This is a genomic window from Microcoleus sp. CAWBG58 (assembly GCF_020883045.1).
Classification (GTDB): Bacteria; Cyanobacteriota; Cyanobacteriia; order Cyanobacteriales; family Microcoleaceae; genus Microcoleus.
In genome coordinates this window covers 12,589-66,570 of record NZ_JAHRFA010000023.1, presented here as the reverse complement: position 1 = coordinate 66,570, position 53,982 = coordinate 12,589, and the positions used below count along the sequence as shown (strand labels likewise).

The following is a 53,982-nucleotide window of genomic DNA, read 5'->3' as shown; positions in this document are numbered from 1 at the left end:
AATCCGGGGATCTGATAGCAGCGGTCATAGAGTTCACCAAATTTACGTATAGAGGGCAGCTTCAGCTTGAGTAAGGTTAGGAGTTTTTGCGGTTGCCGATCGCCAATTTCTGGAAATCTCGGTTATCCTTACCAAAGATACCTCACAAACCACCCAACCCATCCTACCACTGGTCTCTTTGACTTCTAGATTTGCCAAAAAAATGAATTTTTTGCCGGTTCGCCAGAATCAATGTGAAATTTATTAATAAATGCAGTATTGTAATCAACGAGCGAATCGTCGATCTATTCGTGCCAGCATTGTTTCTCAAGTACACTATTCCCTTCCTTGCGATGGGTTTTGAATGTTAAGGAGTGTTTATGAACAAGGGATTAATTCGTTTGACTTTGGTAATTGGCATTGCAGCAGCCCTGGGTGCTTGCGGCGGTGAGGGTGGCAGTGGCGGTGGCGCTAGCCCCACTCCTGGTGGCGGTACAACTCCTCCTCCTCCTGTTTCTTCTCCAGCAACACCAAAGGAATCTCCAAAGGCTTCTCCTGGGGCTGAGAAGTCTCCTGGCGCTGAAAAGTCTCCAGCAGCCACTACTTCTCCCTCTCCTAAAAAGCCCTAACTAGGCGATCGCGGAGTACAACCCCAACGGGCCTAGCCTCCGAGTGAAAAATGGTTCGCTCTTCGCATTTTTCAATCTCATCAGTCTAGGCCTCAAGTTGGGTGTTATTTTTTGTCAGATGCTTTTACTACAGTTCAGTACCTCCCCTTACTGCCGCAAAGTCCGCTTAGCCCTTGGTTACAAGGGAATCCCCTTTCAAGTAGAAAATTTGACTCCGGGCCTGCACGTTTTGAAACTCAAGCCTCTCACGGGGGGTTTGAGGACAGTCCCGGTACTGCTGCCTCAAATTGAAGGTCAACCAGGGGCGATCGCCGACTCGACGCAAATTTTGCACTGGATAGAGTCTAGTTTTCCTTCAAAGTCCCTGTTACCCGCAGGCGAAAGTTTGCAAGCAGAGGCTTGGATGCTGGAAGACTGGCTCGATGAAAGCATCGGCATTGCCACTCGATTTGTTTACTACGAGTTTCGCGCTGGTGCGGGCAAGGAAATCGACCCGTCTGTTTTGAGCCAGTTAGTAATTCAGTTAGCGCGCCGCCAGTTCGGCATTAACCACGCTTCGGCAAAACTCGCCGAGTTGCGCCTGAGCGCTGCTTTAGACCTGTTACAGCGTCGCTGGCAAGATGGTTCCTATTTGGTAGGCGACTCCTTGAGCGTGGCAGATATTACTGCTGCCGCGCTGCTGAGTCCTTTAGCTTTGATTCCTCAATACCGGATTGAGCATCCTTGGCTGTTGGAGCGCATTGCCAACATTCACCAAGTTTGCGGCGAAACCCTGCCTCCGGGATTTTAAAAGATACCTGTCGGGCGATCGCCCCAGCCTGAAAATTCCACTAATTAATCATCATTGAGTTCTCGGCCAAACTCACCCTCCTTGGCCCACCTGAGTTTGGCACATTGACCATAATTTGAAAAAAACTTATATCACACAGGTTAAAAAAAGTCAAGAATATTATCTAAAAAATATAAATTTTTCAATTTGTTTTAATATTTCTATACTTAGATGTTAGCCCTTAGCAGTAAAAGCACAGCTTGGTCGCCAGCAAGGCAAGAGCGCGCGCAAGGATTGCAGTAAGCGTGGTAGCATTAGCGATCAAAAATGTATCCAAATGTAAAGTGCAGCTCCGCTCTAGGTTTTGAAAGCCGCCATTTAGTCAAAAGATTGAGGTAAGTAGTTTTATGCCCGCGACCGTCCCCTTTGAACAGATTGACCGGATTGTTTGGAATCAGCACCACGATCCATTTGAAGTGCTAGGCCCCCACGCTACGCAAGAAAATGGCAAAAAAGTCTGGGTCGTCCGAGCTTATCTGCCGAATGCCGAAGCAGTATCGGTAGTTTTGCCTGAAGCGAGGGCCGAATACCCGATGAAATCAGAACATCACCCTCACTTTTTTGAATGTACGATCGACACCCCAGAACTAGCAAACTATCAACTGCGAGTCAAAGAAGGGGAACACGAACGCTTTATCTACGATCCCTACGCCTTTCGATCGCCCAAACTCACAGAATTTGACCTTCACCTATTCTCAGAAGGCAACCACCACCGGATTTACGAAAAACTAGGAGCCCACTTCACCGAAGTAGACGGCATTACAGGAGTATATTTTGCAGTTTGGGCTCCGAATGCCCGCAACGTATCAGTATTAGGCGATTTCAACCTGTGGGACGGCCGCAAACATCAAATGCGGAAATCCCAAAACGGCATCTGGGAATTATTCATTCCGGGACTATCCTACGGAACTCACTACAAATACGAAGTGAAAAACCAAGACGGACATCCCTACGAAAAGTCCGACCCCTACGGTTTCCAGCAAGAGGTACGGCCCAAAACAGCCTCAATAGTCACCGACTTAGATACCTACACTTGGCACGATAGCGCTTGGATCGAACAGCGGCGGCACACAGACCAACTGACGCAGCCGGTTTCGGTTTACGAATGCCACATCGGTTCTTGGCTGCACGCGGGTACAGCCGAACCTGCCGTACTGCCAAACGGCGAAATAGAACCAGCAGTGTCGGTTTCGGAACTGAATCCGGGCGCGCGCTTTTTGACTTACCGCGAATTGGCCGATCGGCTAATTCCCTACGTCAAAGACTTAGGATTCACCCACATCGAAATGTTGCCCATTGCCGAACATCCCTTCGACGGTTCCTGGGGCTATCAAGTAACAGGCTATTTCGCCCCAACATCCCGCTACGGCACACCAGAAGATTTCATGTATTTTGTTGACCAGTGCCACGCCGCAGGGATAGGCGTACTGGTAGATTGGGTGCCGGGACATTTCCCCAAAGACGGTCACGGTTTAGCCTTCTTTGACGGAACTCACTTGTACGAACACGCCGATCCCCGCAAGGGCGAGCACAAAGAGTGGGGAACCCTAGTATTTAACTACGGCCGCAACGAAGTGCGGAATTTCCTAGTATCAAATGCTCTGTTCTGGTTTGACAAGTATCACATCGACGGCATTCGCGTAGACGCAGTAGCCTCGATGTTGTACTTAGATTACTGCCGCGAACCCGGAGAATGGCTGACCAACCAGTACGGTGGACGCGAAAATATCGAGGCGGCAGATTTTCTGCGCCAGACAAATCACGTCATTTTTAGCTATTTCCCAGGCGCATTGTCGATCGCCGAAGAATCTACCTCTTGGCCGATGGTATCTTGGCCAACCTATGTAGGCGGTTTGGGCTTCAACCTCAAGTGGAACATGGGTTGGATGCACGATATGCTCGACTACTACCACATGGATCCGTGGTTCCGGCAGTTCCACCAAAACAACATAACTTTCAGTATGTGGTACAACCACAGCGAGAATTTCATGCTGGCCTTGTCCCACGATGAAGTCGTCCACGGCAAGGCCCACATCATCGGGAAAATGCCAGGGGACGAATGGCAAAAGTTTGCAAACGTGCGGTGTTTGTTTACCTTTATGTTTGCCCATCCCGGAAAGAAAACCATGTTTATGGGGATGGAGTTCGGCCAGTGGCAAGAGTGGAACGTTTGGGGCGATTTGGAGTGGCAGTTGCTGCAATTTGAGCCACACCAAAAGTTGAAGCTATTTTTCAAGGATTTGAACAATTTGTACCGCAGCGAAACGGCACTTTACAGTCAAGATTTTGCTGAGGATGGGTTTGAGTGGATTGATTGCAGCGACAACAGACACAGCGTGGTAGCCTTTGTGCGCCGCGAGAAGGATGGCGATCAGTTTGTGATTACTGTGTGCAATTTTACGCCGCAGCCCCACTCTCACTATCGCGTCGGAGTGCCGGAACCGGGTTTCTATACGGAGTTGTTTAACAGCGACGCGCGGGAGTACGGCGGCAGCAATATGGGGAATTTGGGAGGTAAGTGGACTGATGAGTGGTGGTTCCACAACAGCGCTTATTCGATCGACTTGTGTCTGCCGCCTTTGGGTGTGTTGATCTTAAAGATCGATCGCGAAAAAACAGCAGCAAAATCTCAAGAGTTTTAAGTTAACAATCAAAACTTGATTAAACCTCAAACTTTGAGGTTATTCAGAAACCCGGCTTCTCCAAGAAACCGGTTTTTTTTTCTCACTATTAGATTAGGTACGTTGTTGCGCTTAAGCGCTCTTTCTTATATCTATCAAAGAGCGCTTAAGCGCAACAACATACCAAGGCTTAATTTTTAACTACGAGTATCGGAAGCACCAAGATTATAAGAAACTTTAGATGGCTCAACTTTCACTACCTCGGAAATAGACTGTTCTTCCCCTGCTTTCAAATTCGGCAGTGGCATATGCTTCATTTCCCAAACTTTGAGCAAAATTAGATATTCATAAAAAGCTTGTAGCGTGCACCAAGCCAATCCAGCTTGACCGTCAAGAAATCCGCCGAGTAAAATATACATATAGAAAAAGCGCACCACAGGCCGCAAAGGCAAACGCAAAGAAAAATCTTTCAAAGCGCGGCGCCTTTCCACCTCCGACGCGCCAAACAATAAATCCCACCAATTTACTTGACCGGCTGCTAATTGGCGGAGAGTTTCCGCCGCCTCGTCAGTCGAGTAGCGGTTGTGCTTTTCAATCCAGCGAGAAAGACCTTTGCTGCAAGTATAGTGAGGGTAGGTTTCCTTCAAAAAGTGAGTGGGCCCGTTGCAGACTTCCCGTTCAGTGTGACCGTAGTCAGTAAACCATACTTGGTCTTTGCGAAACAGGCGCATTTGATAGCGCGGATATTGAGTGCTGCGACGAATCCAGCGCTCCATAAATATTACTTTTTCAGCTACGTAATAACCGATATATTCTTGACTTTCGATCGCCTTTAAGCATTCAGCAAACAGTGCAGGCGTCATCCGCTCGTCAGCTTCCAGGATGTAAACCCATTCGTACTTGCATTCTACTTCTTGAAGCATCCAAGTCCGCTGGCGTCCGTGAGTTTCAAAGCGGTGCTGCACTGTTTGCACGGGATAGTTTTGAACAATCTCAAGGGTGCGATCGCTGCTGAAAGAATCAACTACAATGATATCGTCACAAAGCAGTGCCGATTCAATGCAAGCGGCGATATCAATCTCTTCGTTGTAAGTCAGAATATAAATTGAGAACATTCCCAGCTTTCAGTAAGGGCAAACTATAGCAGAAGGAAGAAGGAAGAAGGAAGAAGTAAGAAGGAAGAAGTAAGAAGTAAGAAGTAAGAAGGAAGAAGGAAGAAGTAAGAAGTAAGAAGGAAGAAGGAAGAAGTAAGAAGTAAGAAGTAAGAAGTAAGAAGGTTTCAGCAATTAACAGCGTCCTAACTACTAGGTGCAGTTGCTATATTCAGCAGATCAAGTATTTCTTAGGGATATCTCGACTTGCGCGTTCCGAGCAGTCGGGTCGATCAATTTTTGCGGTGGCCGAACCGCAGAATTCCCATACTTCTGAGTCCACTCCAACCAACAGTAATGTAGCCGATCGCCAACAGCAAACTGTTGATTCCAGTCTGCAAACTCGAATTTCTCGATCGAGTTCTCAACTCTTTCTCTTTTTGTTGCTTCTGGGTACCAATCTCTTTGCGAGCTTGATTTGGCAGTTCTTGGGCTTGCTGTTCCAAGAACTTATCGAGGGCTTTCGGGTCATTTTTCGACTCCTGAAGCACGGCTTTCAATTCCTTGGGAAGATTTGGATTCTTGAGTTCTTGTTGCAGCTTCCCGTCGTCTTGCAGTAGCGCGCCTATCTGGTTCCGGAGAAGGCTTTTACGCTGTTCTAACTCAGATTTATACTGCTCGCTTTTAATTTGGGCATCTAGTTTAGCTTCTGCTTGTCCGGCTTCCTTATCGAGTAGAACCAGAGCATCCTTGAGTTCCAGGCGAGTATTGTTGAGATGAACGGGAACCAGCAATAGGTAAATTAGCCCTAACAAGCTGGAAATCAATAGTGCCCAAAATCGCAAATCAACCCAAACATTGCGCCGGTCAATAGAGACTCCACTGCTGCTGTCCACCCAAAAGCCCGTCATCAGCAGGGCGATCCCCATCAAAGGAATAATGCCCCGGTCAACTATCTGAGTTGCTGCGGCCAACTGCCAGCCTCGATTGCTCATGTCCGAGATTTCTCCCGGCAGCGATAGAACAATGCTGTTAAGCAAGGCAGAGAGAATCAAGATAATCCCGACTACTTTGAGAGTGCGAGCAGCTACTGAAGAAAATTGACGGCTGTTAGTTGCTTTCATAATTGCTGTTAGATAATTCTACACTGTTAGATTAAACGAAATTTTGTTTAATGAGTTGACTGATGAGAGGGTTCAATTGCTCTTCCTCACTGATTGCTTCGTTTGGGGAGATCGCGCGGCCGGTGCCACACCATCGCAGAGGTTAAGTCCCGAATCTGTGCAAACAGGAGTCCTGAATCTGAAAAGGGCTGCTGAGACGGGAAACTCCGCACGCGAAAGACGAATCAAACCGTCCCCCATTTGATGATTTGGGAAGTCCCAACAAGATGCTTGCACAGGTTGGTACTTCAGGTTATTTTCCACCAAAATAGCTCGATCGGGTAATCGCCTCAAATTTCCTCCCACCAGTTGCTAAGCTGTCAGTCATTTAAATTTATTGCCTCAACCCCTTACAGTATGGGGTCTGGCACACAAATAGTGCAGTTTGAATGTCGAACAGCTTACCCCAAACACTTTGCCAAAATATTCAATCCAATTTCTAAAAGTTGTCCAAGCCGCATCAGATATCGACTTGGATAGCTTTTTGTTTTTGACCATGTTCTTCACCTGCAAGTCTTCATAGGCTACCAAGTCGTTAGACTGGACTACGCACCTTGCCAATTTCACAGCAAAGTCTTTACGTCGCCTACTTACCTTAAGGTGTTTTTTGTTCAAGCGATTTCTCGCCTTATCTCTGTTTTTGGAACCCTTTTTGGTTCTGGAGAGTCTCCGATTAAGTCGTTTTAGCGACTTCTCTGATTTTCTTAGATGACGCGGGTTCTCGACGGTATTACCGTCAGAGTCCGTGTAGAAATGAGTTAGCCCTACATCCAAACCGATAGTTTTCCTGGTCGGTTCACGCTTTTCGTTGCGTTCAGCGTCAATACAAAATTGCACATAGTAGCCGTCTGCCCGACGAACTACGCGCACCCGTTTAATTTGATTTAGCTGATATTCGTGCAACTCGCGACTTCCCCATAACTTGAAAGAACCTGCTTTGAAGCCATCACTGAAGTTGATGCTTCTTCTGTCTTCATAAAGTTTCCACCCACAAGTCTTGTATTCTACAGAACCGTGCGACGAGTGCTTTTTGAAGCGCGGAAAACCTTTCTTTCCTGGTTTTGCCTTTTTGCAGTTGTCGAAGAACCGCGCAATTGATGACCAAGCTCTTTCTGCGGAAGCCTGCCTAGCCATTGAATTAAGCTTGGTGGCCCAAGGAAATTCCTTGGCAAGAACTACGCAATAAGCGCTTAAGTCGTAGCGACCCACCCCTTTCGTATCCATCCAGTATCTGATGCAGCTATTACGAATGAAGCGAGCAGTACGAATGGCTTCGTCTAGCCGTTCGTACTGCTCGCTTTTTCCTTCTAGCTTGGCTTCAAATACTAACATTTACGTTACCGAACCGGATATAAAAACTCTAACACAGTTCTGGTAGAATTAAAGCTGTCCTAAAAGGACGGGGCTTTAGACCCAAATTTTTGGTAAGATTTAGGTGTGTTTCACCGCTATATTTCTCGCTTGCCAGATGGCGTGGCACTTTCATCCCCTGTCTTATAGTAATTGATCTCACAGAGATCTGAAAGAAATAATTGTTTCCCAATCTTTTGAACCTCCAATTACCAACTGCACAACACGGCAGTCACTTGCTCGATTTGAGATTTTCTGTTTTCGATTGTAGGATTTGTACCTATTGACAAAAACAATGCAACTTTCGGCTGGTTCTCGAACCCATACAGAATAAGTCATTCCTCATCGCCTACCGCGCTCTTGAAAATCGAAATTTTTATTACTCGATAGATGAATCTGGGAGTTTGAACTCTTAGTCTCAAATTTGGGGCTGCTGGCGGCTGTGGGAAAGCAAGTATCGATTTTTTTGGTGGGAGGAGAGATACAGGAGTAGCTATTTTCCGCTTTTTCCTTCTGTTTGCCGGAAAGCGCAGCCGAAGGGCATTCTTGTTTGTTGCTTCCTCCCTAAGAGCGATCAATTACTAATTACCAATTACTAATTACCAATTACTAATTATTGGCAGCTCGATCGCTGGCTCGTTCAATGGCAAACGCGCTCTTATCTCACATTTTTTGCTATGATGATTCATCGCCGTGCATTTTTTTAGTTATGACTGTAATGATTTCGGGTGTTTACACGTTGGGAGAACTTGAAAGATCGATCGCCTCCGATCCTCAAAAGTGGCGTCCGATGGTGTTTACTAACGGCTGCTTCGATATCCTGCACGCGGGGCACGTCCGCTATTTGCAGGCGGCAAAAGCTTTGGGGCGATCGCTCGTGGTGGGCTTGAATAGCGATGTTAGCGTGCAAGCTATCAAACCGCAGCAGCCAGGATTGCCACCCCGCCCGATCGTACCGGAAATTCAGCGAGCCGAAGTGCTGGCTGCTCTCAAACCAGTGGACGGCGTAGTAATTTTTTCCGAAATTACAGCTACTAAACTGATAACTATCCTGAAGCCTGATATATACGTTAAAGGAGGTGACTATCAACTCGAAACTCTGCCGGAAGCACCGGCAGTTATTGCCGGAGGTGGCAAGATTTCCTTGATCGAAATAGAAGTTCCGAGTTCTACCAGTGCGATCGTCAAACGCATTTTGCAGTTAGGCCTTTAACCCCCGATCGCAAATAGCAAATAGTGAGCTAAACTCAGAAGTTACCCCATCCAAAATACCAAGAGTGCGATCGCTCGTACAATTTTATAAGAAATACCCTGAAAACCCTGCGATTTTAGTCAAGGGATGAAAGGGGATTTGAGGATTTATCCTGCCAGTTAAATATTGACCAATTCTAGTAAAATCAATCAAGGAGGGTAAAAAAAAGATGTACGCAGTACAAAGAGACCTGTGGCATTTAACAGGACTCGACAAAACCATTGTCGAGCAACTGTTGAGGTGGTCAAACAATCTGTTTAATGTAGGGACTTACGAAAGTCGGCAACGGTACTTTAAGGACAAAGGTGCAATTAAATACCCAGATTTGTACAAAATTGCCAAAGGCAACGAGAATTACGGCTTACTCTACTCGCAAGTCGCGCAACAATCTTTAAAATCGGTCGCTGAATCCTTTAGCTCTTTCCGAACCCTACAAAAGTTAGCCAAGAAAGGAGAGCTTAATCAAAAACCGAGGCTACCCAAGTACAGGACTAAAGGGGCGATGTACCAAGTTTCCTATCCTGGTCAAGCTTTAAAAATAGTGGGTAATCGGGTACGATTGCCTTTAGGAACCAAAGGCAAAGAACACTTTGGGACAGATGCGCTCTGGGTGACTTTACCAGAAAGACTGAAAGATTGCCAGATTAAAGAACTCAGGCTAATCCCTAGAAATGGCGAAGTCTGGCTTGAGTATGTTTATGAAAGTCTAACTGAACAAGCCGCTAGTTGTAGTCTGGAAGTAACAGGGGTTTTGGGAATCGACCACGGCATCAATAACTGGTTGACTTGTGTTTCTAGTAATAGTAAGCCTTTCATCATTGATGGTCGAAAGCTGAAGTCTTGGAACCAGTGGTTTAATAAGGAAAAAGCGCGAGTGCAATCGGCGCACACTCAATACAAGTTACCCAAAGGTTTCTCGTCAAAAAGACTGCAACAGTTGTCAGAAACCCGCGGCAGAAGGATGAGAGATGCAGTAAATAAAGCAGTTAGAAGCATAATAGGGTATTGCGAAAATCACCAAATCAATGTCGTAGTTTTTGGCTGGAATAAAGGACAGAAGCAAGAAGTCAATATGGGAAAAAATACTAATCAAAACTTTGTCCAAATACCCACAGCTAAAGTCAAAGATAGACTACAACAAGAGTGCGCTCTCAGGGGATGGAGATTTGTAGAGCAAGACGAATCCTACACCTCAAAAGCTAGCTTCTTGGATCGAGACGTACTGCCAGTGAAAGTTGGTGAAAAACCCGACAATTGGCAACCGTCTGGTAAAAGAATTAAACGAGGTTTGTACCGTTCTGCTCAGAAATTAATTCTGAATGCAGATGTTAACGGTGCGGCAAACATCATTAGGAAATCAATCATTTGCCATAGACTCAATAATTGAGCGAGTGGGTAGCGGGTTACTGACTAACCCTTTAAGAATTAAACTTTGGGCGGATTCATCCCCCCAAAGTTTGTCCTTAAGAATCCCCGCGTCTTCAGACCAGGGAGTGTCAACCAAATTGCTAAGCAGGAGATAATTTTAATGGAACTTACAAGCAATCACACGATCGCGGAAATCCTCGAAAAAAACAAAGCTGAGTTACTAGCAGACTGGCTCAAAGAACTGCAAAACACCGGGCTGCGGCGGGACGACTTGATGAGAGCGAAGGAATTGCGATCGGAGTGTCAAGAGTTCCTGCAATTGCTCCAAATAGCTGTGGGACACGGTAACTTGAGCGACATCCAGACACCAGAGTGGGAAAATATGCGGCTGCTGCTGGCCGAAGTTTCGCGATCGCGCGTTCAGAGGGGCTTTACCCCATCGGAGATAGCCAGTTTTATCTTATGCTTCAAAAAGCCATTGTTCGATCGGCTTTGTCGCGAATTGACACAAAACCGCGACGCACTTGTCGAACAACTTTGGCTTTCCACCAGCTTATTAGACCAGCTCGGTCTTTGGGTGACAGAAATCTTTCTTAAAGCCCGCGAAGAAGTCATCGAACGCCAGCAGCAAGAAATGCTCGAATTGTCAACACCTGTAGTCAAACTTTGGCAAGGTATTCTCGCTTTACCCATGATTGGAACTCTTGACAGCGCCCGCACTCAAATAGTGATGGAAACTCTGTTGCAGGAAATCATGGAAACAGGCTCAGAATTTGCAATTTTAGATATTACAGGGGTGCCGACTGTTGATACTTTAGTCGCTCAACATTTATTGAAAACTGTAGCCGCCGCCCGTTTGATGGGTACTGAGTGCATCATCAGCGGCATTCGCCCGCAAATCGCTCAAACCATCGTTCATTTGGGAGTTGATTTGCAGGATATTCTGACTAAAGCGACTTTGGCAGATGCTTTTAAAGTAGCTTTGCAACGCCAAGGTTTAACTATTAAAAATATTAAAGAGGAAAGATAAAAAAAATGGGAATTGGGCAAACAGGGCATTGGGCAAACAGGTCATTGGGAATTGGGCAAACAGGGCATTGGCCAAACAGGGCATTGGTAATTGGTAATTGGTAATTGGTAAGTAGATGAGTATAAAAATACATCAATATGTCCGAAGAGAGCGAAACGAAGTGAAGCGAAGCATAAGCCCTTCGGGCAGGCTTCGCCAACGCAGGGATTACTGGGGTTTTACATTCTGTTACATGAGGTGGTTTATTTGCGCCTACCTACCTACCTACCTACCTACTTAATTGGTAATTTGGAATTGGTAATTTGGAATTGCTCTGTCTATTACATTGACAACCGCTATATTGTGTTTGTGCCTAAAAACTTATTTAATTCAAAACTCAAATAGAGGTGAATTTATGGAACGGATCCCTATTCTGCAAATGGGAGAATTTCTGTTAGTGACCATCCAAGTAGATATGCACGATCGCTTGGCAATGACGTTGCAAGACGACTTGACAAACCGCATAGTAAAAACAGGAGTCAAAGGAGTTTTAATCGAAATTTCTTCCCTGGAAATCGTAGATTCTTTTATCGGTCGCATTCTCAACAATATCGCTACCATGTCCCGATTTTTAGATGCAGAAACAGTTGTGGTGGGGATGCAGCCGGCGGTGGCGATTACGCTGGTTGAATTGGGGCTTTCTTTGACAGGAGTTAGGACAGCTTTAAGCGTTGAGAAGGGGATGAATTTATTGCGGAAATCCTTGGGTTTGTCTGATTCAGAGGTGTAAAAAGTCAATGATTTGTCCGGTGATTTAGAGACAGATAATTTAAAAACAGGTTGTTTTTTCAGTTGACAGTTGACAGTTGACAGTTGACAATTGACAACGACCTCTACCCAGAAGGAAGACTATTGGAGTAATGAATCATCTGATATTATGTCTGCTCGATTGACCAATAAGTAAGGTTTGTAGTGCGGACTTCAGTCCGGAGAATCAAGCGGACTGAAGTCCGCACTACAAACAGTTTTTGTGATAGCAATCAACCGGACATGATATGATTTTAATTTCTCCTTTTAAGGAGAGGCTTTCAACCAATTCTTTCTGGTAAATACGTTTTTGATACTGTGAAGATTTATTACAAGGAACTCGCGTGAGGAGTGTCACTTCATATGTTTTGTGGAGAAGTTCTATTTTAACTAGAGTAGCCGCCATGTCAAAACGTGAGACACTAGAAATTCGATCGTCCTCCGATATAGTCCACGTCCGGCAGCAAGTGCGAACCTGGGCTGTAGCAATGGGATTCGGCTTGGTAGACCAAACGAAAATTGTTACCGCAGCCAGCGAACTCGCCCGCAATACTGTAGACTACGGCAAGGGGGGAACTGTAACTCTAGAAATGCTTCAATTAGGTACTCGCAAAGGGCTGCGGCTGATATTTGAAGACAAGGGCCCGGGAATTCCAGACATTGAATTGGCGATGACTGATGGTTATACTTCCGATCGTGGTTTGGGTTTGGGGCTCAGCGGTTCTAAGCGGTTGATGCACGAGTTTGAGATTGTTTCTAAGGTGGGTAAGGGAACTAAAATTGCGATCGTCCGTTGGAGATGAGAGGGGTTCAACAGTTGACAGTTGATAGTTGACAGTTGACAGTTGACAGTTGACAGTTGTCGGTTTTTAAAACGATTGATGATGGGCAAGAAACTGGGTTTCTCCGAGTTTTAGGTTGGGTAACTAGAAATATTCTCAGAAATTAGTTTTCTGAAGTCAGTAACAACTAACAAATAACAACTAACAAATAACAATTAACAACTAATTACTTTTGAAATGTGCACTAGCTTGAGATTAGAACTAGACAAATAATGATAAATGTCCTAGCCTTACCCGTAACAGAAGAAAGTCAAGTCGGAGAAGCGCGACGAATTGCAGTCGCCCTGGCGGCCGAAGTTGGATTTAATGAGACCGATCGCGGTAAAGTTGCAATTGCGATCGCCGAAGCAGCAAAAAACGTTGTCAAACACGCCCGCGAAGGAGAAATTTTGCTGCAAACCGTACAAACAGCGGCAGGATATAGCATTCAAATAGTAGCGCTAGACCGGGGGCCGGGTATGGCAAATGTCGGTCAGTGTTTGCGGGATGGTTTTTCGACTGCGGGAACTCTGGGAACCGGACTCGGCGCGATTCAACGCCTTTCTAGTTTTTTTGATATTCATTCTGTACCGAAACTGGGGACTGCTTTGTTAATGCGACTCTCCCCTACCCAGAATCGGGCGGAAGCTTCGGAAAACAGCAATTATTTGGAATTTGGGGTTGTTCGCTTGCCGAAAGTAGGAGAGCAAATTTGTGGCGATTCCTGGGCGACGCAAAATCATCTGAACAAAAATCTGATTTTAGTTGCTGATGGGCTTGGCTACGGGGTTTTGGCTGAGGAAGCTTCGCAGGAAGCTGTGCGAGTTTTTGGGGAAAACGCTAAACTCGGGCCGAAAGCTATTTTAGAGAAGGCTCACGCTGCTTTAAAAAATACCAGAGGAGCGGCTGCTGCGATCGCCCAGATCGATCGTACTCAAAAAACAATCTGTTTTGCCGGAGTTGGCAACATTACTGCTGTAGTGTTCACAGATAACCAAACTCGCAGCATGGTTTCCTACAACGGCACTGTGGGACACATGATGCGTAAAGTAGCAGAATTTGTCTATCCTTGGTCGTCCCATTCCTTGTTAATTATGCACTCCGATGGTTTGGCGGCACAGTGGGATTTAAACCGCTACCCGGGTTTGGCTGCGAGACATCCGGCTTTAATTGCAGCCGTACTCTACCGAGACTTTAAACGCACTCGCGATGACATGACAGTTGTAGTAGCCAAGTTCAACAGTTGACAGTTGTAGGGGCAGTGCCCCCGTGCCTGCCCTCTTAGTTGACAGTTTAAGAGCGAACTCTACCATTAAGTCCAAGAATTGAAGTAATGAATAGTCTGATTTTAATTTCTCCCTCAAAGCCAGAGGCTTTCAACCAATTCTTTCTGGTAAGACAAACAGCTTGAGAATATTTGCTAACAAGCGTGAAACTGTAGGCTAACTATAAATCACGATCGTCATGAGTGATTTCCCGATCGACAATCCCCAATGCTTCAATGCGAAAAAGGCATGATTTACCCAATTCTGACAACGGAAGTCCGCTTTGAACAAGACATCGTACAAGTACGCCAAAGAGCTCGCCAAATAGGCGCATTGTTGGGATTCGATTCCCAAACACAAACGCGCATCGCGACGGCAGTTTCCGAAATTGCCCGCAATGCTTTTAAATATGCAGGTGGCGGTAAAGTAGAATTTTTTGTGGAAGGGGAATCGCCACAGGTTTTTCGGACTCGGATTTCTGATAGCGGGCCGGGAATTGCTGATTTAGCGCAGGTTTTGAGTCCCAATTTTCGATCGCAAACTGGTGCGGGCCTCGGTTTAGCAGCAGCCAAACGGTTGATGGATGAGGTGCAAATCGATGCGGCGCGCGATCGCGGGACGGCTGTACAATTAATCAAGCAGTTTTCTAAGCAGATGCCTGCGCTGAGTGCGATCGATCTAAACAAATTACTTGATAAACTAGCCCGCCAAATTCCTGAAGATCCCTATGCGGAAATTCAGCAGCAAAATCAAGAATTGCTGCGAACTTTAGACGAACTCCGCCAGCGCCAAGAAGAACTCGTACAATTAAATCAAGAATTAGAAGATACGAATCGCGGAGTCGTCGCACTTTATGCCGAATTGAACGACAAAGCCGAATCTCTCCAGCGAGAGGGCGAACTCAAAACCAGCTTTCTCTCCAACATGAGTCACGAGTTTCGCACTCCGCTAACGACAATTCTCAGTATTTCCGAAATCTTGTTAAATCGCATCGACGGAGAACTTTCGCCGGAACAAGATAAGCAATTAAATTTTATTCGCAAATCTGCCGAATCTCTCGCAGAACTTGTTGATGATTCGTTAGATTTAGCTAAGGTGGAAGCCGGAAAAGTAACGGTTCGCGTGGCTGATTTTGAAGTCGAAGATTTGTTCAGCGCGCTGCGCGGAATGATGCGCCCCCTGCTACCGCAAAACTCGCCCGTCAGTCTAATTTTTGAAGTGCCTTTGGAAGTGCCAACTCTTACTACGGATGAGGGAAAAGTTTCTCAGATTTTGCGGAATCTGATTTCTAATGCGCTGAAATTTACCGAAGCGGGAGAAGTCAGAGTTGCCGCCGAAATGGGAAAGGGGGGAATGGTTACTTTTTCAGTGGCTGATACGGGTATAGGAATTCCAACCGCCGACCAAACGCGGATTTTTGAAGAATTTGTCCAAGTCGAAAATCACTTGCAGAAGGGAGTGAAAGGCACAGGATTGGGATTGTCTCTGTGTAGAAAAATGGCTGAATTTCTGGGGGGGAGTATTGAAATAGAAAGTTCGCCCGGGGTGGGTTCGACTTTTTTGGTGAATTTGCCGATCGCCTATGCTGGAGATTCAACTGGAGATTCAGAAGTATCTGCCCAAATCTCGGCATCTCAACCAGAGGAAACAGGGCGGGCGATCGAGAATTTGCGATCGGCTGCGCGCGATCGGGTACCAAAAGTTGCGATCGTGAAGGAGCAAAAGAGTTTTTCGCTATTTGGTGAAAGACTTGCGGGCAGAAATCCATTGTACTGTGACGTGCACCGCCAACGATGGTAAAGTTTCGAGGTGTGGATATCGCGATCGATCGATTAGGATAACAAACATGGTTTGTAGTGCGCTCTCCCATTCCGCAGCAGCAGAGCGGACTGAAGTCCGTACTACGAACCCTTATGCTGTAAAATGTATGCGTTCTCAGTAGTAACCGTAGGGTGTGCCGCCATTCACAATCTCTCAAAAAACGATTTTTCCAGTAGCGGCGCACCGCTGGCATCGATCGCCTAGTGCAAACAAATTTTAATAGTTAGTATTAGCTTCAGTGTCGATTTAAAAAACAATGAAACAGTAGCCTCGCGCTCCCAACCCACATACAGAATCAGCCCTTCCCACTTCTGCAATCTAAAATCCCAAATCCAAAATCTAAAATCGCATGACTTTCATTTCCCTTCAATATGCCCTGTTTTTATTAGTTTTGTTCGCGGCTTACTGGTTGGTTCCCCTGCGGTGGTGGCGGCTGTTTGTCATGCTGGCGGGAAGTCTGATTTTTTACGCTTCCCTGCAAATTTGGTACATTCCTCTGCTGTTAGTCGGTGTTGTGTTTAATTACTGCTTGGCGATGGCGATTGGGGAACCTTTGGATTGGCGGATTGCTAATGAATCTTGGAATCGCCGGCGCTTGTTGGTACTGTGGCTGGGAATAGGGCTGAATGTTTTGCTGCTGCTGGGTTTTAAGTATGTACCTTTTTTCTTGAATTCGATCGGCACTTTGTTAAATTGGCCTGTTGCTCTCGACGGTGCTAACTGGGTAAAAACTCACGTCATCGCACCCCTGGGATTGAGTTTCTTTTGCTTTGAATGCATTGCTTATTTGATTGACGTGTACCGAGGCGCGCCGGCTGCTACTTCGCTGCTGCACTTTGCTGCTTACAAGTTGTTTTTTGCGAAACTGATTTCCGGGCCCATTACTCGCTATCATAATTTGATATATCAACTCAAATCCCAGAAATTTCCGACGCCCGATCGCATTTCTGAGGCCCTTTGGACGATCGCCTTTGGTGCAGTCAAAAAAGGTCTTTTCGCCGACAACTTGGGAATTTATGTCGATTTAAGTTTTACCAACTTGCAGCGCGCTGGTAGCGAGGATTTGTGGCTGGCGATTTTTGCTTACGGGCTGCAACTTTATCTCGATTTTAGCGGCTACGTTGACATGGCGCGCGGTACTGCTTTGCTGCTGGGTTGGTACTTGCCACCAAATTTTGATTTTCCTTATTTTAGTACGAGCATCGCTGATTTTTGGCGGCGCTGGCACATGACTTTGGGGGATTGGCTGCGGAATTATTTGTATTTTCCCTTGGGAGGTTCGCGCGTTGGTTTGTGGCGCACTTGTTTCAATTTGTCTCTCGTCATGTTAATTGCGGGAATTTGGCACGGTGCAGCTTGGGGATTCATAGTGTGGGGGGGTTTGCACGGTTTGGCTTTGGCGGTGCACCGGGTGACGGATGTGACTTTTAAGAAGTTGCGGATCGACTTTTTGTGGGAAAATCCGATCGGAATGGCGATCGGTTGGCTGTTAACTCAGGCGATGGTTTTTGGTAGTTGGATATTTTTCCGGCTTCCCGATTTAAAGAATTCGGGATGGGCTATTTCGCATTTGTGGGGGCATCCTGCTGATGTGCAGTTTTCGCATAAAGTTTATGTGGAAGCTTTGGGCTTGGAAAGAATACATTTAACTTGGATGTTGGCTGCTGTGGCTGCTGCAATGCTGGGGAATTATATTTTGAGTCGCGGTTTGAAGTTGGAGTTAAATTGGCCAGTGAAATTGGTGTTAGTGCCGCTTTGTTTGTATGCGGTTTGGGTGTTGGCGCCGGAAGGCGGTTTACCTTATATTTATTTCGATTTTTAGGGTATGATACTAAATCTGGGTAACATATCCCCCTTGATGATTGAACCGCGAAGACGCGAAGAACGCGAAGAAAGAAGAAAGAAGAAAGAAGAGTCAGAAGATAAAGGGAGGTTGTCAAATCGGATTTGCTATAATACCAAGTCCGAGTTAAAAACCCCGTTTATTTCTTATACCAAATCCGGGTCAGAAAACCCCTTTATCATCCACGATTGCGTAGGGTGCGTCGCTACGAAAAACTCTGGCTGCTTGCAACTATTTTTGAGCGATGCACCCTACGACTAACTTTTATCGTTTCCGGTTGTATCGGAATTATTTAACCGCAGAGGGCGCAGAGGGCGCAGAGAGAGAAGATAGAGATGAATACAAGACGATGCAATCGGATTTGATATTATTGGTGCTTTGATATGCACTCTACAACTGATAGGAACACCAGTCACTCCAGCTACCGACATAGAGTTTAGCAGCGGGAATTCCGGCGATTTCTAAGGATAGTAAATTTACGCAAGCTGTCACGCCGGAACCGCAATAAACGATGATTTCTTCGGCTTTTTCTAATTCCGCCCACCGCTGTTTTTGTTCGGAGTTCGATCGCACTTTTCCAGTTTCCTCGGTCACTCCTTGCCAAGGGTAGTTGACAGCACCCGGAATGTGGCCTGCAATAGGGTCGATCGGCTCCCGCAAACCCTCGTATCTCTCACTTTCTCGCGAATCAACCAAAACTGTCTCCGGCAAGTCTTTTCGCTCTTTTACAGCCTCGATATCTACCGCCATATCTGGCTGCAATTGCACTACAAATTTACCCGCGCGAGGTTTTGTCCAAGTATCTGTTACCGGATATCCCGCCGCTTTCCAAGCGCTGAAACCGCCGTCTAACAAAGCGACTTTGCTGTGTCCCATGTATCGCAGCAGCCACCACAAACGAGATGCAAATGCCAGTCGCGAATCGTCATAAGCCACGACTAAAGTTTCTGATGAATTAATGCCGATAGCGCTGAATTTCTTAGCTAATTCTGCAATATTGGGCAGCGGGTGTCTGCCGCCGTGGGTGCCAACTACACTCGCCAGATCTTCGTTTAAATCTAAATAGAAAGATCCGGGAATGTGACTTTCTTGATATTGTTTTTGTCCCAATTTTCGATCGGCGAGAGCAAATCGACAGTCCACAATTACCACTTGCGGATTTTCGGTATTGGCGGCCAACCATTCAGGGGAAACGATTAAATTGTTGTCATTCATAACTATTCAAATTTGTGATAGGACATCTCTCGGTACTTCATAAATACCCGCAGAATATCTAGGCTAATTCTTAGGTATGTAGTTGCGCTTAAGCGCTCTTTGAGATATATAAGAAATAGCGCTAGAGCTAGGCTAATTCTTAGGTATGTAGTTGCGCTTAAGCGCTCTTTGAGATACATGAGAAAAAGCGCTGAAGCGCAACTACGTACCTTTTGTTCTCCGGTTCGGCTTTTTTGGAAGATCTAAGCTAATTTTCAGGTATGTAGTTGCGATGAAAGCGCTCTTTTATATATATAAGCAAGAGCGCTTAAGCGCAACTACGTACCTAATTTATCGAGAAGGAGTTGCTTTCTCCGGTTCGGCTTTTTCGGAATTAGCTTTTTTAGAATTAGGTTTTTTGGAACTTTCTTTTTCGGAATTAGCTTTCTTAGGATTAGGTTTTACCGCTGTTGCGGGAGTTGGCTCTAGGGGAGGTGGATTTACTGCTGATTCTTGAGCGTAAAGCAGATATTTTTGATACTCGATTACTTTTGTCTGAGCTAGTTCGTGGTTGGCGCTGGACACGGGTACTCTTCTCATCAACGATACCGCTTCTTGCCAGCGATCGGCAACGATCGTCCAATCTTCCTTCGTTTTTGCCGATCGCCCTAACTCTGCTGCTTTGACTGCGCTGTTAACGGCTTCTCGAAAGGTATCCGGTACAGTTGCTACATTGGCAGTAGTTTCATCTGGATTCTTCAGAGCAGTTGCTGGCGGCTCGTTTAACATCTTACTGACAAATGCCACCACGGCGATCGCCAAAATACCCGTTACCAGCCCGACGACAATGAAAGTCGATCGCAATCGGTTCTCAAATGCAGCCAATTCCGGCGATTTCTCCTCATCCATATCTGTACTCTCTCTTTCTGTGCGATCGTCCATATTAGCAACATTAGCAACCGCAATATTAGGGACAGATTCTCCTGCAAAGCTTTGTGGTTCCAAAATGCTGCTCTCCAAACTAAACTCTTGACTCCAAGCAGCCCCAATCTCACCGCTTTCTCGCCCCTCAACCTTCACTTTGCGAATCGAATTTGGCTGCAAATCCGTCAGTTTTTCACGGACAAAATCAACTAATGTATCTTCTATCGGTAGTTGCTCTGCCTCCAGAATTACATCCAAACAGTCGCCGTTGAGATTCGCGGAGGCTGCGATCCCTTCAGATGGCAACTGGCTGTTGAGCCAAGATGCGATCGCCTGTGGATTTCCCTGCTTGGCAAGTTCCTGAAAATTAAGCTCTGTCATAGCTGGACACCTGATTGCAGAAAGAAAGGAAGAAGGAAGAAGGAAGAAGGAAGAAGGAAGTTCGGCAACGGATTCTGTAGCGGATGTAACGGATGTAACGGATTCAGTCCGATGGAAGTCGGAAGAAGGAAGTCGGAAGAAGGAAGTCGGAAGAAGGAACTAATAGTTTTTTTGAGTTGAAAACACCATAACTGAAATTCAACGAACAGTATAATCTATCTCGGTAAATCCCAGATCAAAGATGCAAATAATTTCTCTCTGTCTCCGTCCCATCTCTTGGGGAAGGACTGAAGTCCTTACTACGAAACGAACTCAGGTTCGTAGTGAGGACTTCAGTCCTCAGAAATTTGATATCGGGCGCGCAACTCCAGATACCACAACCGTAGCGCCTCAAACGGACATCCGGCTGGAAAAAGACGCAGTACGCCCGGATTCGAGATTGGAGATTAAAAAATTGTGCGATCGCAGTGCCATCGACGGACAGCGAGTGATATCATCATTTAGTCAATATTCTAGTTTTTATAGCAAATAGCTCGATCGCACAATGATAGCAATAGCAATTTTAGCTGCTGGACGCGGCACGCGCATGAAATCTGACTTGCCCAAAGTTCTCCACGAATTGGGTGGTCGATCGCTAGTTGAGCGAGTCCTCCAAAGTTGTCAAGAAATTGAAATTTCTCGGCGACTTGTCATAGTCGGTTATCGAGGTGAACTCGTTAAACAATCCCTGATGGAAAGTCAAGAAATACCGGAAAATCCTGATTTTCCTCCCCTAGAATTTGTCGAACAAACCGAACAATTGGGAACCGGTCACGCCATCCAGCAATTGCTGCCTCACTTAAAGGGATTTCCAGGAGATTTGCTGGTATTAAATGGGGATGTACCTTTGCTGAGGGCAGAAACTATCAAACAATTGATGGCAATTCACCAACAGCACAAAAACTCTGCTACTATATTGACAGCTAATTTGCCGAATCCTCAAGGATACGGGCGAGTATTTACTGACAGTCAAAACTTTGTCCAGCAAATTGTCGAAGATCGCGACTGTACAACAGCTCAAAAGAAAAACCAGCGAATCAATGCAGGTGTTTATTGTTTTCACTGGCCGCATTTAGAGAAAATTTTGCCAGATTTAAAAGCAGACAATGACCAAAAAGAATATTACCTAACTGATACGGTAAGTATTCTCTCTCCCGTGATGGCGGTGGATGTTGAAGATTATCAAGAAATCTTGGGAATTAACGATCGCAAACATTTAGCTACAGCTTCCGATATTTTGCAAGCGCGGGTAAAGGATAAGTGGATGAAAGCGGGCGTGACGCTGATCGATCCCAACAGCATCACGATCGACGATACCGTAGAGTTGCAGCCGGATGTGGTAATTGAACCGCAAACTCACTTGCGGGGTAAAACTTCGATCGCCTCTGGAAGTCGCATCGGGCCCGGTAGTTTGATTGAAAACAGTCAAATCAAAGAAAACGTGACTGTGCTTTATTCGGTAATTTCGGACAGTACGGTGTCGGAAAATTCACGAATTGGGCCCTACGCACACTTGCGGGGACACGCACAAATAGGCGCCAACTGTCGCGTCGGCAATTTTGTAGAATTGAAAAATACTCAAATTGGCGATCGAACTAATGTCGCTCACTTGTCTTATTTAGGCGACGCGACTTTGGGAGAAAAAGTCAACATCGGTGCAGGGACAATTACCGCCAATTACGACGGCAAAAATAAGCACAAAACTCAAATAGGCGATCGCACTAAAATCGGTGCAAACAGCGTGCTAGTTGCACCGATAACTGTGGGGGAAGATGTGACTGTGGCCGCAGGTTCTGCGGTAACGGAAGATGTGCCGGACGATTGTTTAGTAATTGCGCGATCGCGCCAAGTTATCAAACCAGGTTGGAAATTGAAAGATCGAAACAAAGAACTAGGTTTGTAGTGAGGACTTTAGTCCGCAAAAAGAACTAGGTTTGTAGTGAGGACTTTAGTCCGCAAAAAAAACTAGGTTTGTAGTGAGGACTTTAGTCCGCAAAAATAACTAGGTTTGTAGTGAAGACAGGTTTGTAGTGAGGACTTTAGTCCGCAAAAAAAACTAGGTTTGTAGTGAGGACTTTAGTCCGCAAAAAAAACTAGGTTTGTAGTGAGGACTTTAGTCCGCAAAAAGAACCAGGTTTGTAGTGAGGACTTTAGGCGACAGAATTTTCACTCTGACTGCAATCATCACTACAAATACTTTCGTGCGATCGCGCGTGGAGGTAGTTGTTAATCGCTTTGGCGATTTCTACTTGCTTGTAAGGGTTCATAGTGTGGGGAAGGGATATGCGATCTCCTCCAGAAACTAACAGTCTAACTTGGTACCAAACATCATGATCCCGATCTCTCGTGCGATCGACTTCCACCCCATAAATCTCGAACAGAGAGCGTTTAATTACTTTACGAGCCAACAAACCCCGCCGTTTAACAGTCAAGGTGTTGGAAGTTCCATCGAAGCTGTAGGTTTCTTTATTTCCCAAGGCGATGACTCCGACTCCTGCGAGCAAAAATATGCCTCCTGTCCATCCCAACCAGCGATCGTCTTGGCTTAAGCGCAGCAAGCGAGATTTTGCATTTTTCAGATAAAAATTGATGTCGGAAGCAACAGCCTCTTTATTCCCCCAGTTAGTCGAGTTAGCACTCAAAGGAACATCGCCAACATTCGTCACAAGTACAACTCTGCTTTTGGCTCCAAATCTTTCTACTTTTGCTCCCTGCAAAGCAGCAAGATGAATTTCTTGGATGTTCGATCCCAGTAAGTGCGATCGCACCAACTGGCAATTTCCTTGTTTTTCCTGCGATCGCTGGCAGATCAAAGTTGCTGCATGATAGTCAAAAGTCAGCCCGATCAGTCCAAATGTCATTAATAAACAACTAGGGAACCAAAAATCCAATATGCTTTTGGTCTGAATTATTAGTTCAGTTGCCGTGTGCTTAATTATTTTCATTTACTTCACCCTTTAACTCCAAAACTGATGTTACAGATCGACTTCCCGACCAGGCTAGGTCAAATTGTTAACTTATATATTATTGGAAGCGATCCTATGGAATAACCCTTTTTATCTTGCTAATAGGCTAGCACTAAAATTTCTGACCGACAACAAGTGTCGCGAGTTAAGCTGCGGCTGCGTTTGAGAGAGCTTTCCGCGATCTAAGGAGATGAATCGTAAAAATATATTAATTATCTCATTGGGAGTCAAACGTTAGCTTTCTAGCGCGATCGTACAGGAAGTAATGGCAAACAAAAATGAAGAAAACTTTATAATGTAACAGAATGTAAAGTTTATTGGCGCCTACCTAAGTATCGTTAATTATTGATTTGGGCGATTCAGCCCAGAGGGATAGCTGCGCCGCGCGTACTTAAAGTCGCAGGTGCATTCATTTAGTGCGATCGCTTGTCCAAGTAGCTACAAATCAAGTCAGCTATTATTTGTTGTTTTTGCTTGCTGCTGTTAAAGTATAACGGTGTTTAGAAAGATGAGGTACGTTGTTGGGCTTCAGCCCCTATACGCTTAGTGGTTATATAACCTGTCAGTCATACCTCATCTTTCTGATAAATGCTATAGTAGCGAATACCTTAATTTTTATATTTTCCTGTGCCTACTTCTACTCATAAATCTCGGAATAAAAGTATTGGGTAAAATTATTCACCCGCCCACCCGTTATTCAACAGTCATTTTGCCGAAAGTTCTATCAAATCTATAGATTATAATTCTTCGCGTTTCTCAACATATTTGAATACCCCACCCAGCACAAATATGCTCCCAAATAGCCATCCAAACCAGCGATCGTCTTGACTTACATTCAACGATTTGCGATCGGCATTTGCAACAAAATTATTGATTTCGTTAGCAATATAATTTTTATCGCCCCAACGAGTGTTGTAACTCGTAAACGAAATTCTGCCCGATTTGGTTAAAAGTACAACGTTAGTGCTATCCTTCCTACCTTTGGTAACTATGGCTCCCAGTAAATCATCGAGAGATATTTCTTGAGTATTTGAATCCGACAAGCTTGATTCTGTTAGTTTACACTTGCCTTGCTTAAATTCTATTCTCTGGCAACTTAGATTTGTAGTTGGTGCACAAAAAATCAGCCACAATCCAAGGACAATTAAGGGTAAGCTAGACAATAAGTCCAGCCAGATGTTAGAACGTTCAAATTTTAATTCATTAAATGGTGTTCCCTTGAGTTTTTTCATGAATTCATCCTTTTGATGGTACAAAAAATTGAATTGCTTATTTTTGTGTTGTTTCCATTCTATCATGCACAGATTATTTGACAAGGCCTCCGGTGCACTTGCTTGGCAAAGATATTGCTTCAGTGCGATCGTAGCTCGTCGAGACATAGCTGCGGATTAAGTCAGCCATTTGGCATTGTTCTGTTACTGAATTGCTTCTCAAACAAATGCGATCGCAACCCAACATTAATAACTCAACATAGTAGCTATAATTTCCTTCGCCATCTCCTATTTCCTCTAATTCCACCGCACAAATATCGCGAATTGATCGTTCGGCAACATGATTAAGCGACAAACCCCGTCGTTTAACGGTCATTTTCCCCAAAGTTTTATCAAAGATATAGATTTCAGATATCGCGCCGTCCAACAAACACAGGGAGAACAACAGAAATATGCCTCCCCCTATCCAATTGCAGGCAAAGATAATCTGCAAGAATCCGATTGCGATGAAAGGAGAAATTAATAGCAATCCATTCCAGATTCTAGAAGTTTGAATCGTTAGTTGGGTTGGTGTTTGTTTGAGAATAATCATAAGTTTACCCTGTTATTATTGTTTGGAAAATGATGTGAATTACTAATTTATAATCCACGGATTATTTAGTCCGGCGGCCGACGATCGCCATTTTGGTATTGTCAACAGCCTGGACAGCACAAGCATCGTCCGGAAGCACCTGCAAAGCTCTGTTAAAATTGATTAAAGCCGTTTGATAGTCTCTCTGTGCGTAGCAGACATAGCCAAGTTTCATTAATTTTTTGAATTCATCTTTGTTTGCTACCGGGTACAGATGCTGCATCCGAGGAGATGGCTGAGTACCCGGAGATGATTCTTGAGTTGCTGGTGGGTGGGGAAACATCGGTTTGTTGAGTCTAAGTGCATCAATCTTGATAATCTGAACCTCGCTTTCCCATCATTCCCCAATAAGCCACACCGTAAAGTTGAGCAGCCTGCATTGCTTCCTCGTCATAGCCTTGAGCTTTGAACAAAGCCTCGGCCTCTTTGAGATAGCCCATTGCTTGTTGTTTATTGTTGGTTGCATCTTGAACCATCAAAGCTAATCCCAATTTCATGCGAGCATCAGCATCATTAGCATCACTTTTAATTGCTGTTTGCCAGTGGGCAATTTCCTCTTCTATAGTGTCCCATTTTAGTTCGTTAGATTTGTTTGTGGGAAAGCCATCAATACCGTAATTGGTGATATTCAAGAATGTCGCAATGACTTCGGCTGTTTTGTGCTTGCTTCCTACACCAGTGCTGAAGCTAGAAGTTAGAGGAACACGTCGCTTACCTGAGTTCAACACCAGACATACACGATAGGTATTGCTCTCACTGCTCGACATCTCCTGTATTTCCACACCTGAAATATCTTGAAGCAGGTGTTTGATCAGTTTCTTTTTGCCAATGAGTGGTTTATGCCGCTTGATAGTCATATGACCGAGATTTTTGTCAAATGCAATGGTCTCAATTTCTACAAATATCACTATCAGCAAACCAACGACAGCAAATAAATAAAGGAAAAAACTGCCAGAAGACAAACCTCCAAATACGCCGACTAATAAAAAACTCCCCCCAACAAATAGCCCCATCCAAAATGCGAACATTTCTACGAATTCTAGTTTGTCTGCTGTCTGTTTCATGATTTTATTTTGAATCAATTTTAAGTGAATGTGGACGTAGATTATTTAGCTTTTGCTTGAGCGATCGCCTTTTTGGTATCGACAACAGCCTTGAGGGCTTCAGCATCGCCGGGATTCGCTTGTACAGCTCTGTTAAAATTGATTAAAGCTGTTTGATAATCTCCCTGTCCGTAGTAGGCATAACCGAGCTTCATCGATTGTTTGAAGTCATATTGTTGACCGCCAACGGTACCAAAGCTAGGCTCAGGAATAGGTGCTGGCGAAAGTTGAGGGGATGACTCGGAACTAGGAGATTTCTCGGAAGCAGGAGATTGCTCTTGACTTGGCGATGAAGAAGTGCTGAAATCTGAAGGAAAAGAAGAGGGCGATTGCTCGCTAGATCCTTGGTTTACGGTTATGGTTCCCGACTGAGCCAATTTTGTAAACTCTGCGCCATAACTTACCACAGTAATAATGCCTCCTAATAAAAACATTGGCCATGCAGCTAGTTGAATCAAAAGTGTTTTTCTGATTTTTTTATTGCTCCATTTTTTAATATAAAAAATTAAGGAAGCAAATGGAATAAACCAGTAAAGTAATCCCCAAACTACTTCTTCTTGGAAAGCTTGAACTAATCCCCAGATATAGCCAACAGTAGCTAAAAGAAAACCCAGACAAAAAAATAAGGCGATCGCAATTTCAGACATTTTCTATTTCTCCGTTTGATATATAGTTGTTTTCCAAATCGATTGCTTCAAGTCAAATGGTTGAGCAGCAACAAGCACAGAATTAGGCTCGTAACGGTTGCTGCGGAAACTTAAGGAGATGGTTTGCGTTTGGGAGCAGGCGATAGCTTAGGTGATGGAGAAGTATTGGAATCCGAAGGAAAAGCAGAGGGCGATTGCTCGTTAGAACCCGGATCTACATTAGGTGAGGGTGCGGGTGCAAAAATTGCTGTAGTAATGCTTCCCAATACAATCATGAACCATCCAGCACATTGAATTAAAAAAGTTTTTCTAATTTTGAGATTACCCCATTTTTTGGCATAAAAAACGAATCCAGCAAATGGGACAACTAGGTAAAGCACACCCCAAACAACCTCCTCTTGGAAAGCTTGAACCAATCCCCAGATAGAACCAACTAAACTTAAAACTAAACCTAGAGCAAAAAATAAGCCGATCGCAATTCCAGACATTTTCTATTTCTCCGCTTGATGTATAGTTGTTTTGCAAACTGTAAAGGTAAGGATTGAAACGCATTTTCAACCCGAAACTCTTTTGGCTGTTTGCTGTGTTAAAAATAGATTAGTGGTGAAAGCAGTCCGATCGCGCACAGCGAATGTTAGGATTTTGGTTAGGATTTTGACTAGGAACTCGATCGCGACTGCCACAAATGATACCCTCAAACCTCGATCGACCCGAAGAACCGTTTGTACGGGCAATTTACGACTGGGACATCGAAAAGCTTTACAGCGACTTAGCAAACGCCAAACTAGAATTCGCCCCCCACACCAGAAGAGGGCTGACACCCGTGGAAAAAAGGCACTTGTGCGGCTTGCTGTGCGGCTACAGCCCGTCTGAGATGGCGGTACTTCTGAACAAACAAATCAAGGGTGTAGAGGTTGACTTATCCAAAACTTTGTACCGATACATAGAAATATTGACAAAGCGGCCCCGAAATGCACTCAAAAATTGGAGAGACGCGATCGACTGGCTGGTAATAGCCGGGTATAAAAAACAACCAAAAACCTCATCCGCCGCAGTCTTAAAAGCAACTCTCCAGCATTCAGACAGCATTCTCTCGGCTGCGATCAGTCCCGACGGACAATTACTAGCAACCGGTTCTCACGACAGTACAGTGAAAGTTTGGAGTTTGCACAGCGGGGAACTGCTGCGGACTATTTGCGGACATTCAACCCCTGTGTTGCTAGTTGCTTTCAGCCCTGCTAGCAAAACGCTGCTAACGCGATCGCGCGCGGGCACAGTCAAACTGTGGAACCTGCAAAATGGGGAACAGATGAAGCGTTTAGCAGACGTACACCGCCACGAATCTGTGGCTGTGAGTCCCGACTGGCAAATTTTGGCGATCGGCACCACCTGCGGCACTGTCAAGCTGCAACACCTCAACAGCGGCCAACTGTTGCAAGTTTTGAAAGGCTATCAAGGAGATGACATAAGTGCGATCGCCCTGAGTCCCAACGGCAAAATGTTAATAGCCAGCGGGCTGAATGCAACCAGCGGTTTCTGTCGCGCTACCGTCACTTTGTGGGAATTACCGGGGGGAGAAGTGCGGCGAACATTTGGTAGCGAAAATTATGTAGCAATTACTCCAGACAGCCAAATTCTAGTCTGTCATGCCAACAAAACGATCGCCCTGTGGAATTTGGAAACAGGCGAATTATTGCATTCGGTGCAAACCGGAATTCGCATCACTTCCGCCGCCGCCATTAGCCCCGACGGGAAATATTTTGCTGTGGGCTGTTTTGACGGTACTGTTAGGATTTGGAATTTGCGCGGCGAATTGTTGCACGCTTTGGAGGGACATTCGGGCCCGGTGTCGGCGGTGGCGATCGGGCTTTTGGGCGAAACTCTGGTCAGCGGTAGCGATAATGGTACAGTTAAAGTTTGGCAGTTGCGAATATAATATTGATCTCAATAATTATTGCTAAATTATTAAAACTAGCAAATCCTGCTAAGGACAAAAACGGACGGTTCGTAGTGCGGACTTCAGTCCGCAAAATCCCAAATACTGCGGACTGAAGTCCGCACTACAAACTAATCTGTTCGTAGTGCGGACTTCAGTCCGCAAAATCCCAAATACTGCGGACTGAAGTCCGCACTACAAACTAATACCGAAAATCAAACGTCTTTTCTAAGCAACAAAAACTAACGTTCCCTTGTTTGCTTCCAAAGTATTGCCCATTTCCGTACCGTTGTGAAAAGCACCGAGAATGATCTCGCTAGTTTTGCCGATCGCGATCGCACCATTAGCATCAATCCCGATCGCACCAAAATCTCGTTTGCGATCGTCAGCTTCCGCAAAAGAACGCTCAAAAGCAGCTTTCAAACTCAAACCATCCGTTACCCGAATCACAATTCGCGCCGCCAAACACTCATCCATGATGTGCTCGCCGATACCAGTACAGCTAACCGCCGCATTGCCCGTCGCGTAATTTCCTGCCGGCATTGCTGAGTCGCTAACGCGCCCGATGCGCTCAAAACCCTTGCCGCCAGTCGAAGTTCCAGCAGCTAAGCGTCCCTGAGTATCCAAAGCTACAACCCCGATCGTGCCTACCCCCCTTTCTCCCCCCTTACCAAGGGGGGACAGGGGGGGTGAGGCAGGTTCCGCAACCACAGTAGCCATTGATTTGTTAAAATTGCCTTGGCGTTCCTGCATCCACTCGTGCAATCGCAAATCCGTCATCGGATCGTAAATCGGCAACTGAAGTTCTCGCAGCAATTCCGCCGCACCGTAATCTGAGAGTACGCGATCGTCCGAAGTCTGCAAAAATTGAGCAAGTTCGATCGGATTTTGAACGCGAGCCACATTAATCGTGCCGCTGAAACGCTGCGCCAAACCGTCCATCAGCGAAGCACTCATCCGAATTTGCCCGTCCGACTGTACCACAGAACCCGTACCCGCATTAAATCGCGGGTCATCTTCCAACAACCGACAGCCCTGCACTACTGCATCTACGGCACTTGCGCCATTTTTCAGCAGCGGATACACTGCCTCCAAAACATCGTAAAGCGACTTCCGCACCGCTTCAATTCCGCCCTTGCTTTGCAGACAACTACCGGCACCGCCGTGAATAACTAGCTTTGGTTGCACCTGTTGCGATGCCATACTTATAACCGTGAAATTTTTCCTTTGCAATCTTAGCCTCAGTTTGGCAAATGGCAAGACATTCTTAATTTTCTGTGCTATTGCGGCGGCGGCGACAGCGATCGGAGCAGTATTTGACTTCATCCCAGCAGTCAGCCCATTTTTTGCGCCAGGTAAAAGGTCGATCGCACACGGGGCACATTTTAGTCGGTAAATCAGATTTCGCTCGCTGCTTTGCCATGCTAATTTTGACAGTAGTAGATTAACTATAGCCTTTCTCAATTAGGTGAGGTAATCGGGCATCGGGAATCGGGAATCGGGAATGGTTACTTGTTAGTGATTTTTCTAATAGTCAATTACCAATTACCTGTTTGCCCAATGCCCTATGACCAATGCCCTATGACCAATGCCCAATGCCCAATGCCCAATGCCCAATTACAAAATTAAATGATCGCAACGGCCGCCGCCAACATCCGAATCGTCTTAGTCGAACCCGCAGGGCCGTTGAATGTGGGCTCTGTGGCCCGCGTGATGAAAAATATGGGTTTGCACCAATTAATTTTGGTAAATCCCCAGTGCGATTATTTAGGGGAAGAAGCTCGGTTGATGGCTGTGCGCGCCGCCGACATACTGGAAACGGCGACAGTAGTTGAGAGTTTGCCGGCTGCTTTGGTAGGATGTGTCAGGGCGATCGCAACTACAGGAGATGATTGTCGATCGCACCCAATGCCGCTAGAATCACCCGCAGATGCTTTACCTTGGTTGCTAGAAGCCCCCAGCGCCTTAATTTTTGGTCGAGAAGATTGTGGATTGACTAACGCCGAATTAAACCGCGCCCAGCGCTTGATTCGGATTAAGAGCAGCGATGCTTACACTTCCTTAAATCTCGCCCAAGCTGTAGCTATTTGCTGCTATGAATTGTACCGGCAAGAAGGTTCGGCAACGGATTTTGTAGCGGATGTAACGGATGTAACGGAGAGAAACAAGGAAGAGCGAATCTTTTCCCAATCTCCCCTTCCCCCCCTCTCCCCCTCTCCCAATCCCTCCCTCTCCCAATCATCCCCTCTCCCCAACAGTGTTCCGTTGGAACAGTTAGAGGGATACTACGAGCAACTAGAAGGGCTGCTGCTGAAAATTGGTTATTTGCAGCCGCACACAGCAGCAAGTCGGATGGAAAAATTTCGGCGTTTGTACAACAGGGCTTATCCGACAGTGGATGAAGTCGCCATGCTGCGGGGCGTGCTCCGCCAAACAGAATGGGGATTGAAAAGTTATCCGCGATCGCCAGTTTCTGATACTCTGGATGGGGCGTTGCCGGAAAATCCGGGCGACATTAAGTCAGAGTAGTAGCAATTTGAGATTTTCAGATTGCCAAGCTAAGATTTTTGTGTAAATTTCGGGATTTTTGGGTATGTTTAGCATTAAAGTGCGATCGCAATCTCAAACGCGCACTTCCGAGCCAGATTTCCGGTAAATCTAAAATCTAGAATCTAAAAGTGATTGGCTGTTGATACAAAGTAAATGATTTTCTAGAAACTTCTTGAATAATTAGGTAAAAGCTGGTAGTGTAGACTGAGAAAAAAAATGCTTTAGCGACTAAAACAGCTAAGACCATGGTCACTTTGAGTCATTATCATTTCCAGCAAATGTTGAAGCATCAAGCTGCTGTTAAATATGGTAGTTTTGTAGTAGGCATAACGGAAGAATACACATCAAAAACCCGTTCAAAGTGTGGACAGAAATTCAAATGGCGCTTTCAATATCTTGTTGAAAGCTTTGAGAGATACCTCCTTGACAGGAGAGCTTGCAGCTTTCTCTGTCTTGCCATACACGGTAGTATCAGGCTTAGTCCTGGATTTGCCGGGTTAAATGTATCTGTTAAGCTAAAAAATCTTAAACTTGAAATTTACAGTGCAGAAGGAGTAAGACGTGGCAGAGCGGTTTCCCAAACGATCGATATTATCAGTGATGTCCTCGATAGCCTCTGCCAACTCCGGCCCGCAGCCGCCTCAATCCGGCGCTTCAAGCGAGTCTGGCAAATCCAGCCGTCGCCGCCCTCCCCAACCGCCAAATAGCAATTCCGAAATTCCCCCATCAGAAACTGCGACTTTCTCACCACAACCAAGCCGCAGCAAGAGAAGTAGAGCCAATTCTCCCGCACCTACCTCCGAAGAATTGAGCGCGCAGGACTTTTTGTCCAATCCCCAATCAGCAATTAATCCCAGAAAACCCAGAACCACCAAAACCACTAAAATTGGGGAGGCGAAGAGTCGCCAACCTCGCAAAAAAGGCCTCGCTGCTGTCGATATGTTCGAGTTTCCCGAACCGAATTCCCCTGTGGGCACTCCCCCCAGCAATCCCACCAGCGAACCCGAAACGACAACTCCCCCCCCACCCCGTAAAAGTCGAGCCAGCGCCCCACCAGAGAGCATTCCAGACCCGGTAACAGCCCCCAAGGTCAAAAAAGCCCCCGTGCCGAAACCGCGCCCGCAAGCGAATCAGAGACCGGGCAAACGCTCTGCAACTGGGAACGTGCCGCCGTTGGTATATGCTACTCGGTTGCTGATTTTGGGAGTTGGGATGGCGGTGATTTGCGGTACGCTGCTGTCAGTGGTGAATGCTGTGAGTCGATCGGGCGTAGTGACACAGGAAACCCCCGCAGGTCAGACAAAGCCAGCCGATAGCGCAGTTGCCGCCACCGCCACCCCAGAAGCATTGCAATTGAATCAAGAAATGGCAGCTTTGAAAACACAAGTTCAGGTGATAGCAACAGAAAATGCCACTTTGACAGCGGGAATATTTCTAGTTGATTTAGATACAGGAAGCTACCTAAATTTTAACGGCGATGCTCCTTTTGCTTCAGCGAGCACGATAAAAGTGCCAATTTTAGTAGCTTTTTTCCAAGCAGTAGATGAGGGCAAAATCCAGTTAGATCAAGTGCTGACGATGAAACCGGAACACATTGTCGGCGGCTCTGGCGATATGCAAGACGACGCACCGGGTGAAAAATATTCGGCCTTGGAAGTTGCGAAAAAGATGATTGTTGTCAGCGACAATACAGCGACAAATATGCTCGTTGAGTTGCTGGGAGGTGCGGAAGTTTTAAATCAGCAATTTGCCAACTGGGGATTGAGGGCGACGGTGCTGCGAAATAAGTTGCCAGATTTGGAGGGAACGAATACTAGCAGCCCGAAGGATTTGATAAATATTATAGCTCAAGTCGATCGCGGAAATTTGGTTTCGGTCAAATCGCGCGATCGCATTTTGCAAATCATGCGCCAAACCAAAAACGATACTTTGCTACCCAGAGGCTTGGGCGAAGGAGCAGTGATTGCTCACAAAACTGGCAACATCAATACAATGCTAGCCGATGCGGGGATGGTGGATTTGCCAAACGGCAAGCGTTATTTACTAGCAGTGATGGTAAAGCATCCGCAGGAAACCGAGAAACCAGCTCAAACATTGATTCGGGATATTTCTAAGATGAGTTACCGCTATTTGAACGACGGGGAAACACCCACCGATTCCAAAGTTAAAATCAAAAATTAATTCATTCAACCTAAAATAGGTTCGTAGTGAGGACTTCAGTCCGCATCCAAATCAGGTTCGTAGTGAGGACTTCAGTCCGCATCCAAATCAGGTTCGTAGTGAGGACTTCAGTCCGCATCCAAATAGGTTCGTAGTGAGGACTTCAGTCCGCATCCAAATCCGAGGACTGAAGTCCTCACTAACAAACATAAAAACCTGTAACTTCGAGACTATTGAGACAATTTTTAACTCTTCCGGTTATGTTACCGCAAGTCGCGTAAAGTTTACAAACTATAAATGAGTTTGTATTATGAAACTAACCACCCGACTTGCTTGTTTGCTAGCGCTCTCAACCTTAGCCGTGGGAGTCTCCCCCGCCTTCAGCAATCCTCTTCGCTCTTCTCAAACTGAATTCACGGATATTACAATTACTTCCAATAATATCGAACTGAATCGAGCAAAAAACTTAGCCCGTCAAGCAGCAGAGAATGCTAACGGCGGTTTAGGCCAATATCGAGCCGAAGCATCGATGCACGGCATTTCAGCCGAATCGCCTTTTGTTGAAAATGGTGACGGTACTTGGACATTTACTTTTCAAGGTTACAAACCCGGTTCATCTGTCTATACAGTTGAGACAGTTGTGACTGTTTCCCAACATGGCAGAATCACAGTCAATTACAACGGACGCATTCGTAGCTCCAACCGATTTTAACATTAGGACTCTTCTAGGTATGTAGTTGCGCTTTAGCGCTCTTTGTTCCTGAGATAAGGAAGAGCGCTGAAGCGCAACTACGTACCTTTTTGATTTTTCGGTTTTTTATCCTGAGATAAGGAAGAGCGCTGAAGCGCAACAACGTACCTTTTTTGATTTTAGGTACGTTGTTGCGATTCATCGCTCTTTACTCCTGATATATGAAAGAGCGCTGAAGCGCAACAACGTACCTTTTTGATTTTAGGTATGTTGTTGCGATTCATCGCTCTTTGTTCCTGAGATAAGGAAGAGCGCTGAAGCGCAACTACGTACCTTTTTGATTTTTCGGTTTTTTATCCTGAGATAAGGAAGAGCGCTGAAGCGCAACTACGTACCTTTTTTGATTTGAGATTTACAGAGATTCAAAATTAGCAGTAAAACCCTCTAAAGTCAAGCATTCATCCATAAAATCCTCTACATCATTGACATTCTCAAGTTTATATTCCATGATGCGTTGACCGTCGCCTTTCATCTTTTTGGAAGAAAGAGGCGTAGCCGGATATTTGTCAGCAATGACTTTGAAAGCTTTGGAATTGACAGTCCAGCTTTCCGCAGAACATTGAATGATTAAAAGCCACATAATAAAATCCCTCCTTTGCTAAGGTACGTAGTTGCGCTTCAGCGCTCTTTCATATAGACAACAAGAGCGCCCAAGCGCAACAACGTACCTAAAAAAACCTTTAGCAGCCAGGTTGCTGCAACTTAGCTCGATAGTGCCGACAAATCAAGGGATTCTGTTGTTTGGAAAAAAGCTAAAAGGCGATCGACTATTTGAGCAACACCACCCTTAACATTCGACTCAACATTCAAAGGCATCACCGGATCGTGCAGTGACAAGCGTAGCAGAAACCAGCCCGATTCGCTAGCTGACGTGCAGGAAACTCGCAAACCTTCGTAATTATTGGGTACAATTCCCCAGTCGGCTTGGGTTGAGACAAATTCTTGCAGTTGCTCAATGACGCTAGTTCCGTGGGCTTTGAAATCATCCACACCAATTTTAATCCGAAACTCTGCACTTTCTTCAGGCTCTTGTAAATTCGCAATCAAATCCGGCAAAGATTGATTAGCTAATTGGGATTTAGCCAATTCAATCAATAGTTTGCTAACCAAATAAGCGCCATCATCCAAAAAGTAATTTTCCTTCAAAGCGCCATGTCCAGAAGTTTCAATGGCTAGCCATGATTCCTGTCCCGCTGCATTGAGGCGAATCGACTCGTCAATCACATTTTTGTAGCCGCGTTTAAAGCGATGGTGAATTCCTTTCAAATCCTGTTCGATGAATTGCGTTAAACCATCGGATGTGATAGAATCCGTAACGACAGTCGAGCCTGGGTGCTCTTGTAGGACGATCGCCGAAATCAACGCGATTAACCGATTGCGATTCAGTTCCTTGCCAAATTGATCCACAGCCGCACTGCGATCGACATCCGTATCAAAAATAATCCCAAAATCAGCTTGATTGGCAATTACCGCTTGACAAATTGACTGCATTGCCTGTTTATCTTCGGGATTCGGCACGTGATTCGGGAATGTACCATCCGGTTCTAAAAATTGACTGCCCGTCGTGTCTGCACCTAAAGGCTTTAAGACTTTATCCACATAAAATCCGCCCGCACCATTCCCCGCATCCACAACAATTTTCAAGCCTGTCAGCGGCTGCTCAAAATTATCGGGATGATTGACTGATTCCCTAATCTTTTCGACGAATTGGTTGCCATAAACAGAGATAAAATCATGCTTGGTAATAGTACCGGGAACGGCGGCTTTTTTAAACTCATTGGTTTCGGCAAATGCTAAGATATCGGTAATATCTTTTTTTTGCAATCCACCGTTAGCGGTAAAAAACTTCAAGCCGTTGCGATTAAAAGGCAAATGGCTAGCAGTCAGCATAATCGCGCCGTCGCACTCAAAACCTGGGGTGATTGTACTCATAAACATGGCGGGAGTTGATGCCATTTCAAAATCATATACTGTAGAACCAACTGAGGCGATGCCGTCCATGACTGCTTGCATTAAAGTTGGCCCGGATAGGCGACTGTCACGCCCGATCGCAATTATCAACTTTTCGGCTGGTTTATTGACTTTCTGTACCAGCCAACTGACAAAGGATTGACCTAAAATTGTCGCAATTTCCGGCGTGAGGTTGACTGTTTCCCCTGGCACCCCTTCGAGGGCGATACCGCGAATGTCCGATCCATTTTGCAGTTTTGTCCAGTTGTAGTTTTGCATAATGATTGATGGTAAGTAGAAGGAAGAATGAAGAAGATAATACGGCGGTTGAAACCGAAGGATTTTTTAGGTACGTTGTTGGGCTTTAGCCCCAGATTCAGGGCTAAAGCCCAACAACGTACCTTTTTTAATGTGGCAATACAGATTACTGGGAATTATAGCCCCGTCACCGCTGACATTAAACTCTCATTCTTTAGTCGCGTTCAACGCTATAAACTGCCTGCAAACTAAACTCACCATGCGCGGGGACTTCCACAATATCCGTCGCCGCATTGGTCGTTTCCACGCAGATTAAACGCTGATAATCTGCATCATCAAGGTCGGCCATGTTTTTAGAAATTGTCACCCAGGGATTCCATACTACGGCGGATTTACTGCCAGATGATTTAATCCGAATCCGACGGTTGAGGGCGGCATCGTCTATGACGAATTCGTTGGTGACATCGAGATAAATTCGATCGACCTCACCGACAGCTACGACTGCACCTACTTGAGTTTTTTCCACTCCACCGTCAACTTTATCAAGATATTGGCTGTTTTCTAAACCCAACACCTGCACGCGGTTGATGTCTCCGACTAGAAAATAGGTGTGGAAGGCTTGGGTGAGGGGAAATGCTTTGTCGCCGAGATTGCGGGTGATTAATTCTACTGTGAGGGTGGTGCCGATCGTAATGGCGATCGCCAATTCAAAAGCTTGAGGCCACATCGCCCTCGTTTCCTCAGTATCCTTAAGCCCCAAAATCACTTGAGTTGCGCCCTCTGAAGTAGTGCTGGTTGACACCACATTCCAGAGGCGATTCCGCACAAACCCGTGGGCTGGGCGGCCCAAGCCTTCGGGATCTGGGCCAAACCAAGGCCAACAGATGGGTACACCGCCTTTGATGGCTTTCCCTTCGGCGTAGTAGGCTTTGTCGCTGAGGAACATCAAATCTGCGGTTTCGGTGGCTGGTTGGAAGGAGAGCACTTGGCCGGAATACACAGATATCAAGGCTTTGGCTTGGCCGTTGTCGATGTGAATCATCGGAAAACCACCGTTTCCGGCGGCGAAGGTGAGGTGGCCGGCAATGCCATAGTCGGTGTTTAATTGGTCAATACTCATGCTGTTGGCCTGGTTAACTGCTTCCCAATTATCTCAGGAGTTTACTATTTATGTTTAGCTATTTAGCAAGTAGTTTCAAATAGTAGCTTTGTAGGGTTATAAAGAAGTGAAATAGATATTAAGAGGATTTTACCACAGAGAGCGCAGAGGACACAGAGAGAGGAGGAATCAGCGGTTTTTCACGAAATCCAAAACCCTCATAACACTCTTCCCTCTGCGCCCTCTGCGTCCTCTGTGGTTCAAAAATCTTCTCTTAATGAAGTGGGACATATTTTAACATTCAGACTTTGTACCTGTTAGCTATTTAAGTCTTCCATAAAACACGACTGTATTATAACTAATAGCATAAATCTCCATTCTGTTACAAGCCCTGGTTAACTAGCTGGGTACAACTGCCGAATATACTCTTGATAAAACTGCTCATGTGACCCTGAAAAGTTTTCCATCCCAGTCTTTGTTAAATACCCACTCTTGCCAGTATGTGGATTTTGTACATAGCTGTAAATCACTTTTTTACGCTCTGGATTCTCAGACCAAGTAATGTTGAAAGCTGCGTAGTTTGGGTAAAATTCCATTGCTGAGTACGCATCAATACGATCGTGAATCCACCAAGCTAATGCTGTCCAATCTCCTGTCTGCTCGTAATAAGGAATAAAAGAAGTCACAACAACACAGGCAGTTGCACCCATATATCCATCCTTATCTTTGACATCCCAGATGTGTCCGGCATAATTTGCTTCATTACTGGCGCAACTATATTGATTTTGATTTTCCGCACCTATTTTATTGACAGCACTAGCACGGAAAGCGGAACGGACGCTGATTCGACCGAGTGCATCTTGAATTGGCTCAAGCACTTTTTCGCACAGATTTCTTCCGGCTTCAATTGCTAAATCTGGATCGTCTGGGATATTGGGAATATTTTCAATTTGTGAAATTTCAGAATACAGAAACTCACGCATAAAAAAACTCTTTGAAAGTTGGATACGTCCTAATTTTTCCAGAGATTTTACTGTTTGCGGTTTTCTCATGATTGTTCAAAATCTAGCAAGTAGTTTTAATTGGCTAACCTCACCCAAAAGCAAAATCAGCTAACTCTAAATATTAGAGTCCCACGGGCGCAACACTAATGGCGACTTTCCCCACCACCTGCCGCTGTTCGAGGTGACGAATTGCTGCGGGGACTTCGCTCAGATGGTAACGTCGATCGATCCACGGAACAATTTTGCCGGCTTCCAGCAAATCTCTCAAAATGACCAAATCTGCTTGAGTGGGAGTCAGGACAAGACATTTCACCTTGCGGCGACTCATGAGCGAAATCAACGGCCCAAGAAACAACATCACCTGAAACAGTCGCGTTGTTGAACCACCGATGAGGACGTAGGTTCCCGTGGGTGTCAAAATTGGCAGATAATTAAAGACCGATCGATAAGCCGCCGCATCCAAAATCAAATCATAGGTTTGTCCAGTTTTCGTCACATCCGTTTGGGTGTAATCAATGATACGATCTGCACCGATCGCACTCACCATATCCATTTTTTTAGTGCTACAAACCGCCGTCACCTCAGCCCCAAATGCCTTCGCAATCTGCACTGCAAAAGACCCGACACCACCCGACGCACCATTAATTAAAACTCGTTGTCCTGCCTGAATCTGACCGGATTTGCATAAGGCATGAAGTGCCGTCAGTGCCGCCGCCGGAACCGCTGCGGCTTGTTCAAAACTGATATTTGCAGGTTTGATTACCAATGCCTCTTGTGGCACACAGACATATTCCGCAAAAGCTCCAAACCCACACTCAGAGATGTCACCGAACACGTCATCCCCAGGTTGAAACTGCGTCACATTCTCACCCACCGCCTCCACCTGTCCAGCAACATCCATCCCCAGTGTCTTGAATTTAGGTTTGCGGAGTCCGAAGGCGAGACGAGCGATGAAGGGCGTTCCGCGCATCAGATGCCAGTCCCCTGCATTCACAGAACTCCCATAAACTCGCACCAGGACATCATTGTCTTTTACAGCAGGCCGATCGACCTCCTCCAGACTCAAGACATCCGGCGAACCATACTCCGTTTGAACGATCGCTTTCATGGTGTCACTCCTTTAGACTTATACTGTAAGTCTAACTTACGGCGTAAGTTTGTCAAGATATAGTTCAAGAATCGATTTGAGAAGAATTAAATGGCTAAGACGATCGACTCAAATACCGCGCCCCAAGTCCCTTTAAGCCGGGAACGGGTGCTGCGCGCGGCGATTCGCATGGCTGACGAGGGTGGCATTGAGTCCCTCTCGATGCGGAAGCTGGCTGAGAATTTGGGCGTCCAGGCGATGTCGCTGTACAACCACGTAGCCAACAAGGATGACATCCTCGATGGCATCGTCGATATTGTTGCCGGCGAGATTGAGGTGCCTAGTCTGGGTGTTGACTGGAAAATTGCCATGCGGCGGCGGGCGACTTCTGCCCATGAGGTGCTGGTGCGTCATCCCTGGGCGACAATGGCGATCGTCTCGCGGGCTAATGTGGGGCCGGCAATGTTGCGCTATGTGGATGCGACGCTGGGCTGTCTGTGCGAGGCTGGCTTTTCGCTGGAGATGGCCGATCGCGTTTGGAATGCGATCGACAGTCATATCTATGGATTCACACTTCAGGAGTTGAACTTTCCCTTCGAGGCGGCGGAGTATTCCGAAGCGGCCCAAACCGGACTTTCACTCATCCCCGCTGACAAGTATCCTTACTTAAATAGGCTCACGCATTACGTCATAGACGGTCGTTATGACGGTATTCACGATTTCGACTTCGGGCTAGAATTGCTCCTCAACGGCCTCGATAAATTTCGAGACAAGGTTTGATTTTTGCCGATGGTTTCTAGATGAATACAGGATGATTTAACCACAGAGTACGCAGAGAACACAGAGAGAGATAAGAGAGATGAATACAGGAGGATGAAGAGCAGAATTGATGTTATCTAAATTTCCGTTCAGCCTGATAATTCCGATAAGCTGAAGTGTATTTAAATTGTATAGTCAAGTTTAAGAAAAGTCCTGTGGGGAGTAGGGGTTGGGCGTATCGCCCGCCCAAAAAATCTAATTTAGATCCCCAATAGCTTATTGCCGGATTTGAGATGAGTCATCCAAAACTTTGAAACCCGATCGCCCGAGTCACCACCTAAACAGGAATCTTTTTTCGGCTGAGCACCTCAAACCCATACTGTGCAAGCAATACAGCCGAAAAAATTGACGCCTTAAAAAAAACACTTGCCAATTCGGGCAAATGCTCAACAATCCAACCTCAGACTACAAAACTCCGACTGCTGACAGCGCCTCCGCTTCACTCTCGTTCATCTCATCGAGTTTCAGCCAAACTTGGTGCATCAACTCATCCAACCCAACTCGACTCACAGCCGAAATCATCAACACCGGAGCACCGCTGATTTCCTGCAATCGCGCGATCGCATTTCCAATTTCCTCATCTTCAAGATCGATCGCATCTACTTTATTAAACGCCAAAATCTGCGGTCGATCGCCCAAACCTCGCCCGTAAGCTTTCAATTCTTCCTGAATTGTGATGTAATCGGCGATCGGATCTTCAGAAGTAATATCGACTAAATGCAGCAACAACCGAGTCCGTTCAATGTGCCGCAAAAACTCGTAACCCAAACCCGCGCCCTCGTGAGCTCCGGCAATTAATCCCGGAATATCAGCAAAAACAGTACCGTCACCAGTCGGTTTTTTGACTACGCCCAAGTTCGGGATTAAAGTTGTAAACGGATAATCTGCAATCTTCGGGCGCGCCGCCGACAAAGCAGAAATTAGCGTTGATTTGCCAGCATTCGGCAAACCAATAATTCCCACTTCAGCTAACAGCTTCAATTCCAAACGCAAAAACTTGTGTTCTCCTTCTTTTCCCGGTAGTGCATAATCTGGAGCGCGGTTAGAATTGGTCAGAAAACACTTATTTCCCAAACCGCCTTTACCGCCTTTGGCAACACAAAAAGTCTGTCCGGGCGTCACCAAATCTGCTAAAATTGCCTGAGTTTCCGCATCGTAAACTACTGTACCGCAGGGAACTTCGATCGTGCGATCGGCTCCTGAAGCACCAGTCATATTCTTCGGCGCGCCCTTCTTCCCGTTTTCGCCTTTAAAAATCCGGTTGTACTGGAAATCCAGCAGCGTTTGCAGGCTTTCCACCGCCACCATAAACACAGAACCGCCCCGCCCGCCGGTGCCACCGCTTGGCCCGCCCGCCGGTATATACTTTTCTCTGCGAAAAGCTACCATCCCATCGCCGCCTTTGCCGGCTGCGACTTGAACATCTGCGCGATCGATAAATTGCATAATTTAATCAATAATCATTGGTCAATAGTCATTAGTCAGCAGTCATTAGTCATTAGTCAGCAGTCATTAGTCAGCAGTCATTAGTTATGATACCAGATCCAAGTACAATGTTTATCTTTTGGCGCGCAGTGCAAATCGTACTGGACTAATTAGTAGTCATTAGTTAATAACTTACAGATACATTTAACCCGGTAAATCTAGGAATCCACCCAAATCTACTCTGTATGGCATAATCTGGAAAGCTGCCAGCTTACCAGACATGGAGGTATCCCTCAAAGCTTTCAACAGAATATTGAAAGCGCCGTTTAAATCCCTGTCCAGAGTGTGTCCGCATTCGGGACATTTAAACGTTTTTAAGCCGCCCAACTTACTATGGATATGACCGCATTTTGAGCAAGTCTTACTGGTGTACTCTTCTGTCACGTCTACTACAACACAACCGTACTTGGATGCTTGATGCTTCAACGTTTGTTTAAAACGATAATGACTCAAAGTTACCATCGCTCTAGCTGTCTTCGTGGCAAGTTTTCGCTTACCCTTTTTTACCATTTGCTGCGTTTCAAATGTTGGCAAGAAAATTAACTTATACTTGCTAACTAGGTAATTAGCCGCCTTATTGTGCAATTCCGAAACTAAGTTCTTAATCTTAACACGAATCCTGGCTGCTACTTTTCTCGATCGATACCGCAGCCGCTTAAACTGACTACCTTTGCTTTTTCCGAGCCGAGACATCAACTTGTCTAAATGTCTGGCTAACCGATAAATGCGACCGATATCACTTTTGCCTAATTTCAGTATATTATGACCGTCAAATCCTGTCATAAATGTTCTGATTCCCGGGTCTAAGGCAATCGCTAATTCGGATTGAGTCGGAGGCGGTGCAACAGTGTCAACCGCATAGCAGATAAACCATTGATCGTTGATAATACTAAGGGTTGGTTCGTGTTGCATTACCTCCACTATTGCTTCAGACGCTTTAAAAGACAAGCCTTTGGTTTCGCGCGGATAGAATGTGTTTGATTTCCAGTTTGCTGTTTGAAACCTAATAGTTTGAGTAGGAGCTTTACAACTTCTAAATTTGGCTGTACCTTGGGATTTACAAGCTGCTTTGTGTGCTTCGCAGGCTTGAAATACTGCTAGTTGACGCGGGTTGTATGGCTGTTGAGACACCCATTCAGGTGCTGAATCCATGATGCGTTTACGCAATTCATATTTACCGATTTTTTCATTTTTGAGAATGGCAATTGCTTGATTGTAACACCATCTGCTTGCGGCTATCCATGTCCGCCATTTCTGAGCTAGTTTTGTTTCCGGGTAGACTCTGATCTTTTTGGATAGTAGATTTGTCTTGACGCTGGGAGTAGAGTCCGCAATCGTCAGCCTGGATGATTCATAGGATATCTTCAACCATTTCTGGTTGGGGAGATAAGTCTGTTCGGCACAGAACCAGGAGTTAGCAATTTTGCTGTTGACAGATCCACTTGATAATATGGATCTGTCAACTCCTGGGCGCGAGTAGGTCAAAGCGCTCGACGACCACAACTGTCTCGATATCTCCTGACATGACTTGTCCCAAAAAGGCAAGAATTTCTTGGCGCGTGAAGTTGAGTCCGTATCCAATGTATTGGAATTCGTCATACACGGTGGTTTTTTGTTGATTACATACTATCAATGTCTACCGCTATCTTCAAGGAATTTACAAGAAATCGTTTACTATACGAAAGCAGTCATTAATCGAACATTTGACAAGAATGCCCAATGCCCTGTGCGAGCCTTCTTCCCAATGCCCAATGCCCAATGACTAATGACTAATGACCAATGACTAATGACTCTTAACAATATGACGATATATCTTCCTTACAATCATCTGCCAAATAGCAGAGAGCTCGAAAGCGCATCCCCACCAATTGTTCGTACAGCGGGTTAAGTTTGCACATCGCCGGAATGTGGACAATTTTGCGGCCGAATAATACGACATCTCGTTCAAACGGACACTGCGGTGGAATCATTTTGCAGACAAAACGTGCCACTCTCGGATCGTGAACTTCCCAGCCGTCAAGCCAGTCTTTCACGGGTGTCAGGACATTTTTCTGCTGAGGTTGAGGCCGCCCAGAAAGCGGTGTTGCTGCATAATCAACGGCTGTTTGGCTGCTTGATTCCTGCGGCTGCGTGCTGCTATCTTCGATCGTGTGTCGCAGAGATTCGATCGCCTCCACGTTATGACCCAGAGCTGTGCAAAACTTGTAAAGTACCTCGTCTTCGCTCAGAGAGTAAGTACCGTCTGCTAAGGCTACCATGACTGCTGTTCTTAAAAAATTCTCCCCGTTGGCTGTGCCTGTCCCTAATACAGCAGCTAGTTCCTCTGCGGTAATCGGTTCAAAACCGGTCTCAAAAGATACCGGATTTAGTTCATCCTGAGTCAGGCTAGCAATCATTTTTTGCTCGTTTTCGTCAAAGTTGCCGTCAGCCCAAGCAATTGTCAGCAATCCCCGCAGCCAAGCGGCAATCTCTCTATCCGTGCAGTTAGATTTTGCGTTACTCATCAGCGTTTCCAGTTGGATGATATACCAGTCAAGTTGTTGGTTTGGAGCGGGATAACTATTCCCCTCTAAATAATTTTTACTGGTTTTTTGCTCGATCGATCTTTTTGTGAAAGGTTTGTGCCCGAAGATTGCTCCAAACGCTTGTAGTGGACGTGTTAAAAGCATATTTGTGTCTCAGGAGCTTCGCCAATTAGCGAGCTAATCTATGGTTTAATCCTCTTCCCCTAAAGTGTCGTCTATCTGGAGGAATAGGTTTTGTTGATTCATTGTTAAGTATAGTTGCACAGATTTTAGATGGCGTATCGAATTTTACGTAATTTCAACGCCAGATCGACCCAATTTATCGCAAGCAATCACAGGTTTGCCAAGATAGGATCTAATAAGCAACCGGGTTTCTCACCCACGGGCGATTTTACTTCGCTATGTTTACATTTTAATATATATATTTGTAAATTATTGTGTAACTGCTCCGTAACATTTGACAACAAATCGTGTTTATGCTGTGGGAATAAAAAGACTCGATCGAAGTATCGTGCTATATCAAAGATTCTGATTGCTGGGATAGCTTATAAATCAGTCCCAGACCGAACAATCAAGGTACATAGTTGCGCTTGGGCGCTCTTAGGTACGTAGTTGCGCTGTCTTCGCTCTCTTCGGTACGTAGTTGCGCTGTCTTCGCTCCGGGTGGATCTGGATTTTACAGAAACACCATTAAAAAAAAGGTACGTAGTTGCGGTTTAGCGCTCTTTCCTGAGATTATAAAGAGCGCTGAAGCGCAACAACGTACCTCAGATCGAAGTTGTGCTGTCTTCGCTCTTTCCTGAGATTATAAAGAGCGCTGAAGCGCAACTACGTACCTCAGATCGAAAATGGTATTAGCTGCGACGGCACAAAATCCAGCGCAATTCCATGGGCGGCCGTCCATTTGCCATCGGGAAGACATCTCTACCTGTGGCCCAACTCGGGAACCAAGGCGTTGGTGGCCAGGCTTCTTTTGGCAGGTGGTGGCGTTCGTATTCCCACACCAATTCGTCGGATATTTGGACTAAGGGTAAGCCTTCCATGGCGGCGGCGAGCTCTTGGGGCGTGAATAAAGTAGACCATGAAAGTTGTGCAACTTGTCGCACGAGGGCGTCTGGCTGGTAGTCGCCGACGGTTAAGAATGTGCTGAACAGCAACACGCCTCCGGGACAGAGGAAATCGCACATTTTGGCAAGGAAAAGCCGTACTTGATCGATGTCTCGAAAATGTGAGATGACTTCGGCGGCGACTGCTAACTGGTAGCGGGCTGGTTTCATCCGCATTAAGGGATCGAGTACGTCGCCTTCTGTTACTGTAACGGGAAGGTTTTCGGCGGTGGCGGCTGCTTGCAATTGTTCTGCAAAAGCTGGGGTTAGCTCGATCGCATCTACAGAATAGCCCAATCTCGCCAGCGGTAAGGTATTGCGCCCAGTACCAGCGCCTACGTCTAAGATGCGGATGCGATCGGGATTTCCCAATTTAGCAGCCGTTGCCATCAATTTTGCATCGGGATGGGAACCAAATAGAGGCGGTTCTCTGGTGTCAACCCAGCTTTTATATTGTTCTCCTACTGTTGAAGTAGTGACAATTACTTTGCAAGCTAAACCTGTTTGTGGCGGCTGCACAGATTCGTATTGCAGAATCATCATCGATGCTGTGGAGGTGCGGTAGCCTTGTTCTAATTTAGTCGCTAAAAGCTTCCTGAGTTCCTCTTTACGGTCTTCTGGAAGGGGTCTGTCGAGGGTGGTAAATAGCTTTTCGATTGACTTGAGATAGTGGTTTACCATTCCCGGTACGCAGGGAAAAACTAATTCTCCGCGTGCGGTGACGCGAGTGTTAATTTTGTAGAGGATGGCTTGCTGGAGAATGTCGGGATTGACTACCAGCGGCATTTGTTCGGTTTGGTCGATCGTGCTTTCGGCGCCCATAAGTTCCGGGAAGAAGGAAGAAGGAAGAAGGAAGAAGGAAGAGGGAAGAAGGAAGAAGGAAGAAGGAAGAGGGAAGAAGGAAGAAGGAAGAGGGAAGAAGGAAGAAGGAAGAGGCTATTGGTGTCAACAAGCGCGCACGTTAAATGTAGGAGTCTGCTGTTTGACGATTAGGGGTTCAATCCCTCCTAACCCCCATTTTTAAGGGGGGGACAATAGTGAGCGTCAAAATTCGTCTTTTTAAGGGGGATTTAAGGGGATGGAGACTTTGATACAAACCATAAATACAAATTGTTAAAGAACCAGATTACCGTCAAAAAATGCGGTTTGTAATGAGGACTTTAGTCCGCAAAAATTGATGCGGACTAAAGTCCTCACTACAAACTTGTTTTTCGGAGATGATATTTAAGATATCGATCGGCTGTAGCGCATTTAAAGTGTATTTTTCAGGACGAGGTGGAAAAAGCAAATCCTCTCGCCTTCTCCCCCTCTCTCGTTCTCCTGTCAGCCATCACAGGCAATTTATCTGGGTAGCAACTGAAAGCTAGGCTTAGTTGCTGCCGGTAAAAGTCACTTCGGGGAACCTTGACTGAGCTTCAGTCATCGGGCGCCGTCTGCCTTCTTCTTGCCAGTAGTTGATTACTTCTGTAGCTTGGTTGAGGACTTCGACGCGATCGTTGTCAGCAATCCAGTGTTTGGCTTCGAGTTCGTTTTTGAGTTCTTCCCACGCATCCTTGCGGGGCCAGAAAAAATAAGCTGTCAGCGGGCTAGTTCCTTTACCGACAACTTGGTCAACGGCGAGGGCAACATTCTCTTCTAGCCAGAGAACTTTTAAGATGAACTTGGACAAGCAAACCTCCAGGGTTCCGATCGAACTTATTAAAAATTTCTACAATCGCTAAGCGTAGCACGTTCTGTTCAATAATGGCTCATCGGCGATTAAAAGTTTTGTCGGAGGGCTGGGTTTCCCGCTGCTTAGGGGCCCGAAACCAATAAAATTTGTGCACTCACTCGCCCCAGCTAGAAGGATAATTAAGTTATGAGCAGATTTATTTTAGTTTTTGACATTGATGGTGTGGTGCGGGATGTGTCCGGTTCCTATCGGCGGGCGATCGCAGATGCGGTAGAACATTTCACGGCTGGTGCTTTTCGCCCGAGTTCGATCGATATCGACTCTCTGAAGTCTGAGGGAGTCTGGAATAATGACTGGGAGGCGTCTTTGGAGTTAGTTTGCCGTTATTTTGAGGGCATTGGGCGATCGCGAAATCAACTCGATTTCAAATATGACGAATTAGTCGCTTTTTTCCAAAGTCGCTATCGCGGGAATGACGATAAAAATTGGACTGGTTACATTTGTGACGAACCGCTGCTGTTAAATCCAGCTTACCTGGAAAATTTAACAATTGGAGGCGTTGCTTGGGGATTTTTTAGTGGCGCGATGCGCGATGAAGCAGCTTATGTTTTGTCAGGAAAACTCGGCTTAAATTCCCCCGTGTTAGTCGCGATGGAAGATGCACCGGGAAAACCAGATCCGACTGGGCTTTTCGCAACTATTGAACAGTTGGAAAATCTGCACGGTTTAGACAAAAATTTGCCCGTGATTTACGCCGGAGATACGGTTGCCGATATTTACACCGTGGTGAAAGCGCGGGAATTACAACCGAATCGAGTTTGGCTGGGTGCAGGAATTTTGCCACCTCACGTTTTGGATGATTCTGCTCGTTGCGAAGCCTATGCTGCGGCGCTGAAAAAAGCTGGTGCTGCCGCAGTTTTCAACAATGTCGAAGAGTTGACTGCCGCACGAATTGGAGAATTAGTTAAGTAAGAAGCCAACCGGTTCGTAGTGCGGACTAAAGTCCGCAGCATTTTGCGGACTAAAGTCCGCACTACGAACCATTTAAAGATTATTTCAAGTTCAAGAATTTGTCTAAGGCGCTAACTACAACTGGCGGCCAGCGGCGGTTTTTTGCCACCCAATCGAGGTCTTTGTAGCGGGAATCGAGGCCGACTGCGGCTACCCAATTGCTCTCAGCTTCGCCGCGCTGTCCGGCCTCCCAAAGACACGCACTTAGAGCAGCTCTCATGTCAGCAAATTGGGGATATCTGCGGACAATGTTTTTCATGTTGCGAATTGCTTCTTTGGTTTGCCCGTTTTGATAAAGCGCGAGGGAATGATTGGCACGAGCAAACGCGTATTCTGGTGCTAATTCAAAAGCTTTGCTGTAGTCTTTAATTGCTATTTCCCATTTCCCCAAACCTGCTTCGGCGTTACCTCGGTTGTTGTAGGCGGCTGGATCTTGGGGGTCTAATTCTAGTACGTGATTGTAGTCAGCGATGGCTTCTTCCCAGCGCCCTAAACCTTCTAAGGCTGTGCCGCGATTTAGGTAAGGATCGGGGGCGTTGGGAGCTAGTTCGATCGCCTTTTCGTAGTCAGCAATTGCTAATTGTAGTTTGTTTTGGCTGACTCTCGAATTGCCTCGGTTGCTCCAAGCGGCGGCTTGTGAGGGAAATTTGTCAATAATTTCTGTCCACAAAGTTTCTGCGGCGGGAAATTTGCCTTCGTTGGTAGCTGCAAAAGCTTTCTGAACAAGTTCTCCTAATTCCTGCTGCTGAGGGGTGAGATCTGTTGGTTGTACTTGTGCGGCGGCGGGCGTGATATTTCCCAACCAAACTAACCCGGTTACAATTAATACTGTAAAAAATGTGAAAAGTGAGCGAATCATCTTTGGTGGCAGTTGAAACTTTACTTAAAGATATTATTAACCAAAATTCCGGCTATTGGTTCGATATGTTAGGACTAATTTTATGAAAAAACGCTTATTAATTTTGGGCGGAACGGGTGATGCTGTTGAAGTAGCTGCCAGAGCTTCTCAAATTGCTGATATCGAGGTGATATCTTCGCTTGCAGGGCGGACTAAACAGCCTTTGACCCCAAAAACGGGTATGGTGCGGATTGGGGGGTTTGGTGGGGCGGCTGGGCTGGCTGAGTTTTTGCGTTGTAGCCCGATCGACTTTTTAATCGATGCGACTCATCCGTTTGCAGCACAGATTTCAGCCAATGCTGCGGTGGCTGCGACTGAGTGTCATGTGCCTCATTTGATGCTGGTGCGCCCTGCGTGGGAGGCCGTGGAGGGCGATCGCTGGATTGAAGCCGCCAGCCACTCGGAGGCTGCAAGGGCTTTGTCAGGGCATTCTCAGCGGGTGTTTCTCACCATTGGGAGGCAGGAATTAACCCAGTTTGCGGGTTTGGAGGGTGTTTGGTGTTTAATGCGGGCGATCGATCCTCCGGCAGAAAATACTCTTGTTCCTCATGGTGAATTATTATTAGCAAGGGGGCCTTTTTCATTGGCAGACGAGCGGCAATTGCTCTTGGAATATCAGATTGATACAATTGTTAGCAAAAATAGCGGTGGCGCTGCGACATATCCGAAAATTATCGCAGCGAGGGAGTTAGGTATTCCTGTTGTAATGGTGCAACGAACTCCGATTCCCAATGTTGAGCAGGTTACTGATGTAACCGGGGCGATTGATTGGCTGATTCAGCAGATGAAGTAAAACAAATTATACATTTAAAGACAACAGGTTCGTAGTGAGGACTTTAGTCCGCAGGTTCGTAGTGAGGAAAGGTTCGTAGTGAGGACTTTAGTCCGCAGGTTATTAGTGAGGACGGGTGCATCTGATTTTGGCAAATATGTTTGTAGGGGTATCGCATGACCGCAATCAATATGGGATTATAACTAATAACTTATATGCGCTCATGCTTCGCCCTCTTCACAAACTAGATACACCCATGAAGACTTTAGCCCGCAAGAAGGACTTTAGTCCGCAGGTTTGTAGTGAGGACTTTAGTCCGCATAAAGAAGGACTGAAGTCCTCACTACGAACCTATTTTATTTTTTTTTCGGAGTGCTGTTCAATGAGTTAAGATGATTCTTCATATCTTGTAGATATGCTTTTAAAACTGGATACTGCGATGTTGCTAGCAGCGCATCTTTATCTTTTTTCTGAGTGACGGTTGTTTCTAACGGCAAAACGCGATACTTAGATTTATTGTTCAGAGTGTAGCGGTGAACCCAAGTAGGATGGGTTTTTACATTGGTAATTTCTGTGGTTTTTTCGGGAAATGTTTTGCGGATATTTACTTGCAAAATTACGCCTAAGTCTGTATATTTTTGATTCTGACCGGAAATGAAGTTTCCCATAGAATAAATTGCTACGGCTTTTCTTGTTTTCCCATTCTTTCCTTTGAACTTAAATATTTTGTAAGGCTGGACGACATGGGGATGGCTGCCGAGAATGATATCTGCACCAGCTTTTAAGAGGTTTTCAACTAATTGCTTTTGTTGGGGATTTGGCTGTCGCTGATATTCGTCGCCAAAATGCAGGGAAATTGCGATCGCATCTGCTCCTTTTTTTCGGGCTTTGGCGATGTCTTTGACAATCTTTTTTTCGTCGATTAGCGAAACTAGGTAATCTTTGCCTTTCGGTATCGGGATGCCGTTTGTGCCGTAGCTGTAGGCTAGCATGGCTAGCGATATGTTGTTTTTGGTGACGATTAAAATCTTATCAGCCGCTGCTTTCGATTTGGCTGTCCCTGTTGACGCAATTTTGCGATCGCCCAAATTTGCGATCGTCCTGATTACCCCTATTTCGCCCCGATCCAAAGCATGATTGTTTGCCGTTGTCAAGATATTAAAGCCAGCTTTTTTGGCAGCATCCAGTAATTGAGCCGGTGCATTAAATAGCGGATATCCCGTATATCCGCCCGCATCTTCGCCCGCTAAAGGTGTTTCCAGGTTTCCCGTTACCCAATCGCCTTTTGACAAGATACTTTTAACTGGTGCGAAGAAGCTGTCAAAATTGTATGTTTGCTTTTTTGCATCGTAGCCCGAGATCGTTTGGGTAATGTGCATCATGATATCGCCGACAGCAATTAGTTGCGCTTCTTTAATCTCAGACTTAGGTTTAGCCGGTGCAGGTGTTGCAATTGGCGATGGCTGGGAGCCCCGCAAGCTACGGCTATCTGTACTTTGTGTGTTAGTTTTTGGCGTTTGGATGTCGCAGCTTGCGATCGAAACCACGGCAATTAGCGAAAGCAACCGACGAAACTTCATAACTTTCAATAGGAATTTATCGGCATCTATGATATCATGAATAAATTTGTTACTACCCAAAGATGAATAAAAAATATTTAATTATTGCCTTTATTGTTTTTGTTTCGATTGCGAGTTTCGGTGTTTTAACTTATGCTCAGGATTCCGGCGATCGACCTTTTGAATTTGCCTTGATTGGCGATTTGCCCTACAGTGCAGAACAAGAAGCAAAATTTCCAAATTTGATTGCCGATATCAATCGATCGCCCGCAGGATTTGTCGTCCACGACGGCGACATCAAAAACGGTTACACTGTCTGCGACGATGCAGCTTTCCTTAAAAGCAAGCAGTTATTTGAAAAATTTGAGATCCCGTTTATTCTCACCTATGGCGATAATGATTGGACTGACTGTCACCGTTCAAATAACGGCAGTTACGATCCAATAGAAAGGCTTGCTAAACTCCGGGAAATCTTCAGCAAAGGTACTCAAAGTTTGGGAAAGCGCACCTTAACCCTCACCCGTCAAAGCGAAAACCCGCAGTTTGCTAAATATCGCGAAAATGTCCGCTGGAATTATCATGGAATTGTGTTTTTGGCGATTAATATGCCCGGAAGCAACAACAATTTTGGCCGCACGCCCGAACAAGATAAAGAATATGGCGATCGCAATTTTGCTAATTTAGCCTGGATTAAAGAATCTTTTGCCTCAGCCAAACGCAGCAACAGCAAAGGAATCATATTAATTGCACAGGCAAATCCGGGATTTGAACTCGATCCGGCAGACAAAAGAAGAAGCGGCTACAACGATTTTATCGCAACTCTGGAAGCAGAAACGCGCAATTTTCCAGGACAAGTCGTATTCGTACACGGCGATACTCACTATTTCCGCATCGATAAACCTTTACCCCGTTTTGACGATGACACTCAACTCCCGAGATTGCAAAACTTTACTAGAGTTGAAACTTTTGGTTCTCCCAACGTGCATTGGTTGCGCGCTACTTACGATCCGAAAAGTCCTAATCTATTTGAATTTCAACAGCGGATTGTTCCATAAAATTAGGCAATTTAACACCAGCTTTATGAAAGATATAGCGCTTATCAGAAAGATAAGGTACGTTGTTGGGCTTCAGCCCTCTTATAAGGTACGTTGTTGGGCTTTAGCCCTCTTATAAGGTACGTTGTTGGGCTTTAGCCCTCTTAGTCTAGTGGTTATACAAGCTGCCAATCATACCTCAATCTTTTTTAGAAATGCTATATCTCAATACAGTTTACTTAAGATTGTCCGAAGAGAGGAACGAAGCAATCTCCGTATCTATTTTTCATAGGGTTTTACCCCCAGAACAGTCTTAAGTAAACGGTATTGAACTTTTATCTCTAATTTCCCAACGGTGGAATCTTAGCTAAAACACCTTTTTTCAGAGCTTGAGGACGCTCAGACCAAGGCAACAAACCATCCGGTTTCGCATAGTATTGACCCGCGCATTCGAGCACAGCTTCGACGCTTTCCGATTCATTGAAAGGCAAATCACCAAACAGATAAGTATACTTTCCAGCAGCAGCAAAAGAGACCGCACAAGAGTGACTGCAAGCACTCATGCACTCAACTTCCCGAATATCAAATTGCTCGGATAATTCCCAATCTTGAGCGAGTTTCGATAAATCTTCCATGAATTGTTGGCCGCCACTTTTACCTTCGCGCTTGCCATCTTTCCAAACACTAGCGCAAGCAGTGCAAACCAAAAGACAGTGTTTTGTACGTAAAACCGTGTTACGTTTAGTTCCATTCATCATCCATACCTCGTAGATGCGTTCAAAAGTGACTTAGATATCGGCGGGCATTCTGACTTGAGAGGTAAAGGACTAAAGTCCTTGTACAAACCTCGTTACAGTTGCGGGACAGCGCCGGACTTGCACCGAACTTTCCCCGTTTCCTCTGGCGGCTGCTCCCCGCTAGAACCGATCGCGAATTCAAATCCTACCACACTTGCCGCCCTTTCCCAAAAAAGTTATGTTGGTAAAAGCAAGTTTTAATATCTACCCACATAAATTAACCCGGTTCGTAGTAAGGACTTTAGTCCTCTGATATTTCTGCGGACTGAAGTCCTCACTACAAACCTTATGAACGCTTTTCCCGACTTTTCCACACATGGCTATCAAGTAACTCGCGAACTCGGAATCTACCCACATAAATTAACCCGGTTCGTAGTAAGGACTTTAGTCCTCTGATATTTCTGCGGACTGAAGTCCTCACTACAAACCTTATGAACGCTTGCCGCCCTTTCCCAAAAAAGTTATGTTGGTAAAAGCAAGTTTTAATATCTACCCACATAAATTAACCCGGTTCGTAGTAAGGACTTTAGTCCTCTGATATTTCTGCGGACTGAAGTCCTCACTA

The 53,982-nt window shown here is 45.7% G+C and carries 49 protein-coding genes and 1 riboswitch; of the genes, 22 read left to right on the top strand and 27 right to left on the bottom strand.

Annotated features, from left to right (window positions below):
• Positions 1-359 precede the first annotated feature (359 nt).
• From QZ918_RS12750 to glgB, 3 genes are all read left to right on the top strand, one after another.
• The gene (locus tag QZ918_RS12750; RefSeq protein ID WP_293335440.1) at positions 360-608 is read left to right on the top strand and encodes a serine protease; all 249 of its coding nucleotides are present in this window, start codon (positions 360-362) and stop codon (positions 606-608) included.
• A 118-nt stretch (positions 609-726) separates the two neighbouring features.
• Entirely contained in the window at positions 727-1,398 is a 672-nt protein-coding gene (locus QZ918_RS12745; RefSeq protein WP_293335438.1) for a glutathione S-transferase family protein, read from the top strand.
• Positions 1,399-1,784: 386 nt separating this feature from the next.
• Positions 1,785-4,079, top strand: a complete 2,295-nt coding sequence (glgB, locus tag QZ918_RS12740; RefSeq protein ID WP_293146587.1) for a 1,4-alpha-glucan branching enzyme — start codon at positions 1,785-1,787, stop codon at positions 4,077-4,079.
• 176 nt (positions 4,080-4,255) lie between these two features.
• Here the strand turns inward: glgB and QZ918_RS12735 are convergent, their stop codons facing one another.
• From QZ918_RS12735 to QZ918_RS12725, 3 genes are all read right to left on the bottom strand, one after another.
• On the bottom strand, positions 4,256-5,173 hold the full coding sequence (locus tag QZ918_RS12735; protein WP_293335436.1) for a glycosyltransferase family 2 protein: 918 nt from the start codon (positions 5,171-5,173) through the stop codon (positions 4,256-4,258).
• 269 nt (positions 5,174-5,442) lie between these two features.
• Positions 5,443-6,273: a hormogonium polysaccharide biosynthesis protein HpsJ gene (gene hpsJ-B, locus QZ918_RS12730; RefSeq protein WP_293146585.1), complete on the bottom strand. Its 831-nt coding sequence runs from the start codon at positions 6,271-6,273 to the stop codon at positions 5,443-5,445.
• A 381-nt stretch (positions 6,274-6,654) separates the two neighbouring features.
• Positions 6,655-7,644, bottom strand: coding sequence for a transposase (locus QZ918_RS12725; RefSeq protein ID WP_527250403.1), 990 nt, complete (start codon positions 7,642-7,644; stop codon positions 6,655-6,657).
• A 736-nt stretch (positions 7,645-8,380) separates the two neighbouring features.
• On the opposite strand from QZ918_RS12725, the gene QZ918_RS12720 reads away from it, so the two are divergent.
• The 8 genes from QZ918_RS12720 (at position 8,381) to QZ918_RS12685 (ending at position 17,827) form a co-directional block, all read left to right on the top strand.
• Positions 8,381-8,875 carry an adenylyltransferase/cytidyltransferase family protein gene (locus QZ918_RS12720; RefSeq protein WP_293335531.1) on the top strand — a complete coding sequence of 165 codons (495 nt, stop codon included), beginning with the start codon at positions 8,381-8,383 and terminating at the stop codon, positions 8,873-8,875.
• 208 nt (positions 8,876-9,083) lie between these two features.
• Positions 9,084-10,301, top strand: coding sequence for an RNA-guided endonuclease InsQ/TnpB family protein (locus QZ918_RS12715; protein ID WP_293335434.1), 1,218 nt, complete (start codon positions 9,084-9,086; stop codon positions 10,299-10,301).
• 141 nt (positions 10,302-10,442) lie between these two features.
• The gene (locus QZ918_RS12710; protein ID WP_293146583.1) at positions 10,443-11,312 is read left to right on the top strand and encodes an STAS domain-containing protein; all 870 of its coding nucleotides are present in this window, start codon (positions 10,443-10,445) and stop codon (positions 11,310-11,312) included.
• Positions 11,313-11,706: 394 nt separating this feature from the next.
• Positions 11,707-12,081 carry an STAS domain-containing protein gene (locus tag QZ918_RS12705; protein WP_293146581.1) on the top strand — a complete coding sequence of 125 codons (375 nt, stop codon included), beginning with the start codon at positions 11,707-11,709 and terminating at the stop codon, positions 12,079-12,081.
• A gap of 421 nt (positions 12,082-12,502) precedes the next feature.
• Complete coding sequence (locus QZ918_RS12700; RefSeq protein WP_293146578.1) at positions 12,503-12,901, top strand: anti-sigma regulatory factor; 399 nt, start codon at positions 12,503-12,505, stop codon at positions 12,899-12,901.
• Positions 12,902-13,152: 251 nt separating this feature from the next.
• Positions 13,153-14,166, top strand: coding sequence for an ATP-binding SpoIIE family protein phosphatase (locus tag QZ918_RS12695; protein ID WP_293335431.1), 1,014 nt, complete (start codon positions 13,153-13,155; stop codon positions 14,164-14,166).
• Between the two features lie 246 nt (positions 14,167-14,412).
• Complete coding sequence (locus tag QZ918_RS12690) at positions 14,413-15,984, top strand: ATP-binding protein (RefSeq protein ID WP_293335428.1); 1,572 nt, start codon at positions 14,413-14,415, stop codon at positions 15,982-15,984.
• Between the two features lie 370 nt (positions 15,985-16,354).
• Positions 16,355-17,827, top strand: coding sequence for an MBOAT family O-acyltransferase (locus tag QZ918_RS12685; protein WP_293146572.1), 1,473 nt, complete (start codon positions 16,355-16,357; stop codon positions 17,825-17,827).
• Positions 17,828-18,238: 411 nt separating this feature from the next.
• Here QZ918_RS12685 and QZ918_RS12680 read toward each other — a convergent pair whose 3' ends face one another.
• Positions 18,239-19,063 (bottom strand): sulfurtransferase, encoded by an 825-nt coding sequence (locus QZ918_RS12680; protein WP_293146570.1) that lies wholly within the window; start codon positions 19,061-19,063, stop codon positions 18,239-18,241.
• 330 nt (positions 19,064-19,393) lie between these two features.
• Positions 19,394-20,347 (bottom strand): hypothetical protein, encoded by a 954-nt coding sequence (locus tag QZ918_RS12675; RefSeq protein ID WP_293335425.1) that lies wholly within the window; start codon positions 20,345-20,347, stop codon positions 19,394-19,396.
• 241 nt (positions 20,348-20,588) lie between these two features.
• On the opposite strand from QZ918_RS12675, the gene QZ918_RS12670 reads away from it, so the two are divergent.
• A complete protein-coding gene (locus QZ918_RS12670; RefSeq protein WP_293146566.1) occupies positions 20,589-20,879 on the top strand; it encodes a hypothetical protein in 291 nt (96 codons plus the stop codon).
• A 12-nt stretch (positions 20,880-20,891) separates the two neighbouring features.
• Positions 20,892-22,289, top strand: coding sequence for a bifunctional UDP-N-acetylglucosamine diphosphorylase/glucosamine-1-phosphate N-acetyltransferase GlmU (glmU, locus tag QZ918_RS12665; RefSeq protein WP_293335422.1), 1,398 nt, complete (start codon positions 20,892-20,894; stop codon positions 22,287-22,289).
• Between the two features lie 247 nt (positions 22,290-22,536).
• Here the strand turns inward: glmU and QZ918_RS12660 are convergent, their stop codons facing one another.
• The 7 genes from QZ918_RS12660 to QZ918_RS12630 all read right to left on the bottom strand — a co-directional run bounded on the left by QZ918_RS12660 (position 22,537) and on the right by QZ918_RS12630 (position 27,432).
• A complete protein-coding gene (locus QZ918_RS12660; protein WP_293335419.1) occupies positions 22,537-23,247 on the bottom strand; it encodes a hypothetical protein in 711 nt (236 codons plus the stop codon).
• An 842-nt stretch (positions 23,248-24,089) separates the two neighbouring features.
• Complete coding sequence (locus QZ918_RS12655) at positions 24,090-24,584, bottom strand: hypothetical protein (RefSeq protein ID WP_293335416.1); 495 nt, start codon at positions 24,582-24,584, stop codon at positions 24,090-24,092.
• 73 nt (positions 24,585-24,657) lie between these two features.
• On the bottom strand, positions 24,658-25,155 hold the full coding sequence (locus tag QZ918_RS12650) for a hypothetical protein (RefSeq protein WP_293335413.1): 498 nt from the start codon (positions 25,153-25,155) through the stop codon (positions 24,658-24,660).
• Between the two features lie 61 nt (positions 25,156-25,216).
• A complete protein-coding gene (locus QZ918_RS12645; RefSeq protein ID WP_293335410.1) occupies positions 25,217-25,477 on the bottom strand; it encodes a tetratricopeptide repeat protein in 261 nt (86 codons plus the stop codon).
• A 22-nt stretch (positions 25,478-25,499) separates the two neighbouring features.
• Positions 25,500-26,276, bottom strand: a complete 777-nt coding sequence (locus QZ918_RS12640) for a tetratricopeptide repeat protein (protein ID WP_293335407.1) — start codon at positions 26,274-26,276, stop codon at positions 25,500-25,502.
• A gap of 23 nt (positions 26,277-26,299) precedes the next feature.
• Complete coding sequence (locus QZ918_RS12635; protein ID WP_293335404.1) at positions 26,300-26,944, bottom strand: tetratricopeptide repeat protein; 645 nt, start codon at positions 26,942-26,944, stop codon at positions 26,300-26,302.
• A 110-nt stretch (positions 26,945-27,054) separates the two neighbouring features.
• Positions 27,055-27,432, bottom strand: a complete 378-nt coding sequence (locus tag QZ918_RS12630; RefSeq protein ID WP_293335402.1) for a hypothetical protein — start codon at positions 27,430-27,432, stop codon at positions 27,055-27,057.
• 197 nt (positions 27,433-27,629) lie between these two features.
• Here QZ918_RS12630 and QZ918_RS12625 point away from each other — a divergent pair, with 197 nt between their 5' ends.
• On the top strand, positions 27,630-28,880 hold the full coding sequence (locus QZ918_RS12625; protein WP_293335399.1) for a WD40 repeat domain-containing protein: 1,251 nt from the start codon (positions 27,630-27,632) through the stop codon (positions 28,878-28,880).
• Positions 28,881-29,108: 228 nt separating this feature from the next.
• Here the strand turns inward: QZ918_RS12625 and QZ918_RS12620 are convergent, their stop codons facing one another.
• On the bottom strand, positions 29,109-30,083 hold the full coding sequence (locus tag QZ918_RS12620) for an isoaspartyl peptidase/L-asparaginase (protein ID WP_293335397.1): 975 nt from the start codon (positions 30,081-30,083) through the stop codon (positions 29,109-29,111).
• Positions 30,084-30,147: 64 nt separating this feature from the next.
• The gene (locus QZ918_RS12615) at positions 30,148-30,303 is read right to left on the bottom strand and encodes a DUF2256 domain-containing protein (RefSeq protein WP_106149998.1); all 156 of its coding nucleotides are present in this window, start codon (positions 30,301-30,303) and stop codon (positions 30,148-30,150) included.
• 206 nt (positions 30,304-30,509) lie between these two features.
• Between QZ918_RS12615 and QZ918_RS12610 the strand changes: the two genes are divergently transcribed.
• The 4 genes from QZ918_RS12610 (at position 30,510) to QZ918_RS12600 (ending at position 34,302) form a co-directional block, all read left to right on the top strand.
• The gene (locus QZ918_RS12610; RefSeq protein ID WP_293335395.1) at positions 30,510-31,409 is read left to right on the top strand and encodes an RNA methyltransferase; all 900 of its coding nucleotides are present in this window, start codon (positions 30,510-30,512) and stop codon (positions 31,407-31,409) included.
• 266 nt (positions 31,410-31,675) lie between these two features.
• Positions 31,676-32,137 carry a zinc ribbon domain-containing protein gene (locus QZ918_RS33260; RefSeq protein WP_527250402.1) on the top strand — a complete coding sequence of 154 codons (462 nt, stop codon included), beginning with the start codon at positions 31,676-31,678 and terminating at the stop codon, positions 32,135-32,137.
• Entirely contained in the window at positions 32,031-33,611 is a 1,581-nt protein-coding gene (locus tag QZ918_RS12605; protein ID WP_527250404.1) for a serine hydrolase, read from the top strand. Before QZ918_RS33260 ends, QZ918_RS12605 begins: the two co-directional genes overlap by 107 nt.
• A gap of 289 nt (positions 33,612-33,900) precedes the next feature.
• Complete coding sequence (locus tag QZ918_RS12600; protein ID WP_293146533.1) at positions 33,901-34,302, top strand: hypothetical protein; 402 nt, start codon at positions 33,901-33,903, stop codon at positions 34,300-34,302.
• Between the two features lie 391 nt (positions 34,303-34,693).
• Here QZ918_RS12600 and QZ918_RS12595 read toward each other — a convergent pair whose 3' ends face one another.
• The 5 genes from QZ918_RS12595 to QZ918_RS12575 all read right to left on the bottom strand — a co-directional run bounded on the left by QZ918_RS12595 (position 34,694) and on the right by QZ918_RS12575 (position 39,760).
• Positions 34,694-34,921, bottom strand: coding sequence for a hypothetical protein (locus QZ918_RS12595; RefSeq protein WP_293146531.1), 228 nt, complete (start codon positions 34,919-34,921; stop codon positions 34,694-34,696).
• Between the two features lie 122 nt (positions 34,922-35,043).
• Entirely contained in the window at positions 35,044-36,570 is a 1,527-nt protein-coding gene (locus QZ918_RS12590; protein ID WP_293335393.1) for a phosphomannomutase/phosphoglucomutase, read from the bottom strand.
• 193 nt (positions 36,571-36,763) lie between these two features.
• Positions 36,764-37,669: a D-hexose-6-phosphate mutarotase gene (locus QZ918_RS12585; protein ID WP_293146527.1), complete on the bottom strand. Its 906-nt coding sequence runs from the start codon at positions 37,667-37,669 to the stop codon at positions 36,764-36,766.
• A 374-nt stretch (positions 37,670-38,043) separates the two neighbouring features.
• A complete protein-coding gene (locus tag QZ918_RS12580) occupies positions 38,044-38,700 on the bottom strand; it encodes a peptidase M15 (protein ID WP_293146525.1) in 657 nt (218 codons plus the stop codon).
• A 73-nt stretch (positions 38,701-38,773) separates the two neighbouring features.
• Positions 38,774-39,760, bottom strand: coding sequence for an NAD(P)-dependent alcohol dehydrogenase (locus QZ918_RS12575; protein WP_293335391.1), 987 nt, complete (start codon positions 39,758-39,760; stop codon positions 38,774-38,776).
• Positions 39,761-39,850: 90 nt separating this feature from the next.
• Here QZ918_RS12575 and QZ918_RS12570 point away from each other — a divergent pair, with 90 nt between their 5' ends.
• On the top strand, positions 39,851-40,519 hold the full coding sequence (locus QZ918_RS12570) for a TetR/AcrR family transcriptional regulator C-terminal domain-containing protein (protein WP_293335389.1): 669 nt from the start codon (positions 39,851-39,853) through the stop codon (positions 40,517-40,519).
• A gap of 444 nt (positions 40,520-40,963) precedes the next feature.
• Here QZ918_RS12570 and obgE read toward each other — a convergent pair whose 3' ends face one another.
• The 5 genes from obgE to QZ918_RS12545 form a co-directional block, all read right to left on the bottom strand.
• Positions 40,964-42,004, bottom strand: coding sequence for a GTPase ObgE (obgE, locus tag QZ918_RS12565; protein WP_293335387.1), 1,041 nt, complete (start codon positions 42,002-42,004; stop codon positions 40,964-40,966).
• A gap of 183 nt (positions 42,005-42,187) precedes the next feature.
• On the bottom strand, positions 42,188-43,642 hold the full coding sequence (locus QZ918_RS12560) for an RNA-guided endonuclease InsQ/TnpB family protein (protein ID WP_293335385.1): 1,455 nt from the start codon (positions 43,640-43,642) through the stop codon (positions 42,188-42,190).
• A gap of 194 nt (positions 43,643-43,836) precedes the next feature.
• On the bottom strand, positions 43,837-44,712 hold the full coding sequence (locus QZ918_RS12555; protein ID WP_293335382.1) for a Mo-dependent nitrogenase C-terminal domain-containing protein: 876 nt from the start codon (positions 44,710-44,712) through the stop codon (positions 43,837-43,839).
• A gap of 710 nt (positions 44,713-45,422) precedes the next feature.
• Positions 45,423-46,496, bottom strand: coding sequence for a class I SAM-dependent methyltransferase (locus QZ918_RS12550; protein ID WP_293335379.1), 1,074 nt, complete (start codon positions 46,494-46,496; stop codon positions 45,423-45,425).
• Positions 46,497-47,043: 547 nt separating this feature from the next.
• Positions 47,044-47,355, bottom strand: a complete 312-nt coding sequence (locus QZ918_RS12545; RefSeq protein WP_293335528.1) for a 30S ribosomal protein PSRP-3 — start codon at positions 47,353-47,355, stop codon at positions 47,044-47,046.
• A 177-nt stretch (positions 47,356-47,532) separates the two neighbouring features.
• Between QZ918_RS12545 and QZ918_RS12540 the strand changes: the two genes are divergently transcribed.
• Positions 47,533-48,318: a TIGR01548 family HAD-type hydrolase gene (locus QZ918_RS12540; RefSeq protein ID WP_293335376.1), complete on the top strand. Its 786-nt coding sequence runs from the start codon at positions 47,533-47,535 to the stop codon at positions 48,316-48,318.
• Positions 48,319-48,397: 79 nt separating this feature from the next.
• On the opposite strand, the gene QZ918_RS12535 is transcribed toward QZ918_RS12540, so the two are convergent.
• Complete coding sequence (locus QZ918_RS12535; protein ID WP_293335373.1) at positions 48,398-49,216, bottom strand: tetratricopeptide repeat protein; 819 nt, start codon at positions 49,214-49,216, stop codon at positions 48,398-48,400.
• An 82-nt stretch (positions 49,217-49,298) separates the two neighbouring features.
• Here QZ918_RS12535 and QZ918_RS12530 point away from each other — a divergent pair, with 82 nt between their 5' ends.
• Positions 49,299-50,048 carry a cobalt-precorrin-6A reductase gene (locus QZ918_RS12530; RefSeq protein WP_293335371.1) on the top strand — a complete coding sequence of 250 codons (750 nt, stop codon included), beginning with the start codon at positions 49,299-49,301 and terminating at the stop codon, positions 50,046-50,048.
• A gap of 335 nt (positions 50,049-50,383) precedes the next feature.
• Here QZ918_RS12530 and QZ918_RS12525 read toward each other — a convergent pair whose 3' ends face one another.
• Positions 50,384-51,607 (bottom strand): CapA family protein, encoded by a 1,224-nt coding sequence (locus tag QZ918_RS12525; RefSeq protein WP_293335368.1) that lies wholly within the window; start codon positions 51,605-51,607, stop codon positions 50,384-50,386.
• A gap of 62 nt (positions 51,608-51,669) precedes the next feature.
• Here QZ918_RS12525 and QZ918_RS12520 point away from each other — a divergent pair, with 62 nt between their 5' ends.
• Positions 51,670-52,641, top strand: a complete 972-nt coding sequence (locus QZ918_RS12520) for a metallophosphoesterase family protein (RefSeq protein ID WP_293335366.1) — start codon at positions 51,670-51,672, stop codon at positions 52,639-52,641.
• Between the two features lie 320 nt (positions 52,642-52,961).
• On the opposite strand, the gene QZ918_RS12515 is transcribed toward QZ918_RS12520, so the two are convergent.
• On the bottom strand, positions 52,962-53,378 hold the full coding sequence (locus QZ918_RS12515; protein WP_367275333.1) for a DUF1636 family protein: 417 nt from the start codon (positions 53,376-53,378) through the stop codon (positions 52,962-52,964).
• 22 nt (positions 53,379-53,400) lie between these two features.
• A riboswitch (cobalamin riboswitch) is annotated at positions 53,401-53,563 on the bottom strand.
• Between the last annotated feature and the right edge of the window lie 419 nt (positions 53,564-53,982).

Coding starts and splice junctions, on each gene's coding strand:
- QZ918_RS12550 (WP_293335379.1), bottom strand. CDS start 46,496: ATGGGCGCCGAAAGCACGATCGACCAAACCGAACAAATGCCGCTGGTA.
- QZ918_RS12750 (WP_293335440.1), top strand. CDS start 360: ATGAACAAGGGATTAATTCGTTTGACTTTGGTAATTGGCATTGCAGCA.
- QZ918_RS12520 (WP_293335366.1), top strand. CDS start 51,670: ATGAATAAAAAATATTTAATTATTGCCTTTATTGTTTTTGTTTCGATT.
- QZ918_RS12680 (WP_293146570.1), bottom strand. CDS start 19,063: ATGAATGACAACAATTTAATCGTTTCCCCTGAATGGTTGGCCGCCAAT.
- QZ918_RS12735 (WP_293335436.1), bottom strand. CDS start 5,173: ATGTTCTCAATTTATATTCTGACTTACAACGAAGAGATTGATATCGCC.
- QZ918_RS12585 (WP_293146527.1), bottom strand. CDS start 37,669: ATGAGTATTGACCAATTAAACACCGACTATGGCATTGCCGGCCACCTC.
- QZ918_RS12630 (WP_293335402.1), bottom strand. CDS start 27,432: ATGTCTGGAATTGCGATCGGCTTATTTTTTGCTCTAGGTTTAGTTTTA.
- QZ918_RS12620 (WP_293335397.1), bottom strand. CDS start 30,083: ATGGCATCGCAACAGGTGCAACCAAAGCTAGTTATTCACGGCGGTGCC.
- obgE (WP_293335387.1), bottom strand. CDS start 42,004: ATGCAATTTATCGATCGCGCAGATGTTCAAGTCGCAGCCGGCAAAGGC.
- QZ918_RS12600 (WP_293146533.1), top strand. CDS start 33,901: ATGAAACTAACCACCCGACTTGCTTGTTTGCTAGCGCTCTCAACCTTA.
- QZ918_RS33260 (WP_527250402.1), top strand. CDS start 31,676: ATGGTCACTTTGAGTCATTATCATTTCCAGCAAATGTTGAAGCATCAA.
- QZ918_RS12675 (WP_293335425.1), bottom strand. CDS start 20,347: ATGACAGAGCTTAATTTTCAGGAACTTGCCAAGCAGGGAAATCCACAG.
- QZ918_RS12615 (WP_106149998.1), bottom strand. CDS start 30,303: ATGGCAAAGCAGCGAGCGAAATCTGATTTACCGACTAAAATGTGCCCC.
- QZ918_RS12700 (WP_293146578.1), top strand. CDS start 12,503: ATGTCAAAACGTGAGACACTAGAAATTCGATCGTCCTCCGATATAGTC.
- glmU (WP_293335422.1), top strand. CDS start 20,892: ATGATAGCAATAGCAATTTTAGCTGCTGGACGCGGCACGCGCATGAAA.
- QZ918_RS12745 (WP_293335438.1), top strand. CDS start 727: ATGCTTTTACTACAGTTCAGTACCTCCCCTTACTGCCGCAAAGTCCGC.
- QZ918_RS12635 (WP_293335404.1), bottom strand. CDS start 26,944: ATGTCTGAAATTGCGATCGCCTTATTTTTTTGTCTGGGTTTTCTTTTA.
- QZ918_RS12710 (WP_293146583.1), top strand. CDS start 10,443: ATGGAACTTACAAGCAATCACACGATCGCGGAAATCCTCGAAAAAAAC.
- QZ918_RS12655 (WP_293335416.1), bottom strand. CDS start 24,584: ATGAAAAAACTCAAGGGAACACCATTTAATGAATTAAAATTTGAACGT.
- QZ918_RS12540 (WP_293335376.1), top strand. CDS start 47,533: ATGAGCAGATTTATTTTAGTTTTTGACATTGATGGTGTGGTGCGGGAT.
- QZ918_RS12625 (WP_293335399.1), top strand. CDS start 27,630: ATGATACCCTCAAACCTCGATCGACCCGAAGAACCGTTTGTACGGGCA.
- QZ918_RS12690 (WP_293335428.1), top strand. CDS start 14,413: ATGCTTCAATGCGAAAAAGGCATGATTTACCCAATTCTGACAACGGAA.
- QZ918_RS12650 (WP_293335413.1), bottom strand. CDS start 25,155: ATGATTATTCTCAAACAAACACCAACCCAACTAACGATTCAAACTTCT.
- QZ918_RS12720 (WP_293335531.1), top strand. CDS start 8,381: ATGATTTCGGGTGTTTACACGTTGGGAGAACTTGAAAGATCGATCGCC.
- QZ918_RS12535 (WP_293335373.1), bottom strand. CDS start 49,216: ATGATTCGCTCACTTTTCACATTTTTTACAGTATTAATTGTAACCGGG.
- QZ918_RS12605 (WP_527250404.1), top strand. CDS start 32,031: ATGTCCTCGATAGCCTCTGCCAACTCCGGCCCGCAGCCGCCTCAATCC.
- QZ918_RS12530 (WP_293335371.1), top strand. CDS start 49,299: ATGAAAAAACGCTTATTAATTTTGGGCGGAACGGGTGATGCTGTTGAA.
- QZ918_RS12660 (WP_293335419.1), bottom strand. CDS start 23,247: ATGACATTTGGACTGATCGGGCTGACTTTTGACTATCATGCAGCAACT.
- QZ918_RS12560 (WP_293335385.1), bottom strand. CDS start 43,642: ATGACGAATTCCAATACATTGGATACGGACTCAACTTCACGCGCCAAG.
- QZ918_RS12695 (WP_293335431.1), top strand. CDS start 13,153: ATGATAAATGTCCTAGCCTTACCCGTAACAGAAGAAAGTCAAGTCGGA.
- QZ918_RS12570 (WP_293335389.1), top strand. CDS start 39,851: ATGGCTAAGACGATCGACTCAAATACCGCGCCCCAAGTCCCTTTAAGC.
- QZ918_RS12685 (WP_293146572.1), top strand. CDS start 16,355: ATGACTTTCATTTCCCTTCAATATGCCCTGTTTTTATTAGTTTTGTTC.
- QZ918_RS12645 (WP_293335410.1), bottom strand. CDS start 25,477: ATGTTTCCCCACCCACCAGCAACTCAAGAATCATCTCCGGGTACTCAG.
- QZ918_RS12590 (WP_293335393.1), bottom strand. CDS start 36,570: ATGCAAAACTACAACTGGACAAAACTGCAAAATGGATCGGACATTCGC.
- QZ918_RS12725 (WP_527250403.1), bottom strand. CDS start 7,644: ATGTTAGTATTTGAAGCCAAGCTAGAAGGAAAAAGCGAGCAGTACGAA.
- QZ918_RS12555 (WP_293335382.1), bottom strand. CDS start 44,712: ATGCTTTTAACACGTCCACTACAAGCGTTTGGAGCAATCTTCGGGCAC.
- QZ918_RS12580 (WP_293146525.1), bottom strand. CDS start 38,700: ATGAGAAAACCGCAAACAGTAAAATCTCTGGAAAAATTAGGACGTATC.
- hpsJ-B (WP_293146585.1), bottom strand. CDS start 6,273: ATGAAAGCAACTAACAGCCGTCAATTTTCTTCAGTAGCTGCTCGCACT.
- QZ918_RS12525 (WP_293335368.1), bottom strand. CDS start 51,607: ATGAAGTTTCGTCGGTTGCTTTCGCTAATTGCCGTGGTTTCGATCGCA.
- QZ918_RS12610 (WP_293335395.1), top strand. CDS start 30,510: ATGATCGCAACGGCCGCCGCCAACATCCGAATCGTCTTAGTCGAACCC.
- QZ918_RS12670 (WP_293146566.1), top strand. CDS start 20,589: ATGCAAATAATTTCTCTCTGTCTCCGTCCCATCTCTTGGGGAAGGACT.
- QZ918_RS12575 (WP_293335391.1), bottom strand. CDS start 39,760: ATGAAAGCGATCGTTCAAACGGAGTATGGTTCGCCGGATGTCTTGAGT.
- glgB (WP_293146587.1), top strand. CDS start 1,785: ATGCCCGCGACCGTCCCCTTTGAACAGATTGACCGGATTGTTTGGAAT.
- QZ918_RS12705 (WP_293146581.1), top strand. CDS start 11,707: ATGGAACGGATCCCTATTCTGCAAATGGGAGAATTTCTGTTAGTGACC.
- QZ918_RS12595 (WP_293146531.1), bottom strand. CDS start 34,921: ATGTGGCTTTTAATCATTCAATGTTCTGCGGAAAGCTGGACTGTCAAT.
- QZ918_RS12715 (WP_293335434.1), top strand. CDS start 9,084: ATGTACGCAGTACAAAGAGACCTGTGGCATTTAACAGGACTCGACAAA.
- QZ918_RS12515 (WP_367275333.1), bottom strand. CDS start 53,378: ATGATGAATGGAACTAAACGTAACACGGTTTTACGTACAAAACACTGT.